Below are 57,671 nucleotides of genomic sequence, written 5' to 3'. Positions count from 1 at the left end.
CAGTTCAGGCAATATGGCACTCATAACCGTACGGTTTTCGAGTGCATATCCAGATCCCGAAGGCGCTTGTGTTCGGTTATCGACTACCCACATGCGACCATCTGGTCCACGGGCTATATCTACGGCATGAACAAGTAATTGTTTTTCGGATGCTAATTTTACATCCATACAAGGGCGAAAGAAGCCACTATTTTCGTAAATCAACTCAGGAGGTAATATACCTTCTTTTACTAAAAGTTGAGGTCCATAAATATCTTTCAGCATCAAATCCAACACCACGGCTCTTTGCTTCAACCCTTCCGATATCAAATCCCATTCTGACTTTTCCAATAAAAAAGGAATAGGGTCTAATTGCCAAGGTCTAGCGCTTACCTCAGAACTACCATATACGTTGTAAGTAACACCATTTTCACGTAGTTTATTAGCTAATTCCTGACTACGCACCACCAGTTGTTCCATACCCAACTTTTCGAGGGTATCAAACATTTTTTTCCAATAAGGTTTTACTTGTTGATTGGCGTCCAAAATTTCGTCGTAAGACTCTATTTCGCCAAGGTATGCTTTGAGTAAACTATCTTTCACTTCAGTAATCATATTATCATAAGCAAGCACTCAAAATATTGACTGCAAAATGGTAAATCATTTACGATTTATTTATCTCATATAATTCTATGAGCGTAAAAAGTATAAATGTAAGTATTTACGAAAAAAATACAAGGATAGGTTATCCCGACGAATCAAAAAACATCAGATAACCTATCCCTTTCAAAAGTCTTACTCAATTGTTTTCTACACAATGATAAGTTAGGAGTCTGTAAACATTTTTAAACTCATATCTTACCACTCCTAGCACTACAGATAAACTTATCTCGCCTTCCAGAATCTTCTCAAGTCGAGTGTAGTAGGATATTCAGCATTGATAAGTTCAACAGGCGTATCGATTTTCATTTCCTTTTTGTTTTCAGCCACAAATCGTGAAGGCGCTGTATTAAATCTAACAGGAGCAGGCACCATATCTGTTGTCGATGGAGTATGTCCAAAGCCCCAGAAGCGACTAATTCTTCTCGACTCGGCTTCGTAGCTATTAATCGGATACGTATCAAAACTTCTTCCGCCTGGGTGTGATACAAAATAGGTACATCCACCAATCACACGGTTATTCCAAGTATCTACAATATCAAATACCAATGGTGCATCGACACCAACTGTAGGATGGAGAGCAGACGGTGGATTCCAAGCTTTGTATCTGATTCCAGCTACATATTCGCCTTTAGTTCCTGTTGGACGTAATGGCACTCGACATCCATTACAAACTAAAATATGTCGATCTTGAACAAATCCAGAAACTTTAACTTGTAGTTTTTCTAATGATGAGTCCACAAAACGAGCGGTGCCAGAATTTGAGAGTTCTTCGCCAAGTACATGCCAAGGCTCGATTCCTAAACGAAGCTCCAGTTGTAGATTATCGACAGTTACCCCACCATGGTGTGGGAATCTGAATTCGAAAAAGGCATCAAACCATGAAATATCAAAATCATAGCCTGCATCTTTCAAATCGTTTACTACATCAATCATATCCAAATAGGCGAAGTGAGGCAGTAAAAATCTATCATGCAATTCTGTTCCCCAACGAACTAACTTTTTCTTATATGGCTGTTTCCAAAACTTAGCAATCAAGGCACGAACTAGTAAATTTTGTACTAAATTCATGTGCTTGTGTGGTGGCATATCAAAAGCTCTAAACTCAAGAATTCCCAAACGACCTGTAGAAGAATCGGGTGAATACAGCTTATCTATACAAAATTCGGTACGGTGTGTGTTTCCTGTAATATCAACCAAGAGATTCCTGAAAATTCGATCTACCATCCAAAATGGCACATTGCCATCGTCTGGGATTTGGTCAAAAGCAATTTCGAGTTCATATAAACGCTCGTCACGACCTTCGTCAACTCGTGGTGCTTGACTTGTTGGACCAATAAATGACCCAGCAAATAAATAACTCAATACAGGGTGATGCTGCCAATAAGTAACTAAACTACGCAATAAATCAGGGCGACGTAAAATCGGACTATCAGCAGGTTTTGCTCCACCAATCGTTACGTGGTTACCACCACCTGTTCCTGTGTGTCGTCCATCTACCATAAACTTTTCTGTACCTAATCTCGACAGAAATGCTTCTTCATACAAAGCCGTGGTATTGTCGACTAACTCCTGCCAATTTTTTGATGGGTGAATATTTACCTCAATTACCCCAGGGTCTGGCGACACCACAAGTTTCTCCATTCTATAATCAGATGGAGGGGTATATCCTTCTATTCTGATAGGCATTTGCAGTTTCTCTGCGGTAGCCTCAATAGAAGCGATAAGATCTAAATAATGCTCTAGGTATTCTGTTGGAGGCAAGAAGGCATATAGGATTCCTTCTCTTTCCTCAATTACCAAGGTTGTTTGAATCGTATTTACTTCAAACAACAAAGGCTTTTCTTCCAAGTCATCTGCCTTCTTTATTTTTTCTTCATCCTTGATTTTGGAGGCTTTTTTGACAGGAGCCACATAGTCGGGTGCTTCAGATCCATATCGTGCCTCGGCAACCGCACTATAATCTCCCAGTTCGGGTAAATCTTCAAATGGACTACGTTCTAGCGGTTCTTCTCTTTGAAATTTAGAAATTGCGGGTAAAGAATTTAACGGCAATCTTAAACCTACAGGAGAATTACCCGGAATTAAAAAGCAATTCTCTCTTCTAAATTCCCAAACACAACTAGTCCATGAGCTGGTATTCCAGTTCCATCGTATGGGTAAGGCAAAACCTACAGGGTTATTTAAGCCCTTTTCCAATACCTTGGCTAAGGTTCGACGTTCAATCGAATCCTTTAGGTTGACTGCCAATGGGTCTACATTCACAGGTAATTTACCTTCTTCTAACGTCCAATAAATAGGGTCTTCAAAAGCAGGGCATAAATTACTCGGACGAATACCCAAGTATTTGGTGAGCTCTGTTGCAAATAATTCAGCATCGTGGAAAGTATAATTTGTTTGTCCTTCTTTTGCGATAAGGTCATCATTTTTCCAAATAGTATGTCCGTCTTTTCTCCAGTAAAGGGCATACTGCCAACGTGGGAACAATTCACCAGGATACCATTTTCCTTGCCCAAAATGCAATAAGCCTCCATGAGCAAAGCGATTTTTAAGGCGCAAAGCAAGATTATAGGCAAGTTGTCGCTTGAGTGGTCCATCGGCGGTAGAGTTCCATTCAGGAGACTCAAAATCGTCGATTGATACAAAGGTTGGCTCTCCTCCCATCGTCATACGCACATCCCCTTCTTGTAAATCTTTCTCTACGATATTCCCAACTTTCATGATTTTCTCCCACTGTTCGTCAGTGTAAGGTTTGGTTACCCTTGGGTCTTCATGAATACGGAAAACTTTATTATCAAACTCAAAAGTTACTTCACAAATATCTGTAGCTCCAGTAACAGGTGCCGCACTCGCATAATCAGGTGTACAACACAGCGGAATGTGTCCTTCTCCTGCAAATAATCCTGATGTTGGATCTAATCCAATCCATCCTGCACCTGGAATATATGCTTCTACCCAAGCATGTAAATCTGTAAAATCTTCTTCTGGACCAGAAGGACCGTCCAATGACTTTACATCTGGCGTTAGTTGAACCAAATAGCCAGATACAAATCGAGCAGCAATACCTTTATGACGTAGAATCTGAACCAGTAACCAGGCTGAATCACGACAACTCCCACTTTTAATTGTTAGTGTGTCTTCGCAAGTTTGTACCCCTGGCTCCATCCGAATATTGTAATCAAGATGACCATAGACTTTTTGATTGGCATACACCAAAAAATCAACAGTATTAATATCTTCCTGAGCTTCTACTTCTTTCAAAAACTCCGTCAACAATGGTCCTGATTCACGTGCTTCTAGATATGGTACTAATTCTTTTGCTAAAATCTCATCGTATCTGAACGGAAATTTTTCAGCATATTCTTCCACGAAAAAGTCAAAAGGATTAATCACTTCCATGCGAGCTATTACCTCAACTTCTACACTTAGCTCTTTTGTTTTTTCAGGAAAGACAACTCTTGCTTGATAATTTCCAAATGGATCTTGCTGCCAGTTAATAAAATGCTCTTCAGGAGTAATCTTTAAAGAATATCCTTCAATCGCAGTTCGTGAATGCGGTGCAGGTCTTAATCTAAAAATATGGGGAGACAAGCTGACGCTACGATCAAACTTATACTTAGTTTTATGAGAAATCGCAACTTTTAAAGACATACGAGATTATTTTGAAGGTTCAATCATGGATTTATGTAAAAAAAGTGAAAAAATCCATGAAATATCAACCTCCAAATGAAAATTTATAAATTCTCTTAAAGAAATTATATTCTACTTAATATTCATTTTACTTTTTGATTATTTTAGAATACGCTCTTTATTCAAAATTATATTTTAGCATTGTTAAGAAATAGCTACTTGCCCTTGATATCTATTTGTCATTGATCATGCTCTCTGAAACGCTCAAACCATAGTGCTCAAAATGAGCAATATGATAATGATCAAAACGCTCAAACCATAATGCTCAAAATGAGCATTATGATAGTGATGAGAATGCTCAAACCATAGTGCTCAAAATGAGCAATATGGTTGATAACAAAAAAGAGGTCGATTGACCTCTTTTTTGTTAAAGTAATTCTTCTAGTTTACCAACTAACTTTTTTAATTCTTCTAGTCTTTCTTTATCCTTTGCATTAACAATTTTCTTTACAAGGGCTATAATTTCATTGGAACAATTGACAAGTGTATGGTCTGTTGGAACGGTTTCAACTCTTTCTACTAATCCACTTGTTTGTAACACCGTTACCAATTCATCAGCGCTTTCAATAGGTTTAGGTAACTCCCTTACTTTAGCGACTTTTTGTAAAAGCCCTTTTTCAATATTTTGATTTCCAGCCAAGACTTCATTTCGTAAGGTGGTAGACAATTTTCCCAGCCCTTCAGCAAACTCAGCATCACGGCGAATTGTAGCAGGACTTACTTTATATTCCTCAGATAGTTTCGATGCTGTGGAAACTTTCACCTTCTTACTTTCAAAATAATCATCGACGTTAATGAGTCCTTCGTCAGTAACACGGTCATATTTACCTCTTTCAGATTTTTCGTTGTTATAGCGCAAACCTCTGAAATAAGATGCCTGTTGAGGTGTAAGATTACGACGCCCCAATTGCAAATCAATCATATAGTCTTTTACTTCCTTCAAGGTGTTAAAAGACAGTAATTGAATATTGAAATTCAATTGATTGGTTTGACAAATTCGATAGCGGTTGTGTCCATCTATTAGGATATAGGCTGGTGTGGAGTCTTCTGTGAGACTTAATCCAGCTACACTTCGAGTGGTTTCCCATACCAATAGTGCATCTTTACATCCGTATTTTAAAATGTTTTGTTCAAGTTGTTGAGATTCTTCAACACTCAAAGGAGGTATAAAATCGCGAAGTTCTTCAAGGATTTGTATGTTTTGCTTGATGGCCTCGAGGGATATGAGATTACTACCCAAGGCTTGCTTGGTTTTGGAGGCTATAACGTCTTTAAAATTTGCTTTCATCTAATCTCTATTTTACCACTTGTAAATACTGTATAAACTCTTCCGAAAACTCACGATACAATTTGGCTGCTTCCGAATTTTCAGCAAATTTGGATATTGTGCTTTGTTCTATTTGTGCTTTTTGAAAATCTACAAGATGTTTTATTTCAGTACGAAATACTCTGAACTGTGACATACTTTCTCTAACGTGTTCTTTCACGCCATCGTGTACAGAGTTTTTCTTTACCATGGTAAATACGATTCCATCTATTTCAATAGCAGGGTTCCAGCTTGTACGAACTTCCGAGATTCTATCTAAAAGGGTGTTTAATCCTTTTACAGCAGATATCTCCGGTTGAAGTGTGATTAAACAGCTTTTGGATGCAATCAATGCCGAAGAGGTAAGTGCGTTGAGCGAGGGAGGGCAATCGATCAGAATGTAATCGTATTGCTCCATCAATGGGACTAATTTGTTCTTGAGCCTCGACACTCCCCCCAAAGAAATAATTAATTCTATTTCGGCCTTGGCCAAATCTATATCTGATGGACTTAGATCTAAATTTGGAGCAATATTCATGACTGGCAACTCATCTGCTTTCAGCAGGGCATCTACAACTTGCTTTTCTGGGGTATCTACTCCTAGTATTTGAGACAAATTTCCCTGAGGATCCATGTCTATCAATAATACATTAAATCCCTTTCTGGCTAAAGCTTCCCCCAAAGAACCTGTCGTAGTAGTTTTACCAACACCTCCTTTGTGATTAATTATCGAAATCACACGAGCGTTTTGATAAAGATTCGGCGAATATCCATATTTAGTCAATACTGGTAATAGCGCAGCTAAATGCCTTTCATTCAGATTTCGCTCGCCTGTGATGGCTTTGGTAAGTGTTCCTTTCGCTAGGGTTGATTCCTTTTCTACAGTCGAAACAGAAAGTGCTGGATTATGTCTTAAGAATTTTAGGACTAATTCTTGGCTTATCATAGGTAAAATCGTTTGTATTACATTTCATACAAATATACCAAAAAGGTATCAGTTTTGATACAACTACCTTATAATAATTCTTTCTTTAAGCAACATATTTTATTGAAAGTAAAAACGACTTTTATGGTGTCAATTTGTAAAAGATAAGCCAACAATAAAAACGACTTTTATGGTGTCATTTATAATTTTGATGGAATTTCAAAAAACTACTTTTATGGTGCATTACAAGGTCTAATCATAAATTCAAAAAAGACTTTTATGGTGTCTATATTCTTCTATCGAGTTACTCAAAAACTACTTTTATGGTGCCATGAGGATTTTTTACAGCTTTAAAAAAACTACTTTTATGGTGTTTGGTCAATTTTTATCGTTTTATAAAAACTACTTTTATGGTGCAGGTGCTGTTTTAACTACTTTCACTAAAAACTACTTTTATGGTGTCTCCACTTTCAATTCTTTCTCGTACGAATTTTATCCATGACTAATTTTAGAAGATTTTTAAACTTGAATTTTTAAGAAAAAAATTAATAAAAAATCAACAATTTCCTTTGTTGTCTTTTAAATCTTTTATTCTTTTAAATCTTTTAGGGGTTTGTAACTATTTGATTTTCAGTTTTTTAAGCACCATTAAAACTACTTTTATGGTGCTTAAAACTACTTTTATGGTGCATTAAAACTACTTTTATGGTGCTTAAAACTACTTTTATGGTGCATTAAAACTACTTTTATGGTGCTTAAAACTACCTGTATAAATTTAAAGTAGTTTTTGTGATGCTTTTTTTTTAATTACTCTTATTTTTGTACAATAAAGGAAAGAAACCGAAGTCTGTGACAATTTTTTGATTAAGGGTCTTAATAAAAAATTAAGTATTTCATTCTAAGCCAATTAGTATAAATACTCGGTTTCCCTAATGTCATGGAAGATATGAAGACAGAGAAAAGAGAGCAAGCTTTGGATAGCGTGACCAAAGACCCTTATCGGATTGTCAAGGGCAATCCTCTGATAGAAGCTCGTTTTGAGTTAACTCCGACTCAAATGAAGCTTTTTATTTACATGCTGTCGTTATTGGACATCAGCAAAGAAAGTTTTGTACCACTAACTATCACAGTGAAAGACTTTCAAAAATTTACTGGTGTAGAAGGAGGAAGTTTGTATTCGCACCTGCAACAAGAGGTGAAGAAGATGATTGACAAGAAAGTTTATTACAAAGACGATCGCATAGAATTAGATTCACACTTGATAAGTGGCTATGTATATTTCAAAAAAGAAGGGTATTTTGTATTAGAATTTCCCAATCTCCTAAAACCGTTTTTATTACAACTCAAAGAAAACTTTACGGTATTAGATATTCGAAATATTTTACGGCTAGATAGCTCGTATGCAATGCGTTTTTATGAAATATGTAAAGAGAAAGAACGCATCGGGACATTTGAATTTGAAGTAGATAAGCTCAAAAGAATGTTTAACATTGAGCACAAGTACAAAAACTATTTTGATTTTAAAATGAAAGTAGTTGTACAAGCACAAAACGAGTTAATGAAAAATTCGGAATTGTATTTTGAGTTTAACGAAATCAAACAAGGGAAAAAAGTCGTTAAATTAAGGTTTGTGGTAAAGAAAAATAAACTAGAGGAAGTTGAAGATCCATTGGTAGAGCAAATATCGGCTAGTTTTAAAGAGGCTAATAAAGACCCATTGCCGTTGATAACGCAATCAATAGAAATTCAAGCAAACGAGACTCTAAACTTAATTTACGAGCAGGTAAAAGATTTTGGAATTACGCAGCACACCATTAAAGAGTGGCTTGATGAAATATCTGTCGAGCAAATACAACTAGCAATTAACTATCTGAAAAAAGAACTTGCTACTGGACGAAATATCAAAAATATTGGAGGTTATTTGACCATCATGGTAAAAAGTCCAGACCTAATGCACGCACAGCAACGGGAGGTAAAAAAGAAAGAGGAAGCCAAAAGAATACAAGCCACCCAAAAGGCGGAAGTTCAACGTAAAAAAGAACAACAATATCGGAAAGATCAACTATTAGAGGAGTATACTAATGCCAAGCGGCATGAAGCCAATAACATACTAAATCAAAATCCTCAGCTATACTTAAGTATTCTCGACAGAATGAGCGCTAATTTACTTGGATCGATGCAGTATGATAGTTATCTCCAGTTTTGTGGTGGACAAATATCTATTGATACGTTTCTGACTTATTTTAACCTAGGAACTGGTTTTTATGGAATCGTAATGAATATTTTAGAGGCCGAATTTCCCGTATTTGGATATATCAAAGATGAATATCTACCTAAAGCAAAAGAAATAGGCTTGAGATTGACCTACTAGTAAAGAATAACAGAAAAGGCATTGAACTAATTAGTCCAATGCCTTTTCTGTTATTTGAGTAAATAGGGTTTGACAGTTTTGGTCTTAATAACCTGCTCCAATGAACTTTTGGTGATAATACCCACGTGTTTCCAAATAAGCTCGCCTTGTTGAAATAAAAACAGGGTAGGCATACTTTTTACACCAAAATAGTCGCTTATATTTTTCTCTCTATCCACATCTATTTTTTGTATCAATATCCCATCACCCATTTGTTTGCTCAAATCAGTTAAGATTGGAGTAAGTCCTTTGCAAGGCTGACACCATTGTGCATGAAACACCAACAAAAGCGGTGTTTTAGCATTAATATAAGCTTCGATTGAAGCAGGAAGCTCCATTGACTTTTTTTTCATTGTGAATCGTCTCTTTTCAAGTCAAAATTACTCCTTTTATCATAAAGGAAAGTTGTTTTTCTACCAAAGGTGTGGTTTTTAGGTAGAAAAATTAAACAATTTTATAAAAAAACAAAATATTTTTATGATATAATGTTCAGTAAATCAATTACTTATGATTATTTATTTGTTTGATACAGGACGGTAAAGGAAAGTTGACTGAATTACAACTGTTAAGTTTGTGCTATCTAAGAAAAAAACAATTCGATATAGAATAAATGATAGAGAAATTTTTGGGATTAATCACATAACGAAATTTTAAATCTATCTTTAATTACCCTTTAAACAGAAATAAAACAATCTATTCAAAAGCGATGCAAATTCGCTTGAATATCAAATACCAAAAAACAATGACAACGATTTCAACAGTGGATGCAACTAAATTTAAGCATGTAAGCTATTTATGGGACGATGCCAAAGCAGCAGCGTTGGCAGGCGATGAAGTAGCTCTTTTCATTTACCGTTCAAACATGTTGGGTGCCGACCTTCGTTTGACTAACTATGGTGGTGGTAACACTTCTGTAAAGCTCAAAGATGTGGATCCGCTTACAGGTCAGGAAACGGACATAATGTGGATTAAAGGTTCGGGTGGTGACATCGGTACTTTGAAAAAAAGCGGTTGCGCTGCGTTGTACGTAGATAGACTTCGTTCATTGGAAAATGTATATCGTGGAATCGAATTTGAAGATGAAATGGTAGCATTGTTCAACCATTGTATATTTGATTTGGATTCAAAAGCGCCATCAATTGATACGCCTCTTCATGGATTCCTTCCATTTGCTCATATCGATCACCTTCACCCAGATGCTGCGATTGCTATTGCCGCTGCGAAAGATGGTCAAAAAATCACAGAAGAATTATTTAATGGCGAAATTGGCTGGGTAGGCTGGCAACGTCCAGGTTTCGACTTAGGATTGCAATTGCGTGCTTGTTTGGAAGAAGCTGCTGCTAAAGGAATCAAGCTTCGTGGTATCATGTTGGGTTCTCACGGTTTGTTTACTTGGGGCGACACTGCTTACGAAAGTTATATCAACACGCTGGAAGTAATTGAGAAATGTGCTGAATATTTGGAATCTAACTACGGTAAATCTCGTCCAGTGTTTGGAGGTGCTAAAATCGATAGTTTGCCAGAAGCTGATCGTAAATTACAAGCGGCTAAAGTTGCACCAATTTTACGTGGTTTCTGCTCATCAGAGCGCCAAATGATTGGCCATTTCACAGATGATATACGTGTTTTGGAATTCATCAACTCTAACGATTTAGAGAAATTAGCTCCACTTGGCACATCATGTCCTGACCACTTCTTGCGTACTAAAATTTCTCCTTTAGTATTGGAATTGGCTCCAAGCGAAGATTTATCTAATGTAGCAGGCATTAAAGCTAAATTGACTCCTGCGTTTGAGGCATACCGTGCGATGTACACAGAGTACTATAACACTTGTAAGCATGATAACTCGCCAGCGATGCGCGACCCGAACCCAGTAGTAATTCTTTACCCTGGTGTAGGTATGTTTACTTTTGCAAAAGATAAAACTACAGCTCGTTTGGCATCAGAATATTACATCAACGCTGTGAATGTAATGAAAGGTGCTGAAGCTGTTTCTGAATATACTTCATTGCCACGTCAGGAGGCTTTTGATATTGAATACTGGTTGTTGGAAGAAGCAAAATTGCAAAGAATGCCAAAACCAAAAGCATTGTCAGGTCGTGTGGCATTAGTGACTGGTTCTGCTGGTGGTATTGGTAAAGCAATTGCTAAGAAATTTGCTGAAGAAGGTGCTTGTGTTATTATCAACGACATCAACGAAGAGCGTTTGGATGGTGCAAGGGCTGAGTTTGTTCAAATCTTCGGAAAAGATGCGGTAGCTTCTACTTTGTTGAACGTAACAGATGCAGCTAGTACTGAGCAAGCGCTTGATAATGCTTGTTTGGCATTTGGTGGTGTTGACATTGTTATCAATAACGCAGGTATCAGTATTTCAAAATCTATTGCTGATCATAGCTTAGAAGAATGGGATAGATTATATGATATTTTGGTAAAAGGTCAATTTATCGTTTCTAAAGCTGGTATCGAAGTAATGCGTAAGCAAGGTTTTGGTGGTGACATCGTAAATATTGTTTCTAAAAATGCGGTAGTTGCAGGACCAAACAACCCTGGTTATGGTTCGGCTAAAGCGGCTCAAGCGCATTTGACAAGATTGATGGCAGCAGAATTAGGTGCTGACAAAATCCGCGTGAATACTGTTAACCCTGATGCGGTTATCTCTGACTCAAATATTTGGGCAGGTGGCTGGGCTGAAGGTCGTGCAAAAGCGTATGGTATTACAGTAGCAGAGTTGCCAGCTTATTATGCCAAACGTACGTTGTTGAACGAAATCATTTTGCCAGTTGATATTGCTAATGCTTGTTTTGCGTTTGTTGGTGGTTTGTTGGGTAAATCAACAGGAAATGCCTTGAACGTAGATGGTGGTGTTGCAATGGGCTTCTATAGATAGATTTATTTAGCGAATGAGTAAATGAGCGATTTACAAACAAAATCATTCATTTGCTCATTTGCTCAATCACTCCATAAATTATGAAACGAGTTGCCTTCAAAATGCAATTGCATCAAGGACAGGTAGAAGAATACAAGCGTCGTCATGACGAAATTTGGCCTGAACTAGTAGAATTGCTCAAAAGCATAGGAATTGAGGATTATTCGATTTTCCTTGATCCAGACACTTATGCCCTGTTTGGCGTTTTAAAAATAGAAAACCCTGCATTGATGGATGAACTTCCTAAACATCCAGTTATGCAAAAGTGGTGGAAATATATGGGCGATATCATGGATGCCAATCCCGATAACTCTCCAGTAAGTGTACCACTCGTTGATGTATTTCATTTACCTTAGGACAAACTATCCGAATTTTAACAGAAACATCTCATGTTACTCGAATCATACAAAATTGCCTCACACAACGACTCTTTGTTGAAAGGCCACGAAAATAAATTGGCGTTTACTCGCTCTGAAATCGCTGGAACCGAAGAAATCATTCAAAAACTTGTTGACTTCCAAATTGCTATTCCTTCTTGGGCTTTAGGTACTGGTGGTACTCGTTTCGGACGATTTGCAGGTGGTGGTGAGCCACGTACTTTGGAAGAAAAAATCGAAGACGTTGGTCTTTTACACACTTTGAACAAAGCTTCTGGGGCTATTTCGTTGCATATTCCATGGGATATTCCAACTGATCCTAAAGCGATTCGTGCTTTGGCAGCTCAGCATGGTTTGAAGTTTGACGCAGTAAATTCAAATACATTTCAAGATCAAGCTGATCAAGAACATACTTATAAGTTTGGTTCTTTACAAAATGTAAACAAAGCCATTCGTAAGCAGGCTATCGACCATAATATCGAGGTGATTAAGCATGGTATCGAGTTGGGTTCTGATTCATTGACTGTTTGGTTGTCGGATGGTTCTTGCTTCCCGGGTCAATTAAACTTTAGAAAGGCTTATCAAAATACCTTGGAAAGTTTGCAAGAAATTTACGCAGCTTTACCAGATGATTGGAAAATCTTTGTTGAGTACAAAGCATTTGAACCAAACTTCTACTCAATGACAGTAGGAGATTGGGGACAATCATTATCGTACGCTCGCAAATTGGGAGATAAGGCTTACACATTGGTTGACTTGGGACACCATTTACCAAACGCTAACATCGAACAAATTGTTTCGTTGTTGTTGATGGAAGAGAAATTGGGTGGTTTCCACTTTAACGACTCTAAATATGGCGATGACGATTTAACAGCTGGTTCAGTAAAACCTTATCAATTATTCTTGATTTTCAATGAATTAGTTGAAGGTATGGACGCTCGTGGTATGAATCATGCCAAAGATTTGGGTTGGATGATTGATGCTTCTCACAATGTAAAAGATCCTTTGGAGGATTTATTACAATCTGTTGAGGCTATCATGATTGCTTATGCTCAAGCCCTTTCAGTAGACAGAAAAGCCTTAGAAGATGCACAAGAGAACAACGACGTAGTTCGTGCTCAAGAAATTCTTCAAAATGCTTTCCGTACAGATGTTCGTGCTATCGTAGCTGAGGCTCGTTTGCGTGCAGGTGCTGCTTTGAACCCAGTAGCATTGTACCGTGAGTTGAAAGTAAGAGAAAATCTTATTGCTGAGCGTGGTCTGAAAACTGTATCTACTGGTTTGTAAGATTTTAAAAGAGAAACCTCTTCTCTTTTTCTATATACTTTAGAATTTGTATTCCCGAGTGACTAATAGCTCGGGAATATTCTTCCCTTCATTTACTGACATATCTGTTGAGGCCTTAGGCTGTTTTAAAATTCATTACCGAAATATGAATCCGATACCAGTTTGCGCAATTTTTGATATTGGCAAAACCAATAAAAAACTGTTTTTATTTGACGAACAATACCAAATTGTTTGGGAAAAAAGTATGCAATTCCCCGAAACTATCGACGAGGATGGGGATGCTTGCGAGGATGTAAACTTGCTGCAATCATGGGTATTAGAATCATGGAATGAAGTGCTAGGTTTGGATAATTTCGTCGTAAATGCACTTAATTTTTCAACTTATGGCGCAAGTTTTGTCTATGTAAATGAAGAGGGAAATATCTTGACACCTCTCTATAATTATCTCAAAGTGTATTCGGCTGAGTTGCAGAAGCAGTTTTATGATACTTATGGTGGCGAAGAAGAATTCGCAGTCAGAACAGCGTCTCCAGTATTAGGTTCTCTTAATTCTGGTATGCAGATTTATCGTTTGAAATACGAAAAACCTGAAATATTTGAACAAGTAAAATATTGTCTTCACTTGCCTCAATTTTTACATAGCCTCTTTACAAAAAAATATTATTCTGATATTACCAGTATTGGTTGCCATACCAATCTCTGGGATTTCAGAGTGCAGAAGTATCACGAATGGACTTCTCGCGAAAAAATTGAAACAAAACTACCAACACTTTTCTATTCAGACGAAGTGGTAAAATTAGCGAATGAGGATAAGGCTGTTTCTGTAGGTGTGGGCTTACACGATAGTTCATCAGCTTTGATTCCTTATTTGATAAATTTTCAAGAACCTTTTATTTTACTTTCAACGGGAACATGGAGTATTACCCTGAACCCATTCAATGATATTCCGCTTACTTTTGAAGAGTTGCAGTATGACTGTTTGTGTTATATGCACTATCAGGGTAAGCCTGTAAAAGCGTCTCGTTTGTTTTCGGGTTACGAACATGAAATTCAAACGAAGCGTATTGCACAGCATTTTGACGTAGAAAATGATTTCTTCAAAACCGTAGCTTATGATGCACAAATCATCGATCGATTGAAAAATGCACAAAGCCCATCGGTTTCGGAAGAGGATAATAAATATGAACTATTAAAAAGTTCTTTATTTGAACATCGTGACTTAGCAGATTATTCATCCGTTGAGGAAGCTTACCATCAATTGATGTTGGATATTATGACCCAACAATTAATTTCTACGGAATTGGTTTTGCACAATTACCCTGTGAAGCGAGTTTTTGTAGATGGTGGTTTTAGTAAAAATCCTATATTCATGAACCTGTTAGCTGCTGCTTTTCCTGAATTAGAAGTGTTTGCGGCATCGATGGCACAGGCTAGTTCTTTAGGGGCTGCATTAGCGATTCATAAGCATTGGAATTCAAAAGCTTTGCCAGGAGATTTGATAGATTTGAAGTTTTATGCGTGTCAGCCTACGCTTTTACCTAAAGGTTAAGTTGAACCTCTATATCTCAAGTTATAGAAAACCAGTCTGAAATAAGAGTAGTTTTTTAGTAAAATACCTTATTTGAGTGGTGATTGAAAATATTTGACATATTTGGGTAAACATAAAAAAGTACAATTTGTTGATTATAATAGCTTTAGGCTTTTTTGAAGATCACTTTTATTGAATTTGAAATACATTTAAAGTGGTACGCTCAAGTGCCACCAATATGAAATATCCAAGATTATGCGTGTTGGCTTATTCATTCCTTGTTATGTTGACCAATTTTATCCTCAGATAGGAGTGGCAACTTTGGAGTTGCTCGAAAAATTGGGATGTGAGGTTCATTTTCCTTTAAATCAAACTTGCTGTGGTCAGCCGATGGCCAATTCCGGTTTTGAACATTTGACAGGAGGATGTAACTCTTTGTTTATCGATAATTTTGAAGGCTTTGATTATATCGTTTGCCCTTCTGGAAGTTGTACTTTGCATATTAAAGAACACTTACATGAGGAGAAAAGAGAAGAAAAAGCTTCCACGATTCGTAAACGAGTTTATGAATTGACAGAGTTTTTGACAGATGTACTAAAAGTGGAGAATCTGGAGGCTAATTTCCCACACAGAGTAGGTTTGCATCAAAGTTGTCATGGTCAGCGAGGTTTGAAACTGGCACAAATGTCTGAGTTGAATGCTCCTTTTTTCTCAAAACCTGAACAATTATTGAAACAAGTCAAACAATTGGATTTGGTTTCTTTGTCTCGAAAAGACGAATGCTGTGGTTTTGGTGGAACGTTCTGTGTGACCGAAGAAGCCATTTCGGTACGCATGGGACAAGACCGTGTGAAAGACCATGAAGACAAGAACGTGGAGTTTATTACTGGAGGAGATATGTCTTGTTTGATGCACTTGGAAGGAATACTTCGTCGTCAACAAAGCCCTGTAAAAGTGATACATATTGCGGAAATATTAAATAGTACAGTCAAATAGATTTTGCTACCAACTTAAGTTATAATGCTGAGTGGTAACTGTTAAATTGTGAATGTAAGGTTCTAATTGTCAGTTTTTACACAAAGTTCACAACTCATCATTCAGCACTAGTACTTACTTATTCAGTAATCAAATATGGAATCTAAAGTTCTTGAACATAGCAAAGCCTCGGAGGTATTTAATAAAGACAAAGAGCGTGTAGGTTGGCATGACGAAACACTTTGGTTTGTAAGAAGTAAGCGAGATAAAGCTGCCCATAATATTCCTGATTGGGAATTATTGCGCTCTACGGCTTCGAACATCAAGCATAATGTGCTGTCAAATATGCACGACTATTTAGTCGAGTTTGAGAAGAATGCCTTGGCCAATGGCGTACATGTGCATTGGGCTGCCGATGCCGAGGAGCATAACAAGATTGTACATGGTATTATTGCTAAGCATGGCGTTACTCGTATGGTAAAGAGTAAGTCAATGCTGACCGAGGAATGCCATTTGAACGATTATTTAGCCAAAAATGGTGTTGAGGTAATTGACACTGACTTAGGTGAACGCATTGTTCAATTGCGCGATGAGCCACCAAGTCATATTGTTTTACCTGCGATTCACTTGAAAAAAGAGGATGTTGGTGAAACTTTCCACATACATTTAGGAACTGAAAAAGGAAATAAGGATCCGCAATATCTTACTGAAGCCGCACGTCACCACTTGCGTGAAACTTTCTTGACTCGTAAAATAGCACTGACAGGTGTGAATTTTGCAGTAGCTCAAACTGGAGAGTTTGTGGTTTGTACCAACGAAGGAAATGCAGATATGGGCGCTCACTTGGCTGATGTTCATATTGCATGTATGGGTTTTGAAAAATTAATACCTCGTCGTGAACACCTCGGTGTATTTTTGAGATTGTTGGCGAGAAGTGCTACAGGGCAACCCATTACAACATACTCGAGTCATTTCAAAAAGCCCCGTGAAGGTCAAGAAATGCACATTGTGATTGTCGATAATGGTCGCTCGACGCAGTTGGGTCGTGAAGATTTTCGTAACTCGTTGAAGTGTATTCGTTGTGGAGCTTGTATGAACACGTGTCCTGTGTATCGTCGTAGTGGTGGTCACAGTTATCATAATGCGGTTGCTGGTCCAATTGGTTCTATTTTAGCGCCTAATTTGGATATGCGTAAGAATGCAGATTTACCATTTGCTTCGACGCTATGTGGTTCATGCTCGAATGTATGCCCCGTCAAAATTGATATTCACGACCAACTTTATAAATGGCGTCAGGTGATTGTAAAAGAGGGTTATGCGACCACTTCCAAAAAACTAGGAATGGGCGCAATGACCTTTACATTATCAAATCCTGCTATTTATCAAACAGGAGGGAAAGTTGGGCGATGGTTTATGCGTAATATACCTTTTGTGGTTAATAATGGGTTAAATCCTTGGTTCAAAAATAGAGAAATGCCAGAGCCTCCAAAGGAATCTTTTAGAGAATGGTATCTGAATAATAAAAAATCTTAGTTTGTCCGAGAGGATTTACAAACGACAATGCAAAATTTGGAGTTTATCCATGACATAGTGAGGTGTAAAAGTCGGATTGGGTGAGAGATTTTCCACCCGCCTTCTTTTCTTTCTATTTTGCATCAAACTAAAGTTGAATCACATTGATAAAACCTTCATTGGTTGCCCAAATATCATGAGTAGCAGAGATAAAATTTTAGCAAAAATAGCTCAAAATCAACCAGAATTTAGTGCATTACCTGATTTGAAAGGATTGGGGAACGTCTATGAAAGCCCTGCCCAACAGTTTAAAACAATTTTGGAAGGTATTGGTGGTAAAGTAATCGAGTTTTCGGATTGGTCAGAAATAAAGGCTTTCGTCCACGAACATTTCGATTCGAATGCCAGAATCACCTCAACTCTTCCCGAATTGGCGGATATTGCCGAGCTTGATTGGGTCGATAATGACCCGCATACTTTGGAGAATGTTGATTTCACTATCATACGAGGTCATTTGGGCGTTGCTGAAAACAGCGCTATATGGATTACCGAATCCCTTTTGAAGCAACGTGTTTCGGCATTTATTCCACAATATTTGGCGATTGTTTTAGAAGCAAATTCTTTAGTATCATCAATGCATGAAGCTTATACTCAAATCGGAATGGAGGAATATGGTTTTGCGACTTTCTTAGCTGGACCTTCTAAAACGGCCGATATTGAACAATCATTGGTATTGGGTGCGCATGGGGCTCGTGGTTTAACCGTGTTTTTAAAAGTGTAATTGGTATATCCTGATTTCAGGAATTGTTTTTAAATGTTTACGTGAATAATATTTATAAAATGTTCATTTAAGCACTGCGTTTTAGCGATTGAAGCTATCCTGAATAGGATAGCTTCTTTTTTATTTTTTGATAAGTATCTGCAAAAATCCCTTTATTAAATTTAGACTTTACGAAGTATTTGTTTGACTATATTTATTGTATCTTTATGATTCAATAAATATCTTATTTTACTATGAAAAAAATTTGGTGCGCTATCTGCTTGGCTGTTGCTTCTCATCATGGTTTACAAGCTCAGAATTTCTCTCCCAAAACTCCTTATTATGGTGTAGCTTATTATGATGAGTATATGCCCTATGATAGGCTTCAGCAAGATGTTGAAATGATGAAAAAGGCTGGCATTAACGTGGTCCGTATTGCTGAGTCTACTTGGAGCACTTTAGAGCCTCAAGAAAATACCTTTGACTTTTCGCATATTGATCGAGTTTTAGATGCCATGCACAAAGCTGGAATCGCTGTAATTATAGGAACGCCTACTTACGCTGTACCAACTTGGCTGGTTCGTAAGCATCCTGATGTTTTAGCTGTGACCTCTCGTGGACAGAATCAATATGGGGCGCGACAAAATATGGATATTTCGAATGTGCACTATCGTGAAGCCAGCGAGAGGGTTATCCGCAAATTAATGGAGCATGTTAGTAAACATCCTGCTATAATTGGGTATCAAGTAGATAATGAAACTAAGGCTTATGGTACAGCAGGGCCCAATGTACAAAAGGCTTTTGTAGAATATTGTAAACAAAAATTCGGCACACTTGATAAACTAAATAAAGCTTTTGGTTTTGATTATTGGAGTAACAGAATTAATACATGGGAAGATTTTCCTTCAACAGTTGGGACTATCAATGCAAGTTTCGCTGCTGAATTTGCTAAGTTCCAACGTAAATTGGTGGTTGATTTCTTGAAATGGCAAGCAGATATAGTTCGTGAATATAAGCGTCCTGAGCAATTTATTACGCAAAATTTTGACCTAGATTGGCGAGGGTATTCTTATGGGATTCAGCCTGATGTAGATCATTTTGCAACGGCTAAAACCTTGGATGTGGCAGGGATAGATATTTATCACCCTAGTCAAGACCAATTAACTGGGACTGAAATTGCTTTGGGGGGAGACATTACTCGTTCGATGAAGAATGGAAAGAATTATTTTGTATTAGAAACTGAAGCTCAAGGCTTTCCTCAATGGACACCATATCCTAATCAATTACGTTTGCAGGCTTTTAGTCATTTAGCTTCTGGAGCAAATATGGTTGAATATTGGCATTGGCACTCAATTCATAATTCGGCCGAAACATATTGGAAAGGTTTGCTAAGTCATGATTTTCAGCCTAATCCTACGTATAATGAAGCTATTACGATAGGTCAAGATTTTCAAAGAGTTGGACAAAAATTAATCAATCTTAAAAAGAATAATCAAGTAGCAATTCTATTCAGTAACGAGGCTTTGACAGCATTTAATGCGTTTAGTTTTGGTTGGGGAGCTCGTGAGACTTATAATGATATTTTGAGACCTTACTATGATGCTTTGTATAAAATGAATGTCGAGCTTGATTTTATCGACCCTTCAACAGAGGATATTTCGCAATACAAAGTAATTGTTGTTCCTGCCCTTTATGCCGCCCCAACCAATCTTTTGAAAAAACTGAATGATTTTGTCAAAAATGGCGGACATGTGGTTTATACTTTGAAAAGTGGTTTTTCTGATGAAAATGTCAAAGTCAGAACAGAAATACAACCTGCCATCATATCCGAAGCTTGTGGAGTACAATATTCTCAGTTTTCTATTCCTAATGGTGTAAGTTTGAAAGATACAGAAGGAAAATGGACATCAGACAAAACTAAAGTAACCCAATGGATGGAATTGCTGACTCCAACAACAGCCAAAGTTTTGGCTAATTATGAGCATCCTCAATGGGGAAAATATGCAGCTATTACTCAAAATCAATTTGGTAAAGGAACAGCAACTTATGTTGGATGTTTGACCAGTGAGTTTGTTTACAAGCAGGTTTTACAAAATGTTTTGGATAAAGCCCAATTACCAAAAGAAAAATCAGGGTTGGAGTTTCCACTAGTTCATCGTTCGGGTACCAATCAACTGGGGAAGAAATTACATTACTTTTTTAACTATTCAGGAGCTTCTCAAAATTTTACATACAAAGAAAATGCTGGTACTGAATTGTTGGCCAATAAAGCTATAACTTCTAATCAAGGAGTATCGCTTGAGCCGTGGGGATTTGTGATAATAGAGGAGAAATAACAGATTCTTTTTCAGCTAATGGATTGTCTTTCAAAAGGGTTTTGGACCTATTTTGAAAGACAATTTCATTTTAAAGAGATTTATTTTTAAAAAACCATGACAAATCATGATTTAGTTACTTTTCTGTTATTTATATTTGTGTCAATAATACACAATTTATTTTTTGACGATAATGACAAAAGTAACCTCTATCCTCATTGGGCTTGGCTTTACGATAAGTTCTTCAGTAAGCTATGCCCAAAACTCTCCAAAGCCGATTGAGGCTTTTTCTTTGAATGAAGTCAGATTGACAGGCGGTGCATTTCAGCATGCCCAACAAAAGGATTTAGACTATATTCTTTCACTTAATGCCGACAGATTGCTTGCGCCGTATCGCAAGGAAGCTGGTTTACCCGTAAAAGCACCAGCGTATGGTAACTGGGAAAGTTCGGGCTTAGACGGTCATATTGGAGGGCATTATTTGTCTGCATTGGCGTTGATGTATGCATCTACAGATGATAAGCGTTTGAAAGAAAAGCTAGATTATTGTATCGCTGAACTAGCACTTTGTCAACAACAAAACAAAAATGGTTATGTGGGAGGAATACCCAATGGCAAAATTTTTTGGGAAAGAATCGGTAAAGGTGATATTGATGGTAGTGGCTTTGGTTTGAATAACACTTGGGTGCCTTTGTATAACATTCACAAGTTATTTGCTGGTTTAAGAGATGCCTATTTGATTGGTGGAAACCAAGAAGCTAAGGAAGTGCTGATTCATCTTACGGACTGGTTTTGTAATCTAATTGCGCCACTCAATGATACGCAAATTCAACAGATGCTTAAAACAGAGCATGGAGGTATGAATGAGGTTTTGGCAGATGTGTATGTAATAACTCAACAAAACAAATATCTGGATGCAGCCGAAAGAATGTCGCATCAGGCTATTCTTGCACCATTGGTGTCGCATGAAGACAAACTAACAGGTTTGCATGCCAATACACAAATTCCGAAAGTCATAGGTTTTGAACGAATCGCTGAGTTGAAAAACCGTCAAGATTGGCATTCTGCGAGTGAATATTTTTGGCAAAATGTAACTCAAAAACGTAGTGTGGCTTTTGGAGGAAATAGTTATCGTGAACATTTCAATGCGACGAACGATTTTAAGCCTATGTTGGAGTCTAACCAAGGACCAGAGACTTGTAACTCGTATAATATGCTAAAACTCACCAAAGCCTTATTTTTGCATGAGCCAAAGTCTTCATATATAGATTTTTACGAAAGAACACTTTACAATCATATTCTTTCTTCCCAGCATCCTGAACATGGAGGATTGGTTTATTTTACACCGATTCGTCCTCAACATTATCGTGTATATTCTGATGCTCAGAAAGGTTTTTGGTGTTGCGTAGGGTCTGGGATAGAAAACCACGGGAAGTATGCCGAGCTGATATATGCTCATGATGATAAAAATATTTGGGTAAACTTATTTGTGCCATCGCAACTTGATTGGAAAGAAAGAGGTATTCGTTTTATCCAAAAAACAGATTTTCCAAATCAAGAAAGCACTGTTATTCAACTTTCGTTGAAGCAAACACAAAAATTTAAGTTATTTCTGAGAAAACCTTTTTGGCTAAATAGTGAAAAACTATTGGTGAAAGTTAATAATCAACCTCAATACTTAACGGTTGATGCCCAGGGATATGTCTCACTTGAGAAGACGTGGAAAAATGGCGACAAAATTCAATTAGCATTACCAATGCAAACTCGCTTGGAACAATTGCCTGATGGCTCTAATTGGTATGCTTTTGCTCACGGGCCAATCATTTTGGCTGCTGCTACAGATTCTTTAGATTTGAAGGGATTAGTAGCAGATGATTCAAGAATGGGTCATGAAGCTATGGGCAAATTGTATCCTATCAATCAAGCTCCTGTATTGGTGGGTTCACAAAATGCCGTAATTGCGAGTTTGAAGCCTCTTAAAAACCAGCCTCTTGCTTATAAAATAGAAAATCCTAATTTGTTTTTTACTCAAAAAACAAGTTTGATTTTAAAGCCATTTTATCAGTTGCATGATGCTCGTTATATGATGTACTGGCCTTTGATGAATGCTAATGAGGTAAGTCAGCATCAGGAAAAATTGAAGGCAGAAGAGCAGGCTGATATTATTTTGCGTCAAAAAACTGTAGATTGGATTAGTTTGGGCGAACAACAACCAGAAGCAGACCACGCATTTGACGGAAAACAGACTAGAGTAGGAGGGAGTATTGGTAATTTTTGGCGTTCGACAACCGCATGGATGTCTTATAAACTAAATAACCCAGACTTAAAGTCTAAAGCGATTGAAATAACCATATTGAAAGATTCAAAAGCTCATGCCTTCGAAGTTTGGTTGAATGATACCTTAACTCAAAAAGTGGAGACTAGTACAGAAAACGGAAAATCACAAGTCTTTACCATAGACTTAGGGGAAAATATTTTGATGCAGAAAAGCATTCAAATTAAAATAGTCGCGACAGGAGAAAATGGTTCTGGTGCTATACAATCTATCCGATTGGTGAAATAGAGGCTCAATTCATGCAAACACTTGCAGTAACCTAACTAATTTTGTCAATAAAACGCTTTCTGAGGTACAGACCTTAGGAAGCGTTTTTTGTTTAAGATAAATAATCAGCAGATTTTAGGATAGTAAGGAGAATAAAACTAAAGGATACAAAACTCTTGAGTTTTTACTAAATTTGAACATTATCCGTAGAGATTTAAAATCCTATTTTCTATAAAATTTTGTACCATGATAAGAATAACAATGCTAGCAAGTCTGGTGGGATCGATTTTAAACCCGATTTCTCCTGAAGCTATCACCACACAGCAAAAGCCTTCTGTAGTTGTTTGTAAAACAGAACCTAAGAAAAAAAGCTTAGCTAGAATAGCCACGAAAAATAGTATCAAGGCTAATGCAGACAAGAAAGATAACGGAATGGTGTTTGTGCAAGGAGGTAGTTTTATGATGGGAAATAAAGACTTCTCAGATGCAGTACCTGTTCATAAAGTCACAGTCAACTCATATTGGATAGATGCTCATGAGGTAACGAATGCGGAGTTTTCAGCATTTGTAAAAGCTACCAAATATATCACTGTGGCAGAAAGACCACTCGATCCTAAAGCATTTCCTGGTGTTCCATTAGAAAAATTAAAGGCAGGGTCATTGGTTTTTAAAGCACCAAAGCAAGTTAGCTCGCTTGATAACTACTTCGAATGGTGGGAGTTTGTAGCTGGCGCAGACTGGCAACATCCATTAGGTCCTAAGAGTAATATTGCAGGAAAGGAGAACTATCCCGTTGTTCATATTGCCCATGAAGATGCTATGGCTTATGCCAAATGGGCAGGAAAACGTCTACCTACGGAGGCCGAATGGGAATTTGCCTCGAAGGGTAAAAATACTAGTTCCAAATACGAATGGGGAAATCAATTACTACCTAATGGAAAATGGATGGCAAATATTTTTCAAGGTACCTTTCCGACAAGTAACCTTAAAAAGGATGGTTATGCTGCTACAGCTCCAGTAGGGTCATTCCCAGCTAATACCACAGGTGTGTATGATATGACAGGAAATGTTTGGGAATGGTGTAGTGATTTGTATCATGTGAATTATTACAAGTCGAGTCCAGCGCAAAACCCTAAAGGACCTAAAAATAGTTTTGACCCAGAAGAACCTGGCGTCGTAAAGTATGTTCAAAGAGGCGGCTCTTATCTGTGCAGTGATCAGTATTGTGTAAGATATGAGGCGGGGAGTAGAGGAAAAGGAGAGGCCATGAGTTCGACAAACCATATTGGCTTTCGATGTGCTAAAGATATGTAAGTACTAACTAGGAATATTTACAAAGGCTGTTTCGTTTGATTTGTGGGAGGCATTTTGTAATTCGAACTGTTGATCAAACTCATCTTTTGTCATGAAGAATAGTTCTTCAGTTGTATCGTCGAATCGAGTAAACATTACACAGAAGGCTTCAATATCGCGATTATAGATGGAACTACTAATTACCTTTATACAAGAAAGGCTTTTTTTGTGTCTGTATAGCATGAGGTTTAATAAAGTATGGATTGGACAAATAAATATTAAACAAATATTGTATAAAATTTAAATTATACACGCTATTTATTTCATTTTTTTCTCAAAAAAGAGGGCTGTTATTAACCTAAGTTGATAACAGCCCTACTATTTTTAAGCCCTAAATTAGCTTATTGTGGGTTTTGAACAACCACACCATTAGTGTTATTGATTTCGTCTTGAGGAATCAAGAATACCCATCTCTTATCACCAGCAGGTACATCCATTACACCGTTTGTATAAGCAGCATTGTGGTTACCACCATTGCGGTTCAAAGCAGCATTTGTACGTTTCAAATCGTAGAAACGGAAACCTTCACCCCAAAGTTCAACACGACGCTGAGTCATGATTTCTTCGATTAATGCATCTCCAGTCTTTGTAGATTTTACATAAGAAGGGTCACGGTTAATTGCTAAAGGATAAAGTGCATCGGCAGCACCTGAGTTATTTCCTGAACGAGCCAAAGCTTCAGCTTCGATCAAATACATTTCGGCAGCACGCATGTAAGGAACATCACCGATACTTAAGTTAACGTCAGCCACTCTAAATTTCTTAGGATGGTATGCATATCTGTTGAACGTAGAAGCTGGAAGAGGGAAATCAACGGTGTTTTTACCTGTTGGATCCCACAATTTCTTACGAATATCTGTATCAGTAATTTTATTGTACAATGCTGAGAACATCACTTTTGGAGTTGAACGAATAGCCGTTGAACTATAGTTGTTCGACATATAAGCGAAGAACGAGTAGAAGTAGTTAGTCTGATCTGCTACAATTCTAGAAGCCCACATCCATTCTCCATTTGAATAGTTGTTGAAACCACCCAAATAGTCTGTATTTGACATCAACGTAAAGCCAGCTCTTGCTTCTTTTGCTAAGGTAGCAGCAGTAGTCCAATCTTGTTGAGTAAGTGCAACACGAGCCTTGATACCTTTAGCTACATTGATATTGAAGTGAGACTTGTCTAAACGAGTATAGCCTGAAAACAAAGCAATAGCATCTGTTAAGTCTTTGTTGATTTGAGTATAAACCTCAGCAACGGTAGCACGTGGCGTTGGAGTAGTTTTTGGTTCAAGAACTAATGGAACACCTAAACCACTGTTAGCAGCACCAGCCACAAAGCGTTCTCCAAATAACTGTACCATTTGGAAATAAGCCCAACCACGGTAAGTTAAAGCCTCTGCTTTAATCGCTTTTTTGTCAGCATCAGAACCTTCTGCTTTATCAATATTCGCAATAATCATGTTTGCGTTACTGATAAGCATGTAATAGAAAGTATAGTTATAATAACAAATTGAGCTGGTTGCAGTACGGTGACTAATCCATTGGTATTCATTTCTCAAACCTGAATTAGAAACGTTAGGAAACACCAAGTCGTCACCCATGATATCCATGTATAACATGTTTCCTGATTGACCACCTTGTGGTTGAACACTAAAAATTTGAGAGTACATCAAACGGTGGATACCATTCAATGCAGCCCATGCATTTTTAGTTGTTTTAAAAGCATCTACTGTAGCAACTTGGTCTGTAGGTGCTGTTTCGAGATAATCCGATTCGCACGCAGATAATGACAGCGCAGTCATTAATCCTAGAACGCCTTTTTTTAGTATATTTTTCATTTGCTTTTTCTCTTTTATCGATGATTTCCTAATTAAAAACCTAAACGAGCACCAATTGACATAACTCTGTTGAAGTTATAGGTGTTGTCTACAGTACCGTTAAATGAACCTGTTACGTTCATACCTTTTCTTGCTGACAATAGACCAAGGTTTTCACCTGAAAAATAGATGCTTGCATTTTTAGCACCAATCTTAGCTAACCAGTTTGAAGGGATTTTATAAGTTAGGGTAACGTTATTCAACATTAGGTATGAAGCATCTGTTAAGTATCTTGTACTACCACCAGTCTGGTTAGTGATATTTCCGTTATCGAAACGTGGAACGTCTGTTACGTCACCCGGTTTTTGCCAACGTCTTAATGCATCAACATGTAATGCGTTACCATATGTACCACCGTGCATCAATGAACCATATGCAGAGTCATATACTTTACCACCTAATTGGTAAGTTAATTGTACGCTCAATGTAAAGTTTTTGTAAGAAAAGTTGTTATTCATCGAGCCATAAACATCTGGAATAGAAGATGTTCCATTGTAACGTTGGTTAGCTTCAGCTAATACAGTTGTAACTGTATCAGCACCAATTACTTTACCGTTAGTCGTCAAGATGTTCGTTTTGTACAAGGCGTTACCTGTTTCGGAATCAACACCATAAAATTGACGCAAGTAGAAATCGTAAATAGAGTGACCAACGCTATATGCTTTAGAGCCATTGATAATTAACGGTTGGTTTTCTGGCATTTTAGTGATCTGGTTTTTCAAAGTAGTAGCATTAATAGTTGCTGAATATTTGAAGTCACCTGTATTAATGATATCACCTGTCAATTGCAATTCAAGACCTCTATTGTAAAGGTTACCAATGTTTTTAGGAATAGTAAAACCACCACCTGTTGTACCACCAGAAGCTAAAGGAAGAGGCACGTTGAAAATCAATCCTGCTGTTTCACGATTGAAATATTCAAGGCTACCAGACAATTTACCTTTAAATAAACTGAAGTCAACACCTAAATCAAAGTTGTTTGCTGTTTCCCAAGTCAAATCAGGGTTTGGAATGGATGCTTGTGAAAATCCAGGTTCAGCATTGTTATTTCTACCTAAGGTATATAATGCTTGGTAAGGATAAAAACCTAAACCACCATCATTACCTACTACACCATAAGAGGCTCTTACTTTCAACAAGTCAACCCATTTTACATCAAAGAAATCTTCTCTTTCGATATTATAAGCGCCGCCTACTGACCAGAAGTTAGCCCAACGTACAGCAGGAGCGAAACGAGAGTTACCATCACGACGGATAGAAGCGTTCAAAATATATTTCTTGTCAAAATCATAGTTTGCTCTTGCAAAGTAACTTTCAATTGTGTAATTGTCTTCATAAGAAGAAACGCCTAATACTGTTGCAAAGTTTGGTAATTCAGTAATACCATCAACGATAATTCCAGAACGAGAACCTGTCAAATAGTTATATTTATAAGTAAAGTTTTCGTGTCCACCTAAAACTGTTACATGGTGTTTTCCAATCTGTTTGTCATATTCTAACAATTGGTTCCATGTGTAGTTAGTCGTACGGTACAAGTAGTGATATGAGCGACCCGCTGGAGCACCATCACCAATCGTTGGGTTATCGTAAGTACGGTAGTGTGTATCTTGTAAATCAAAGCTCAGGTTAGTTGTAGCTTTCAAACTTGGTAAGATTGAGATAGTAGCAAAAGTACGGGCACCAATTAAACCACGGATTTGGTTACGTTGGTTCAACTCATTTTCCCAAATTGTATGACGACCACTAGAGTTTGGTCTTGAGTCTCCCATGTCATATACCTTATTTCCATTAGCATCCAATACGTAAGCGCCTGTTGTTGGATCATGCTTATAAACAGGATAGATTGGAGCCATGAAACGTGAAATGAAGAATGGGTTGATAAATGAAGTACCACCATCTGAACCAGCATCAACATTTGCCATGCTGTAAGTACCATTCAAGTTCAAACCAGTTTTCAACCATTTTGTAGCTTGCGTATTTACACTAACACGACCAGTGAAACGTTCGAAATCAGATTTTAACAAATAACCTTGTTCTTTTGTATAACCTAATGATACAAAGTAGTCAGACTTGCTAGTACCACCATCATAATTGATCGTATAGTTTTTTCTGCTTTTTCCCCCTTGTTGCATAGCATTTGCCCAGTTCAAGTCTTCTGGATATAATAGCTGAGCATTAGGGTTCAATTGTCCATTTACATCTACAATTTGATTTGATGCTACGTTGAATGGGTTGTAGTTACCAAGCAAATTGTAAATACCAGTGTAAGTTCTACCTCCATAAGAAGTTGTCAAACCTGAGGCAATGCTACTAGCTACATCTTGAGGTACTTTTAATGAACCGTATGCCAACGTATTACGATATACTTCCCACATCAAAGGGTAATACTGTTGAGCACTTACAGTTTCATATTCAGGCAAACCTCTAGCAATTACACCTACTGATGCACTTACATTGAAGTTATTACGACCTTCTTTTCCTTTTTTGGTAGTAATCATGATTACACCGTTTGCACCACGTGAACCGTAAATAGCTGTAGTAGCAGCATCTTTCAATACTGAGATTGACTCAATATCGTCTGGGTTCAAAGTAGAGGTACTACCATTGAATGGTACACCATCAACTACATAAAGTGCGTTGTTTGAAGCAGAAAGTGAACCAAAACCTCTTACACGAATGGTAGGTTCAGAACCTGGAGCACCACCAGACAAGGTAGCCTGAACCCCTGGAGCAGCACCAACTAGGGCGTTCATTACGTTTGCTACTGGTTTAGTTGCAATTACGTCTTTTCCTATTTGAGCAGACGAACCAACGTGAGTAGCTTTATTTACTGTACCATATCCAACAATTAATACTTCGTTCAACATTTGAGCATCACCTTCAAGTGATACATTGATAGTCGTACGGTTTTGGATAGCAATTTCTTGTTTTGTGTAACCTACCGATGAAATAACTAAAGTGCCATTTCCAGTAGCAGCGATACTAAATTTACCATCCTTATCGGTGGTTGTACCTTTGGTAGTACCTTTTAGAACAACTGTAACACCAGGTAAGGCTGTACCGTCTTCTTTCGAAGAAATAACCCCCTTCACGGTAGTTTGAGCTTGGGCATAGCCACAAGTCAACACAAACAGAAATAATACGAGAAAGTTTCGTAAACGATTATTCATTTTTTGTGCGTTTTTAGTTAGTAGATAAAGAAAATACAATAATTAGCAAAAAGAAGATATCTATGAAAAGTACCAATAATAATGCAGTCCAATAGGGTGCTGTGGTTTATCGAAAAAATTATGTATGGTGGTTTTTATAAATATCAAAATAAAATAACTGTTTGTATGTGAGAAACAGGAATTTTATTGCTATGAGGTAAAATTAGCGTATTTTTTACTAAAATTTTACAAAAGATTAATATAATTTCTTAAAGATGAGTATTTATTCTTAATTTTTACTTTCAAAAATTCTTCTAATGGCTTTGGTTATCATGATATTTCTTCGCTTAGGTACATAAAAAATGCCTTAGTTCAACGGTCTACAGTTGTTGAACCAAAGCATTTGCAAACTTTGTTTTGTCTTATTTTAATTATACAAAATAGTATTGTGTACCTTGTTAAATTTTTATATTTTTATTCGTCAATTTGACTGTTTGATAGTATAAATCGTGCTTCAATAACCAACAATGCTTCGGTTATGAAATCACATAGTTCAAGGATTTCGGCTTCTGAAAACAATAAAAAGAAGTGCTGTAGCGGAGTTTTGAATAACAACTCTTTCCCATGAGAACTTGGATACTCATAAAAGCCTATTTTTTCCTCCATAACAGCTTTAAATTGTCTAAGCTCAGCCAAAGAAAGTGCAAAAAGCAAATTTTTATAGGAAAGATTATATTGATTGCAACAAGTGCAGTGACTAACAAAAGCATTTTCTTTTTCCAAAATGCTTTGAGTTTGATGTTCTTGATGACGCATAGTATATACGTTTTTAGTTTATAAGGTCAAAATCTACTTTGAAAGGTATTCGCTGTAATACCCAATCCCTTTCAATGCAGTACTGATTGATTGAGGAGTTATCAGTTCTTCTGACACCACAGAAAGCGCATGATTAAAATCAGAAAAATCAATACTGAATGATTTAATTCCGAGTGGCTGTAAAGCTTCCCATACCGATTGGATACCTATCGGTGATTGTATATCGGTTCTAAACATTAAAATATTCATAGGTTTGCTAATTTAAGTTTAACTATTTGATTAATAGATAATTAATATATTTTCTTGTGTTAAATTCTAAGCAAATATATTTACTTGTTTAGAATTATTCCAAATAAAAACGTGCATTTATTTGTATTTAGTCTAAATAAGCTATAATTTTGTTTCATCAAAATCAAAATAATTAGGGATTTCAATCTATAAATATGGCCTTGGGGATACCCTAAATAGTGGACACTAACCACTTGATCAACTCTCAAATATTTCTATAATGAAAAACATTTATTTTACATTGACGCTATTAATGTGTTCATGGTTATCAATTGCTCAAACTGCAGTATTGAAAGGACAAGTCAAAACTAAAGAGGGCAAACCTGCGGAATTTGTGAATGTAATTTTACGCGGTACTAATAAAGGTGTAGTAACCAACGATGCTGGTAATTTTGAAATTCAAGGACTTAAAGCTGGTAACTATATAGTTCAGGCTAGTTTTGTAGGCTTAGAAGCTGTTCAACAAAAAGTAAGTTTAACCTCTGGACAAACACTGGAAATTACCTTGACTTTACCTGAAAGTGCCAAAGAATTACAGGAAGTTATCGTAAACTCGAACCCTAGTAAATATGTAACAGATTATCCTTCAATCTCTTTAAGATTAAAAACCCCTTTACTCGAATTACCTCAAAATATCCAAGTTGTTACAAAACAACTACTTCAAGACCAACAAATTTTTGACATGCTCGAAGGCGTAACCCGCAATGTAAGTGGCGTTACACGCCTTGAACACTGGGATAATTATGCACTTTTGAATATGCGTGGTTCTCAAATTGCAGCTTTTCGTAATGGTATGAATGTGCAAATGGCTTGGGGACCTCTTGCTGAAGACATGAGTATGGTCGAGCGTATTGAGTTTGTTAAAGGTCCTGCCGGATTTATGCTTGCCAATGGTGAACCTGCGGGTTTTTACAATGTAGTAACCAAAAAGCCAACGGGGATTACACGTGGCGAGGTAACTGGTACTGTAGGAAGTTTTAATACCTATCGTACTACATTGGATTTGGATGGAAAGTTAACGAATGATGGAAAATTACTGTACCGTCTAAACATTATGGGGCAGTCGAAAGGCTCGCACCGCTTGTTTGAGCACAATAATCGTGTGTCGGTAGCACCAGTTATCAAATACCAAATTTCAGCTAAAACTTCATTGACCGCTGAGTACACCTATCAGTATAACCAAATGTCAATGATTGGGTCTAATTATTCTTATTCCAAAAAAGGTTTTGCTGATTTACCAGCAAGTTTTACGACTGCTGAGAAAAATATGGATCCGACCAATATCAACGACAATACGATTTTTTTGACGTTTGCTCATGCGTTTAATCCTAATTGGAAGTTTACAGGACAGGTGGCTTATATGAATTATAGCCAAGTGGGACAATCGATGTGGCCTACTGGTATATCAGCCAATGGCGATACACTTTATCGCAAAATGTCTATCTGGGATGTATTAGGTGAAAATAAGCTAGGACAGTTTTTTGTAAATGGAGATTTTAAAACGGGCTCTTTTAAACACCTTTTGTTGGGAGGTACCGACATTGGTTACAAGGATTATTATCATGATTTTGTAGATGGAAAGGAAATTACTCCTTTGGCAATTTACAATCCACAATACGGTATTACTCCCGAATCGGTATATCCTGTGTATGATAGAAGTAAAAGCTTGAAAGAACGTGGAGCGCATTACTACCAAAAATATTATGCGTTTTATGTGCAAGATGAAATTCATCTAATTGAAAACAAATTAAGATTAACCTTAGCTGGTCGCTTTACGTCCTCAACCGATGGAAATCCTTATGCTGGCGAAGCTGTTGGAAATAAATTTACTCCACGAGTTGGCCTAAGTTATTCGCTTGACAAACATACTTCTGCTTATGCGGTGTTTGATGAAGCATTCATTCCTCAAGCTGGTGCTGGTCAGAATGGTGTAAGTTTTAAGCCTATTACAGGAAATAATAAAGAAGTTGGTTTGAAAAGAGAATGGCTTGGAGGCTTGTGGACTACTTCTGTGGCTGCTTATAATATTACCAAGAATAATGTATTGACTGCTGACCCTAGCAACCCTAATTTTTCTGTTCAGTTGGGACAAACTCAAACTAAAGGTATTGAATTTGACCTTCGTGGACAAATCCTTCATGGCCTAGACCTAACCTTAAACTATGCTTATACTAACGCAAAAGTAACTAAAGATACCAATCCTATAAATGAGGGTGTCGATGTACCAGGTTCAACCAGAAATATTGCCAATGCTTGGTTATCATATAAAGCTACCAATGGAAAACTGAAAGGCTGGGGCGTTTCGTTGGGAGCTCAATATCAAAATGGTCGTTCGTCTTGGTACGTATTTGATGGAACGAAACAACCTCTGAAAGATTATTTCAAAATGGATGGCGCAGTTTCATATCAAGTCAATAAATTATCTTTTGCTCTGAATATCAATAATTTACTTAATGCCTATTTGTATTCAGGTGCTTATTACAACTGGGGTGGTTTTTATTATTATCAAACGGAAGCACTACGCAATGCTCGCTTGACAGTAGGATACAAATTTTAATTGTAGAGGCATCCTTCCAATAGGAGGGATGCTCATTTATTGATTATACATCTAAAATTATTCTTCAATGAATTTTAAAAAACTTGTCGGAAAAATTCATTTATTCTTGGGTTTGGCTTCAGGGATTATCGTTTTTATCATAAGTGTTACGGGTTGTTTGTATGCTTTTCAGGAAGAAATACAAAATACAACTGAGGAATTTCGTTTTGTTACACCCCAAAAAACAGCAATGTTACCTCCTTCCCAATTACAGGAGATAGCTACTAAAACTCTGCCTACCAGAAATTTACATGCAATTATGTATGGCACGTCCGACCAATCAGTTCAAGCTATATTTTATCATTTCGAACCTTACCATTATTTCCTCGTATACCTCGACCCATACACAGGCAAGGTGTTGCATGTGAAAGATATGTCAAAGGATTTTTTTAGATGGGTATTAGATGGGCATTATTATTTGTGGTTACCTCCTACAGTTGGACAACCTATCGTGGCATCGGCAACTTTGGTCTTTTTTATCTTACTTATTTCTGGCATTATTCTTTGGTGGCCTAAAAATAAGAGTGCTGCCAAGCAACGATTTTCAATTAAATGGAATGCTCAATGGCGTCGCAAAAACTATGATTTACACAATGTCTTAGGTTTTTATGCCTCATGGGTGGTGGTTGTATTGGTTATAACGGGATTGATTTGGGGATTTCAATGGTTTTCTAAAGGAGTTTATGCTGGTATTGGCGGAAAAAAATCTTTAGAATTTGTTGAACCACTTTCAAGAAAAGTCCCTACCTCAAGTTCAGAAGCAGCCATAGACCAAGCTTGGCAAAAAGTATTGAAAGAAACACCTCACGCAGCATCCATCGAAGTCCACGTTCCCGAATCCGATTCTGCTTCAATTGCTGTGAATGTAAATCATCAAAAAGGTACTTACTGGACAACAGATTATCGATACTTTGATCAATATACTCTCAAAGAAATTAATGTTTCACACATTTATGGTCGTCTCAAAGATGCTACTGCGTCTGACAAACTTTTCAGAATGAATTATGATATTCATGTTGGTGCTATTTGGGGTATTGCAGGAAAAATTTTAGCTTTTTCAGTAAGTCTCATTTCGGCAAGTTTGCCTATTACTGGATTTATGATTTGGTGGGGCCGCCGCAATAAAAAGAAAGATACTTTACCGAAACAAAAAAATAAAACCGCATTAATTACTGAGTAACTAAAATGTCTGATGAAAGGATTGGCGCAGTGCGACTGGCGTAGTGCAACTGGCGCAGTGCAACTGGCGCAATTCGAATCAAAAAGCCATTTCAATTTGTATTTAGAAAGTCGACCTCTATACCTTTATTTCGCTATCAGAAACCTATCCGTTTATTTTGGATAGGTTTTTTTTTATCTTGTACTAAAAATCTTCAAAAGTTATGTCTCATGTAACATTTCCCGAAAAAACCATTCTGATTTGCGATGGTAGCAAATGCGGAAAACATAAAGAACTTCGGAAGTTCTTTAAGGAGTCTATAAAAGACCATGGACTCAAAGACAAGATTGAAATTGTGAAAATTGAATGTACTGATCGCTGTAAACATGCTCCCATATTATGTTTTCAACCGCAAAATCAATGGCTGTCTGAAGTTACCGTATGGCAAGCCGATGCACTTTTCAAAAAATTTATTTTAGAAAAAGAATAAAGCACCAGTAAGGTGCTTTTTTTTGTTACTCCGATTTATCTATTGTTTTGCCTGTATGGTCGAATAAATGAAAGTAATCTTTTATTACCTTCAGAAAATGATAAAATTACTGAATTATTATCCAAAAATGATGTCTACACGCATCACATAAATGATTTTCAGTAATGAATAGAGCATCTATTTTTAGCTTATTAATTGCTAATACCCTTCTGTACGTTTCTTGTGACTCAACAAAAGCGAACAAACAAAAGTTAGTTCCCTCAGGTTTGACGGGTGAACAACTATCTCAACAACATTGTGTGGCTTGTCACGCTTATCCTTCTCCTAATCTTGTCGAAAAAGAATGGTGGGCTAAAGGTATTTTACCTAAAATGGCCTTACGACTTGGCATGGGAAACAAAATGGGATACCTCACCAATTTCAGTTATGAAGACATGATGGAGGTATCGGTAGCTAATATTTATCCAGATGAACCAGCTATGGCGCCCGAGGATTGGAAGAAAATCGTCGACTTTTATGTTAAGAATGCTCCTGAAAAACCTATTCCTCAAGTTTCAAAAGTTCAAGCTACTCCTCTTTCTGGTTTGTTTGATGTACAGAAACTAGAAAATGCCAACAACGAGCCTGCTTTAGTAACAATGGTGAAAATTTTACCCGATGAACAAGCCTTATATGTAGCGCATCGCGGTAGAAATCGTGTGGAAAAATGGGATAAAATACTTCAAAAAATCTCAGAAGTTCCAACCGAAAGTCCTGTTTCGGATGTTGTAAAAACACCTGTTAGTATGATGGCGCTTGGTATGGGAATCATGGATCCCAATGATCAAGCATTAGGGAAATTATGGAATATTTCAAAAAGCACACCTCAGACCTTAGTAGAAAAACTCCGTCGCCCTGTCGAAATATCAGTGGGAGATTTGGATGCTAATGGTACGCCTGATTATCTGATTTGTGAATTTGGTAACGATATAGGAAAGTTAACGTGGTATGATCAAAACTTTAAATTGAAGAAAGAAATATTGAGTTTTTCAGGTATTCGAAATGCCAGTATAACTGACATAACTGGAGATAAATTACCTGATATTGTGGTTTTGCAAACCCAAGGTGATGAGGGTATTTGGATACTCAAAAATCAAGGGAATGGAAATTTTGAGCCACAGCGTGTCTTGCGTTTTCCTCCTATTTACGGCTCAAGTTTTATTCAAGTAGTTGACATCAACAAAGATGGTTATCAAGATATAGTTTACACCAACGGCGATAATGCCGACGCTTCTATCTCCCTAAAACGTTATCATGGTGTACATGTATATTTGAACGATGGAAAAATGAATTTTAAGCACCAATATTTCTATCCTATGCACGGAGCAGCTAAGGCTCTAAGTCAAGATTTTGACGGTGATGGAGATATGGATATTGCAGCTATCTCATTTTTTCCTGATAAAAAGCAAAATCCTGGAGAGGGTTTTTTATATTTTGAGAATACAGGAAAAGGCTTTACTCCGCATTTTATAGAAGGAATTTCTGATAAAAAATGGATGGTAATGGATTGTGGCGATTTGGATAAAGACGGAAATATAGAGCTTGTATTAGGGGCATTTAATATTCAAGATAGGGACGGACAAGCTAAATCATCCTCTGGAAAAAGGGCTAGCGTTTATGTATTAAAATCAAAAAACAAATCTCATTTGTAGAGGCCACTTGGGGATTCTGCGGTTTTATTGCATTAAAATCATAAAGTAAGGATATATATTCAGAAAGCTAAATAGAATCCCACAAATGACCTCTTCAAAGGCTACTGAATATAGTTTGTACGTTGGCACAAACGCAATACAGCATTAATTCTAGCTTGAATTTCAAAAGGATTAAAAGGTTTTTCTATGTAATTGTCAGCACCCAAGTTCATACATTCAATGCGGTCTTTGCTTTCTGAACTTGCCGTTAACAATAGAATAGGTAGATTGGAAAAAAGATGACTCTGACGGAGCTTTCGTATTAACTCTTTTCCATTCAATAGAGGGAGGTTTAATTCAGTAATAAGAAAATCAATGTCAACACCAGAGTTCAAAAAATCAATGGCTTCGTAGCCGTTACTTTTCTGGATTATGTCAAATTCTTTTCCTATAAAATGGTCGAGGATAATTTTGGTAGAATCAGACTGATCTACAACAAGAAGTTTCTTTTTAAAATTCATCACAACAATGGTAGGTAAAGTTAAGGGCAAAGTAGTTAGTTATTCTTGTGATGCTTCTGTTGTTGCATTACAAGAATAACTATTTTATCGCAATAATCATACCTTAAGTGAAGAAAATTTTGTTTGTTTTTATTTTACGGTATAAAATCTACGAGATAATCATTTTAGAAGGCTAATTCTATTAGTTTTTTAAGGTCAAATACAAGCTTTCTGGTCTTAAAGCATCATCATTCCAACGCTTAAGCGAGTCTTTCGTAAATAGTTCTTTTTCTAAAAAGTTGAGCTCTAGATAATTATAAGTTTTATCTTCTTTAAGGTTTCCTACGGTATGTTCGACAATTGGAATCCACGTACCTGAATTAAAAAATGCTTTATTATCCTGAAATATTTGCATAGGATTGTGTGTATGTCCCATCGTGATGACTTCTAGATTTGGGTATTTCTTGAAAATATTAGGTGCTTCCTGCGAGAGATCATCAGGTTCTTTGAGATTGAAAACACCCACGAACTGTCCAATTATATAAGAGATAACTAAAGTACCTAGGTTTTTCAAAAAGCTTAAGTTGCTCCAGTCTCCTTTTAGATTGATGTTAGTAATATCTTTATACATCAAAAAAATGGTAAGCACCACAGGTATCATGATGATGCCAATAAAGGTCAGTGCCTGACCAAAAACATAAGAAAAGGCCTTTTTATCAACAAATTTTAATAATGCCAGTACCCTTTTAGTCAAAATTTCGATAGCTAATGGAAATCTCTCTTTTAATAGAATAGCGAGAATATTACTAGTTGGACGAATATTATCAAGAAAAGGATAGGCTATTTCAATGCGATTAAGCAAGTATCTGTTGACAAATGAGCCCAAAGGCAATCTTAATTGTCCGCTTAGTTTGCCATCCAATGTTGGCGTTCCGACTACATGAGAAAATTTATCATAACGATGCCCGTGTTCGATATAGAGTTTTTCGTTGATGATTATGGAGTCTTGTATAAAAGATATTTTGCCAATTATTCGCTTATTATGTTGGAGGGCAATCTCATTTAATTTTACAGAAAAATAGGCTTGAACCTTTTCCCAGTGCCATTCCAAATCATGATTTCCCTTAAGGATTAGGAGTTCTTTGTTGGGGCAGCTTAACCATTCTACAAGGGCAAGAAATACTTTTTCGTGACCTGCAAAAACTTTTTCTAACTTCCAAATAGATTTAAAATCATCGGTTTTAAATCCGTATACTTTCTCGTCCTCTGTGAAGCTGTTTTTGAGCTCTTCAATAGTTTTGTGAATTTGAACTTTTTGCAATATTTTTTGCCATTCAACATAATCAAAGTGAAGGACTTCTGTTTCGGTAAAAATGACTCTCAAAAAGTCGATAAAGTCGCCATTAATCACTAAAAGAGCGGATTCTTCTTGGTATTTGTGCAGATGAAATTGAATCCATCGCTGAAGCGCATCATCTGCAAAAAAGTTTTCAGTTCCTGTAATCATTCCAGAGGGTTCTTTTCCTCTGGCTATATGTAAATCGCTGATAATTAAGAGATGAGCAGCAGTTGTGTTGAGTGTCTCTACTTGATGTAGGTCGGTTAGAGAATTATTTTGGAGTGTCATGGCGTATAAATTTTCCTAAATTTCTTGAAAAAATAGGGTAAAAAAAAATTGGTTTCAGAAAACTCTGAAACCAATTACTCATTTATCAACTATAAAGAAAATTTGCACTTATAATACACTTCTAATGGTGAGTATCTTCAAATAACGGATATACAATTAACCAATAACAGCCTGTTACTTACTAGAACTTATCTCTAGCAATTCTTTATCATGATGATTTCGCACTTCGACTTTATTATCAAAAAACATTGTTGCTCCATTTTGTGAGGAATAAGCTGGCCAAGATGGTAAGCCTTTGTGAGCTGGGTTGCCAGTTCGAGCAAAATTAATCCATGCTTGACTCATTTTGTCTTCTAGGATTTTTGCTTCTTTTCCACCACCAGTCATTTCTTGGCAACGGTCGATGTTATTGAAAACAAAACCCAATTCTATACAATGAACCGCTTTGTACATACCATCATTTACAGGAGATTGCCATGTAAATAGGTAGGCATAAACAGGCGCTCCTCCAAAGTCTGCTTTTAAGTTAGCATGCTTGACCATCCCTGGTCTAAATGCTGCCAAATCAATATCGATATAGTCGGATGGTTTTGTGGTATTAGGATAGGCTTTTTCAACAGCCTTCAGATAAGCATCCGTTTTATCAGCGTAACGTTTTTTAAGAAAATCTACAGCTTGTTCTTTGCTAAAATCACGAATAGCAGGGTTCAGCAACGAAGCCATAAATTCATTTTTGGTGCACCCCAACATAAATGGAATATCTTTGGAAATAGCTAAACCAGCGGGGTCAACTTGTTGATAAGGCAAAAAGTCTCCATCATGCACAGGTCCCCAGCCTAAGCCACCTCCTACAAAAGCTTTTCCGTCTTTTTTCATTTGGTCTTGAACTTTAGCTATCGCTTTTTTGCTTGCCTCATTCAATTTTTCGTAAGGGATTTTTTGTAAAGAATCTACCTGATTTGGTTTCAAACCCAATACTTCTAACAAAGCTTCGCCTATTTTTTTACTATCTTCTTGTTCCAAAAAGCTCTGGCGATAACTACCACTCTGATTGATAGCTTTATGAAATAAACCTTTTGCAGACGGTGCATACATCAACGTGGTAACTTTGGCACCACCTCCCGATTGACCGAAAATGGTAACGTTGTTTGGGTCACCACCAAAGTTGGCAATATTATTTTTGACCCACTCCAAAGCCATAACAGCATCCATCATTCCGACATTGGCTGATTTTTTGTATTTGTCACCAAAACTTGACAAGTCCAGAAAGCCAAGGACATTCAAACGGTGATTGATAGATACGACTACTACGTCTCCTTTTTTACTAAGATTTTCGCCTTCATAAGATGGTAGCTCAATAGCAGAACCTGCACTAAAGCCGCCTCCGTGTAACCAAACCATAACAGGGCGCTTTTTGCCATCATTTATACCTTGTGACCAAACATTAAGGGTTTGACAGTTTTCGTTGGTATAGCCCCAATTATGATTAAAGGCAAATTCGAGAGGATCAAATACTGTGGTTGTTGGGTCGGTCGGACAAACTGGCCCATAGGCTGTGGAACTACGTACATCTGTCCAAGCTTTTGGGCGAGTAGGAGGCATAAAGCGCTCAGATTGAGCATAAGGAATACCCTTGTACGTAAAAGTTCCATTGTGAATATAACCTCGAACTTTTCCTAGGTCTGTGCTTACAACGGCTATATTCTTACCTGCCACTAGCGGGTCTGTTTGGGAATATGAAAATGATGAGGTTGCTAGTGTGCTTACAGCCAGTAAGCCACCCAATAAAATGATTTTTTTCATTAGTTAATAAGTATAAGTGTAAGAAAATAGATAAAGCGAAGGCGCTCTTTACAAAAGATAACAAGTCGTACAGCAATAATGCTTATATCTTGTTGCTAGCAACCTTTATGATTATCCATTTACTTACTTTTTTAGATAATTGGATAATAAGAAAATATCATTTGAGCAATTGTCTCAATGTGAGACTATAGATGCAAATGTGGTGAAAAATTTGGATTTAATACAAAAAAGTGTGAAAAAAATTATACATATCTAAGAAAGTTTGGGTAAATAATCATGATTGGCGTCTTTACTCATTAACTCTAATCATCAAAATGTTCGTTTGCGTACCGTTGTGGTTGAGCAATGAACCCTAAACTGTTTTTTATGAATTCTAAAATTCCTCAATATCGTTGGAGAATAGTCCTCTTACTTTTTTTTGCTACCACTATCAATTACCTTGACCGTCAAGTAATTGGATTATTGAAGCCAACCCTAGAAAAAGAATTTAACTGGACCGAGTCTGATTATAGTCAAGTAATTATGGCGTTTACGGCCGCTTATGCCACAGGTTTTTTGTTTTTTGGTAGAATCATCGATAAAATTGGGACAAAATTAGGTTACACAATTTCGGTTATTTGGTGGAGTATTGCGGCAGTTCTGCATGCTGCGGTAAGTTCAACTTTTGGACTAGCAAGTATGCGTATGCTTTTGGGCTTAGGTGAGTCTGGTAACTTTCCTGCTGCTATTAAAACGGTTGCTGAATGGTTTCCCAAAAAAGAGCGAGCTTTTGCTACAGGTATATTCAATTCAGGTGCGAACATTGGCGCGGTAGTAGCTCCAATTATGGTACCTTGGATTTTGGGAGCTTATGGTTGGCGTGAGGCGTTTATCATTACGGGTGGAGTAGGTTTTATTTGGTTGATTTTCTGGAAATTATATTACGAAACTCCCACCAAACACCCTAAATTAAGCCAAGAAGAATTAGAATTTATCAATAGCGATGCAGATGAGCAAGAAGTAGAAACGACAGAATCGGTGAAATGGATTAAACTTTTTGGGATTCGTCAAACTTGGGCTTTTGTATTTGGTAAAATGTTTACTGACCCCATTTGGTGGTTTTTCCTTTACTGGTTACCTTCTTATTTTGCAGAGCGTTTTCAACTAGATTTGAAAAAGCCAAGTATCGAGTTAATTGTAGTTTATACAGCTACGACAATAGGCAGCATTGGCGGGGGATACCTATCGGGTTACCTCATCAAGAAAGGTTGGACTGTATTTAAGGCAAGAAAAGCATCCATGTTGAGTTTTGCATTGGCGGTATTGCCTGTGTTTTTTGCACAATATTGCACTAATATCTGGCAGGCAGTTGGACTGATTGCTCTAGCAATGGCAGCACACCAAGCTTGGAGTGCGAATATTTTTACAACAGCTTCAGATATGTTTCCTCGCAAGGCGATTAGTTCAGTAGTAGGAATTGGTAGTATGGCAGGCTCTGTTGGTGGAATCCTGTTTCCTATCTTAGTAGGTTATTTGTTAGATACTTACAAAAAAGCAGGAGATATAAACATCGGTTACAATGTTATCTTCATCATTTGCTCTATGGCATATATTATTGCTTGGTTAGCCATGCACTTTTTTGCACCAAAAATGGAGAAAGTAAAATTATAGCTGAATGTGGGATTATTAGGTTTAATGCCGTAAATTGGCATCATATAACCCAGATTATCACCACATCTTAATTGTTATTGGACGGCTACTTTTCGGAGTAGCCGTTTTTTGTGATGTAGGTATGAAAATTTATTTAGACTTATTTTAAATAACTATTGCTTGTTATTCTTTCTCCTATTAACTTTGTAGTGTATTCAAAATAGAGGTTAGGTTATGGAATATCCAGCATTTCACGAATTATATCAGAATTCAAAAGGGAGTACTTGGCAATGCGATTTGACAAACAAAATTCATGTCCATTTTAATGGAATGGTCGCGAGTTTTAAAATTCATGATTTTCTAGCATTTCGCCGTAAAGTATCTTCAATAGATATTCATCAAATGATATTTAATTTGTCAGATGATTTTGATTATGAGTTAGTTGAGGCTCCTCAAGCTCAACTTTCATGGGAGCTAACGCTTTGTGAAATTGTTCAGTTGAGAGATTTGTTGGATGGAACAAAATTTGTTCTTTCCTTAAATAGTATGTTATACGAAGTGTTAGGAGAAGGGGCTTTAGCATAAATGCTAGTGAAAATTTAGGTGTATTTAATAAAAATTGCCTCTTGAAGAATTTATTCTTCAAGAGGCAATTTGCTTTTGGAAGCTATTTATCCTTAAACGATAAAACATGGTAGAATGACTATTTTTATTTTCTATTTTTGTTAGATGTATAAGTAAAAAACAATGATTTCTTGTTTTATCTATATATTCAAACATTATTCACTAATTATTTTAATAGAAAATGAAACATGTATTTCGTACCAAATTAGTGGCTGTATTGGCACTATTGGTTACAATTCTTACTTCTTTGGCTTCATGGGCAGCCGCTCCTAAAAGGGATTTTTATCAGTTAGTTATTTATCGTTTGAAAACAGCCGAGCAAGAATCAAGGCTCGACAATTATTTACAAAATGCTTATATGCCTGCATTGCACCGTGCTGGAATTGAGAAAGTTGGAGTATTTAAGCCTATTATTGCACCAGATGCTGCTGAGCCAGCCGAAAAATTAGTGTATGTATTTATTCCTTTTAAGTCACAGGATGAATGGGCGAAACTGGAAGGTAAACTTTCTGCTGATAAAACCTACTTAGAGGCTGGTAAAGACTATATTGACACTCCTTGGGACAAGCCAGTGTACACACGTATGGAGTCGATTTTGATGAGAGCATTTGTAGACCAGCCGCATTTCCAAATGCCAGCGCTTTCTTCTCCGAAATCAGAAAGAGTGTATGAATTTAGAAGTTATGAAGGTCCAAGCGAGAAACTATACGTCAACAAAGTAGATATGTTTAATGCTGGTGGAGAGGTTAAATTGTTTAAAAGATTGAACTTCAATGCAGTTTTTTACTCGGAAGTAATTTCAGGTGCAGCAATGCCGAACTTGATTTATATGACAACCTTTGAAAATAAAGCCGATAGAGATGCTCACTGGAAGGCATTTAGTGCTGATCCAGAATGGAAAACTTTATCAGCCATGCCAAAGTATCAGCACAATGTTTCAAAAAATGATACACGTTTCTTGAGACCAACGGATTATTCTGATATCTAGACAATTAAAATGATTAGAGAAAGGTGAGCAATCGATGCTCACCTTTTTTTATTATGGCTAATAAATCTATAATTTAACCTATACATTTGCTTTGAAATAAGCATGCTAATCTCTAAATTTACTTATCTACCTTTCTACAACAAGTCCGCACGCAATAAAATGCCTACAATTTTACACCGAATTAACGAATATTATCAAATAATGTGCGGAAAGATGACTAAATATGGTATTTTTGTATATTGTTTTTGCACAAATTATTCGCATTCACTTTAGGAATTAGATATATACACACAATGGATACTTTTTTTAGCCAAAACCTGCAATACCTACGCAAACAGTTAGACGGAAAAATTTCGCAGGAAAAACTTGCTGAGGAAGTTGATTTAAAAAAATCTACACTCGGTTCTTATGAAAGTGGTCGCGCTGAACCACGTTATGCTGATTTGATTAAATTGGCTAGTTATTTTAATGTAAGCGTAGACGACATGCTTACAAAAGATTTAGCAACAAATCAACCAGCTAAACGCCAGGAAGATAAGCTGAGAATATTGGCAACTACCGTCAATAATGATAATGAAGAGAATATCGAGTTTGTTCCAATCAAGGCTGTAGCGGGTTATTCAAACGGCTATGGTGACATTGATTATATTAGTCGTTTGCCAATTTTTAATGTACCTTTTTTACCAAAAGATCGTAAGTATCGTGTATTTCCGATTCAAGGAGATTCGATGTTACCGTTGAGAGAAGGCTCATTAGTTTTTGCTGAGTATGTCGACAATTGGAGAACCATCAAGAATGGCACTATTTGTATTGTTGTTACAAAAGATGAAGGTGTTGTTTTGAAAAAGGTGTTCAATTATCTCAACGAAAAAAATGTGTTGATTCTTAAATCGACAAACGAAAGATATGCGCCTTATCCCGTAATGGAGGACGATATTCAAGAACTTTGGAAATTTGTAGGTTTCTTTACTGGAGAGTTTCCTCTGTAAATGAGGGTAATTTCATGTTAATAATATAGCATCAAAAAAGCGGTCGAAAATTGTTTTCGACCGCTTTTTTGATGATTACTTGTGGAATAGAATATTAATAATGAAATATTTATCTTTCAATCTCAGTGAACTTCTATTTCGGACTTTAATCTCAAAAGTGTTGTTGTATGGATGGGCTTGCTGATAAATTCCTTGACACAAGGTGCCGCTTGAGATTTTCGAATATCTTCGGGGTCGATGCTCGAGGAAAGAATGATAACTTTTGTTGCTGGAAAATATTTTTGAAACCTTGCTATAAAAACATCTAAGAATGCCCATCCACTCATTTGAGGCATGTTCAAATCAAGAAAAATTAACTCGGGAGCATCTATTGAAGGATTTTGTAGTAAGCCCTCATAGTATCGCACTGCCTCTGTCCCATCTGCCACGGTTTCAACGATAGATGTAAATTCACATTTCTTCATTGTCATCTTGAGAATCATCAAGGTGATGGGGTCGTCATCTACGCACAAAATCTTCTTAAACATATTTACTTCTTGAATAAAATTGAAAACTGAGTCCCTTTGTCTACCTCACTCTTTACTGAAATATTTCCACCAAGAGATTTTACTTGGGCTTGCACCATGTACAAACCTATACCTTTGCTATCTGGGTGATTATGGAATCGCTGATAAAGACCAAAAACTTTATTTTTGTGGCGTTTGAGGTCAATCCCCAAACCATTATCTATAAATATTAACTCAATACCTTTCGAAGTATTTCTTGTTTTTACCCAAATTTCTAAGGGTCTTTTGTTCGAACGATATTTCAGCGCATTTGACAGTAGATTTAAAAGAATACTTTCTAAGTACGAAATATTAAAATTCACTAATGGAGCTTTGTCGAAATTGGTAGTGATAGATGTACCTGCATCTTGAATGAGCTGCTGGGTCATCTGTGTTATTTTGTTCCAAACTGTCTCAAAAGCTATAACTTCCTGCTGAACATTTACATTTTCTTTGATTACTAAAATCTTTAATAAATCATTGATGGTGTCGTTGAGTTGATTGGTCGAAGTTTTGAAACCTTCCAATACCTTCAACGTCATCGGGTCTGTTATTGTAGAGGTATTCAACATCTTGAGCAAACCCAATAGATTGGATAATGGGGAACGAATATTGTGTGAAGTGATATACGAAAATTGACGTAAATCTTGGTTGATTTGGGTCAATTCTCGAATCAATAACTCCCTTTCTTCTTCGTTCTTTTTGCGCTCGGTAATATCTTTTTGAATGGAAATCCAATGAGTAAACCAGCCTGTTTCGTCTGCTAACGGAACAATAGAGATATTTACCCAAAAAGGTTCTTTATTCTTTTTATAATTGATCACTTCAATTTCGCATGGTTCCCATTTTTTTAGAGCAGTTCTAATCTTATTTAATTCATATCGATTACTAGCTGGCCCCTGAAGTATTCTGGGTGACTTTCCAATAATTTCATTAAGCTCATATCCTGTCATTTTGGTGAATGCCTCGTTGGCATAGATAATTCTAGGGCCTGGCTGTTCGATAGGTTCTGCTTCGGTAATTAAAATGGCATCATTGCTATTGGTAATGACTGATTTCCAAAGATTTAACTGTTGTTCTTCTTCTTTTTCTTTGGTAATGTCGCGCATAGCCCCCACCATTCTGATAGGTTTACCATGGTTATCAAAAACCATATATCCTTTGTCACTTACGTAAGCAATTTCGCCATTGGCTCGTATATAGCGATATTCACTTTCCCATGTAGTTTGTTCAGGATTGGCTAGTGCTAATTGGATTTCATCTAAAACTCTTTCTTTATCTTCAGCATGAATATTTTTGCTCCAGTCCTGAAAATCTTTCATAGGACCGTATGGATATTTTCCAAAAATAAATTCGTAATTGTCTGACCAATAGGAATCTCCAGTAACGATGTCCCAATCCCAGATAATGTCCCTTGTCGCTTTTTTTGCTAGCTCAAAACGTTCATTACTTTTTCTGAGTGCTTGTTTGGCTTGTTTTTGTAAAGTTATATCCAAAAACGTACTATCAATACGCAAGGCATTACCAAGTGTGTCGAATACAATCTGTGTTTTGCTAAATAAATACTTGGTTTTGCCAGAGGCTAATATGATTCTAAATTCTTTTTCGATAGGCTTACTGCCATACAAAACGGATACTTCTAAGAGTTTGATTGACATTCTATCCTCAGGATGAACCATTCCGATAAAATCCTCATAATCAAACCTTTCTTTGTTTTCAGTTATTTCAAAAATCTTAAAAACTTCTTCTGACCAGAATACTTTTCCTGTTCTCAAATCGTGCTCCCAATAGGCAAGATGCGCAATTTCTTGTGCAGCCTTCAAGCGATTATTTGTCTGGATAAGTTCTTTTTCTGCAAGTTTTCTGAGGGTGATATCATGGACAAGTACCAGTGATACCGTACGATTTTTGTATTCTATTTGATGTGCCGTAATATCGACGTTTATAGGATTGCCTGACTTAGTTTTGTGTACAGAAATACCTCTATAATTGGGAGGGTTTGTAGTGAAATCCCAACGGGTATTTTTATAACTCTCTAATTGTTCAGGAGCAATTATGTCGTATACGGTCATGCCTATAAGTTCTTCTCGGCTATAACCATATTGTCGTAAAGTAGCGTCGTTAACTTCTATAAATTCCTTGGTATAGAAATCGTTAATCCACATGGGTAATGGATTGTTATTGAAGAGATAAGAATAATTTTGTTCCGAAATTTTGAGTGCTTTTTCTTGAACCAAACTTTCAGAAATATCTTTTGCAATAGCGATGACGCTTTGTTGCTGATGGTTCCAAACGGCATTCCAAATCATAGGAAATACACTTCCATCTTTTTTACGAATATCTAAAACAACGTTCTGAATGGGTTGTCCTTGCGACAAAGATTCGAATGACTCTTTGATTGAACTTGCCGAAGATTCCGTTAAAAAAGATAGAATGTTTTTATGCTGAAACTCCTGAACGGCATAGCCCCAAGATGTGCTTGCGGCTCGGTTAATCTTAAGAATATTGCCCGAAGCAGTGGTCAAACATAAAATATCATTTGATTGATTAAGAATCGGGTTAAAATCTGGAGAGATAATGGTGTTAATAACCTCTTGTTGTTGTGCCAACAAGGGATTCAACGAAATATAGACGAAGGTTTGTTCGGAGCTTTGTACCACACGAGCCTTTAGTCCATATAAGCTCGAAATATATTCATTTGAAAGAGTAGAAAGATTTTCGGATTCTTGTTGAAATACAAAATTGCTTAATAACTGTGGCAAAAGCTTCACGGATTCTAAGCAGCGATAATTTTCTACAAAAACCTGAGCTTGGTGATTTTGGTAAATATTTTCTTGGTTCTTATTATAAATAAGAATTGCTTCATTGGCAAAATTCAACGCCTGATAAATAGCAAGATTTTCCTGCTCTATCAATACGTTGTTTTTTGTAGTTGTATTTTCTGAAAGTTGAGATTCGGTATTAGTAAACGTTTCCATAGAAATTTGCTCTTTGTATGGGATTTTTAATTGGGATTAGCCAATCAAAATTGCCAATCATCGAGAAAAATGGTCAAAGATAATGGTGGATTCTCTTTTTAAAATTGTTGGTTCGAGGTGCCTGATGCTAGGCATTTATGCATAAATGGATATTTTACTCTTCTTGACCTTCTTCGTAGTTCAAGCCCATAAATTGAAGAGGTGATTGCCCGAAGGTCTTTTTAAAAATTCTTGAAAAGCTAGATGGATAATTAAAACCAACCATATACGCCACTTCATTGATGGTGTATTTGCCAGACTGCAAATACTTTCTTGCCTGAACTAACCGTTCGTTGAGGTGATAATTATAAACGCTATTGTTGAAAATAGCTTTATACAACGTTTTGAATTTAGCAGTGCTCATGCCTACCGATTTGGATAATTCTTCTATTGAAGGGCATGGCTTGGACAAATCTGCTAAAATAGCTTCATTGATTTCATGGATTTTTTGTATATCTCTTTTTTTAAAATTCTGATTAGCTGGTATAAATATGCTTTTGTTAATTAACTTTTTGAAGAAAATTAAAGTCAAATCTAAGGCTGTTCGATAAAAAAGCAATTTGGTGTTTTGTTGATAAAGATCTTCATTGAGTAGTGTATCCACAATTCGGTGCAGATCTACGTCTATGTTATCGATCATAAAAACGGACTCATTACTGTGAATAATTTCACTGAGCCTTCCTGCTGGTTCTTCCTTTAGATCCTGAATAATGTTTGTTTCTATCCAATGTTTTGAGAAAGTCAAAGAAAAACTAAAAATTGGGCGATTCGCTGGGAACACTCTTGTATTAGTTGCCGAAGACGAACTTAGTACCACACAATAAGGGTAATTATTGGGGGTAAGCTCAGCCGACTCTTTAGTATATAGGTAGTCATTACAAATACTTACATTCCACCGAGTATTTTCCTCGGAGGCTATTGGTTTGATATGTAAGTCTTCGTTCAAATGTAATTGTAAAAGCTCAACTTCAAAGCCTTGTTCTATCTCGATAGAAAGTATTTGACCTTTTCCATGCGAATTTTCAAATTGATAAACATAGCGGTTTTGTTGGTCAATTTGAAGATATTCTGATAGTTCGTTTAAAAAGGCTGATGGGTGATGGTTTTCAAAAACAATTGATGTGTTAAGTAATGATTTCATAATTTTAAGTTGCTCTCATTCTATCGTGACAATCAAAGTAAAAAATTGCAAATAGAATATTCTTCACTAATATAAGAAAAATATCGTCCTTCATAATTGAAATAGTGAATAATTCGTATAAACGCAGAATATATTCAGCTACCATGGTCTCATAAAATCTTGTTTGGCTATTCAATTCTTCTTAAAAATTACTAACAGGTATTTTCAAGATAATCTCAAAAAGATTGTTTTGTGCCGATACTTCCATTTTGCCATGAACGGTTCGAACCCATTCTTGGATGATGTATAGTCCCAACCCTGTGCCATTCATATCTTTGGAATTATGTGCTTGGAAGAAAGGCTTTATATCTTCTGTGCAAACGGTGTAATTTCCGTTATAATGATTACGAATAATCATGAGTAAATGATTGTTTTCCAGTCGTGTATCGGTGTAAACTTTATGCGCTGGATTGGCGTATTGAATGATATTTTGGTACAGCTCGGTCAAGACAAACTCTAATAAAACTTCATCATAACCGTACAGAATATTGATATTAGACTTAAAGCTAAATTCAAATGGCATAGCTGAGCCCTTTTTGAGGACTGCATATATTTGTTGTTGTAAGGATAGTATGTTTACTGTGCCACTGGTCGCATTTCTCCACGGATTGTTATTGTTAGATAATTGATTGTACCATAGTAATTTACGAGTGGTTCTTAGAATTCTGTTGCCTGAAATACTAATTCCTTCCATTAAAGGTAAGGCTTCGTTTACTTGATTGTTTTGTAGCATTTCGATGGCCATTTTACTCAAATTTACGATGCCATTCAAAGGTGTTAAATATTCATGACTTGAAATATGGTAAAAGACATCAACAGCATTTTTACGAATTTCTAAACCAACTGTTTCTTTTTTCTGACTGCTTAGTGCCAATCTTGCATGAATAGTGTCGACTAAATCTTTAGACATAAATGGTTTCGTCAAGAAGTCATCGGCACCAAGGTTCATGCCTTTTCGTTTATCCCAAAAATCGGCTCTAGCTGTTAGAAAAATAAATGGAAGATAGATAAACTCAGGAATAGCACGAATCCTTTTGAGTACCTCAAAACCGTCCACTTCATCGAGCATAATATCACAAACCACTAAATCGGGCTTGAATGATTGAACCAACTCAACCCCTAATTGTCCTTTATGAGCAACTTCACACTCAAATTGATTGAGTTCTAAAATTGTTTTGGTGTTTTCGGCCAATAATAAATCATCTTCTATTAATACGATTTTAGGTATCATGATTTTTGAGTTCTAAAAGTACTGAGGTCCCTTGGTTTTGTTTGCTTCTAAAATGAATCGAGGCTTTATGGAAATCAACAAAATACTTGACCACCAGTAGTCCCAAACCAGTTCCTTTGATACCTTCAACGTTAGATGCACGAGCAAATGCTTTAAATAAATTGGGAAAATCTTTGTCGGGAATACCAATTCCAAAATCCTTTATTAGAATACTTACTTTAGATTTATGATAACTTATTCGAATGATAGGGGAGGCTTTGTTACTTGAGTATTTGAAGGCATTCTCAATGAGATTTTTGAGAATGTGTGTCATCATCAGCTTATCAAAAGATACGGGGTATTCTTGTCCTTTAAACTGCACATCGATTTTCCGTCCATCTTTATACGGTGAAAAATTAGTACTGTTGATCTGTTCAATAAATTCATTCATATTTTGTGGAGATGGCTTAAACTCCATTTTTCCTCCTTCTATTTTGCTGACCAACAAAAGCTCTTTCATCAACGATTCCATTCCTCTTACTTCATTAATAATTCGGGAAAGGTATAGTTGAAGTTGTGGTTTGGTAACTTTATCGGCGTCATTGAGCATTTCAAGAATTTCGGCACTCGATTGAATCACCGACATTGGTGTACGCATTTCGTGTGATACAATGTTGACAAATCCCGATTTTAGTTCATTAAGTCGACGCTCTTTATCAATGATTTTTTGTAGTTCTGCAACAGCATAATATTGGTCCGACACATCGCTCAAGAATACAGCATAGTTGATATTTCCAGCTTTTCCCTGCACATAAGGTGTAAAGGAATAGGAAAAATATTTAATCATTCCATATTTATCCTTCACCTGATACACTTTGGCAGTATGATGTGCATACTGAGTTTGCTGATATTGTGCTATATCTTTTCTAATAATCGAGGTATCCTCGATAGCAATAGCGTCTATTTCTTTGCCAATAATTTGGGAAGTAGGAATACCAAAAAAGGATTCATAGGCAGCATTGGCAAAAACTACTTGAAAATTGTTATCAATAACAATAACTACAACATCTAGCAAATCAGCTACTTTGGCGAATATAATATCCTTTTGACGAGCATATTCTTCCGTTTTTTTCAATGAAGTCACATCTATCCCATAGCCTACCACAAATTCAAGCTCCCCATTTTCTTGAAAAATAGGCTGAAAACGACGCAGATTAAATTTGTGGTGTCCATCACGGTTAATACCTTCCTCCAAAAACTCATATACTTTTTGTGTGGAAACTGCTTGGTTAAAAGCTTCTCGACGTATATCGGCGAAGGAAATATTTTTACCTCGTTCTTTCGCAAATTCGTAATCATCTTTATTGATAAGCCACTCTCGTAAGTTATTATCATGAACGGCAGTTTGATTCACAAATACGTATTGGTGTTTTTTGTTAAACACGGCAATATCTGCGGGTATATGATTCAAGATTTGTTCATAAAACTTTTTCAGATGAAGTATATGATACTCCATCGTGCGGGCCTCGGTGTAATCATAATATATCCAAACGTGCCCGTTGTGTACGCCCTCGTTGATGATGGGCAAGTAATCTCGAAGAAAAGAGCGACCGTCTGCCAGTTCTACTATTTCGTGAGAAACAAATTCTTCAGCGGTTAAAATCTCTTCTATTCGCACTAAAAATTGAGTCGGATTACTAAACATGGCAGCGCTTTGTGCTGCCGCAATTTTGCAATCAAATCCAATTAACTGCTCAGGTGCAAGAGGGATTTTGAATAGCTGGCAAAAATTCTGGTTGACAAACTCTAATCTACGCTCATAATTTTCCATCAATACCGCAAATGGTATCTTGTTGAGTACAAAGTTAAGTTGTGAATAGAGTTTGTCGTTGTTGAGTATCATTGGTGGAACGATTCTATAGATTCTTCGATAGCATTTTTGATTTGATCTTTATCAATAGGCTTTGATAAAAATTGTACTATTTCAGCGTGGGGCAATCTTTCTAAAAATTGCGAATACGGAGATGCTGATATTACTACTACTTTTATATTGGTATGCTCAAATTCGCTTGGATATTCTTTTAAATACTCCAAAAAATCATAACCATCCATAATAGGCATATTGAGATCTAACAATACGACAATATGGTTATGAGTGGTTGCTTTGAGCCAGTTTATAGCATCTTCACCATTTTCACATTCGTGGTAAGTTTGTTCTAGTATTTCAAGCGTTTTACCTAATACAAAACGGTTGATAAAATCGTCATCAACAATCAAAATGATTGGCGGATCCAAAGTGGTTGTCATAATATTAGTGGATAAATAGGGCTAGCAATTCTCCTTTTGAATTGATTCCTAGCTTGTGGTAAATTTTCTTTACATGGTCATTGACGGTAGTATAACTTATATAAAGTTTTTCGGCAATTTCTTTGTAGGATAAGCCCTTCAAAAGGTAATCCATCACATCGAGTTCGCGCCTTGTTAATATCTCTTCAGCATTTATTTTCTTTTCTTGTGGTTGTTGGGATATTTTAGAAAAAAGCATTGATGCAATCTCAGGGGAGATAAGTGCACCATTATTTTTGATAATGTCAATCTGTTCTACGAGTTTTTTTAGTGATAGGGGCTTCAACAAATACCCGTTTGCACCTGCCTTGATAGCTTCCCAAATGGATTCTTCATTGCATGAGCCACTAATCATAACAATGTGGGTGTTGTTAAATTGCTTCCTAACTTTACTGATTCCTTCGATGCCAGAAATCCCTGGCAAACCAACATCTATAAATACGATATATGGCTCTGTCGAAACCACCTGACTTTGTTCAAGAAAACGCTCGATACTACATGCCGAAATACTCACCTCAATATCAGGATACATGGAGAAAAATATTTCGATGTTTTCTCTTAAGATTAAATCATCCTCAATGATTCCGATTTGCATACGTTATACTATTGTTACATTTTTATCAAATAAATTGTATTCAAATGTAAGAGAGAGATAACGACAGATACAGGACTTTACCACTAGAAAAAAATGATAAAAATCAGTATTACGATAAATTTTTTAGAAGGGCTTTTTTATGTGGGTTCGAACTACAGAAAGAGTCTACACCTTTTCTGATAGCATGTTTTGCAAAGTTGTGCTAATTAATAATGAAATGCAATCCCTATTTCTAGGGATATTGCAGTAAGCTTGCAAGAGTTTTGCAAAAAATTGAAGAGTTTTACCTTCAAATAATTTTATTCGCAGGTAAAATCAAGATAAAAGGTCGTTCCCTGATTTTCGGTACTAACAAAATGAATGTTGCCATTATTAAGCTGAACGAGGTTTTTGACAATCACTAAACCAAGCCCTGTTCCCTCAATTGTACCAACATTTTTCGCTCTGAAAAATGATGAATAAATCTTCCCTTGCTCAGATGGAGGAATCCCAATGCCAAAATCTTTGATTTGGAGCCTCAAATGATATTTTTCGAAGCTGACAGATACCACAGGATTGGGCCTATTTAATGAATATTTAAAGGCATTTGAAATAAGATTGTCAAGAATATGAATAAAATGCTGAGGGTCAATCCATATTTTTTGAACTTCTCCTATTGCTTCTAATTCTGTGATGCGATGGTCTTTTTGCTGCTGATTTTGTCGATTGATGATAAACTCTATGAGCTCTATCACATCTACTTGTTCGCGGTGAACTGTGAGTTGCTGTGATTCAATTTTTCCTATTAAAAGGGTTTCATGAATAAGACTTGAAATTCGACTTATTTCAGACTGGATATTTTCCAATTGTCTTGTAATCTTCTCATAATAGGTGGATTTATCGAGTTTGGTATATGCTTCAATAATTTCGGCGCTCGAACGAATGGTCGCAAGAGGCGTTCTGAATTCATGCGAGGTCATATTCACAAATCGAGACTTGAGCTGATTAAGTTCTTTTTCACGCTGAAGCGATTTCATCATACTCTCTTCTACCAATTTATGTTCTTGGATACTCCTCGAAGAGGTAATCATGCGGTCACATATATCATAGTCATCAAAAAAAACTTTGACACTTGTTTCGAGCCATACATATTCATCATTTTTCTTCTTAAATCTGTAAGAAATATAGCTTACATCATTATTAGCAGAGCTATTTGAAATAGAAATAATTTTTGCTTTATCTTCTGGGTGAAAAAAGTCATAATGACTCTGTCCGAGGAGTTCTTCGGGACAATATCCTGTAAGCTGGCTGATTGATGGTGAAACGTAGAGATATTTCCCTTCTAAGTCATGAATACATACAATGTCTTGAACGTTATGCGACAAAATTGTATTAATTCTAGCATTTTCTTTTTCATTAGTAATATCTCGCAAGGTTCCAGAGGTACCAAGTACTTCTCCATTTTTACCAATGACCAAGGTGGCAAATACCTCTATCCATTTGATTTTATGCGATTTAGATATATACCTGATAATATGTTTGCAATAACTCTTTTGTTGGTTGATTAATGGAGCAAAAAGTAATTCATTTTTTCGTACATCTTCAGGATGCAAAAACTCATAAAAAGGTCGCCCTAGGCTTTCCTCCAAGGTGTACTCAAATATATCGCTCCAAGCCTGATTGAGGAAAACCCAATTACCAACGGCATCAGTCTGAAACAAAACTTCATGAATATGGTCGACAATATATTTGTATTGTAGTGCTTGTTCGGAGTCAAATGTCTGAGCTGATTTTGGGAAAAATTGAATTAGTCCATAAGTATCGTCGCTATTCGTTAAAGGGCTTAATTTTAGCTCAAATATCTGATTTTCGAGTTCGGTAATATACTGAATCGTTTGACCTTCCCATACTTGGCTCAGTGATTCTTGTAGTAATTTATTAGAAAAAAATGAACTGCTTAAAATGCTGCTTGAAGGGAAGGTTTGATTAAAGGCAAGGTTACATTTTTCGATTTGGAAAAACGAATTTATTATACACACTGGGTGATCTATATGTTGAATCAGCTGAGAGAAAAAATCGCTCTTGATGGTTGTAATATTTGAAAACATATACGAATAGGATGGTTAGGTAAAAATAACAGAACAAAACTTCTGAAATTCTTGCATACTGACAATGTTTAGAAAGATAACTTAATAGCCAAAACGATTTTTCTGAAGAGATTTCTGTGCAGATAAAAAAAACCTATGTTACCAACCTGCATGAAATCAAATTTAATTATTGTAAGTAATTGATATATAAATATTTATAATATTTAAGAAAGTCTATTTCTTATGACGAATATTAGCGATAAATAGAGGTATTTTAGGGGCTTGCAAATAACATTCTTTCCTCGTATTATTGTTTAAAATTATTGCCATAACAAACCCTAATAGCATTTTTTAACGTAAATCTGTCGTTAGGTTCTGACTGGAAGTCAAACCATTGTAACACGTTCCCAACTACAGATTGTCACTAATTTAATGTCCACAAATCTTATGAAAATTCTAAGTCAGTTAGAATTAAAACAGTTTAAGTCTCATATAATTTCAAACCTAAACAGTCTTATGGAAGATGAAGAGCCGCAAATTTCTCTAAATTTATCCGATGAGATAGTTTTCGAAAAAGAACATTCAGAAAGTGAGCTTATGACTGTAGCATTCAATAGCAATGAAGAGTCATTCTAATGAAAATGTGCCATCAATGGCATTAATGGTATCTTGAAAGAGTGTCCGCCCAACACTCCAATTTTAGGATACAAATTCTTCAAAATAAAATCTCTGCAACTACGATTATTCTTAAAGAGTAAATTAATATTCAGCGCCTAAATTAGCCTTTCGTTTATTTATCTTGAAATTACTGCGTAGCTTAAATATTATTGAGTAAATTTAAAAGCTATTTAACACTAATTTTCGGATATAGTAGATACATATCTCTACCTAAGTCATTCGAACTATACGAATAAATGTGTTTGTCATAATGGCGTCACGGTGTTCATCACCCAATCGATGACTGTGAGGTTTTATGCTTGTTTGTATTCACACAGGTGAAAAATTGAAATGCCTTTGGCAATAAGCTATAGGCATTAAGCAAAATATTTTCATTCTTTCCTCAGAAGCATATTTAAGCATAAAGCCTACTGCGGGTAAAATGATTTTAATTTTGCTCACTAACTTTATTACTTACCTTTGAATTTCATAGCTGCCCAATTCGAATGATAAAAACGCTTTCTCAACTTGAATTTCTGGTTGAACAATTGCCCACTGCTTCTATCGAACAACTCCCTCATTTCACTGAGCAATTTCGTGAAATACTGGAAACCCTCAAGGTAAAAGGGAGTCAAACTCCTACGCGTATACCCGATGAAGAACTCACCGAACCACATGATTTCTTTATTGATTCGCTTGCGGAGCTATGTATTTGGGAGTATTTTCCAAGGACACAACAATTTGTTTTTTCGGATAACATTATCAATTATTGGTCTGATTATCAGATTGGTAATAGGTTAGAGGATATTTTTTCAGATTTAGGAAAAGAAGTGCTAAAAAGGCATCTATCTAAGGCAGTTAGTACCAAAAAGGGCTTTGAAGTGGTACTCCAAGCCAACGAACTTGGAGAGAATCTTTGGTTGGAAGTTTCGGCACATTGGAATCTGGCCAACTCAAATTTAGCAAATGGAAAAGAAGAGGTGTTGATGGGCATTATTCGTGCCATGAAAATTGGCACGCAGGATTTACAAACCATTAATACTGAGGAATCTGGAAATTTTGCCTATGACCTTTTGGCGGGAATATCCGACGGCTTTGTGGTTATTAACCAAGACTGGATTATTACCTATGCCAACGAACAACTAGCAAGTTCTATTCAGACAACTGTTGACCAGTTGATTGGTAAAAATGTATGGCAATCATTTCCCGAATTCTCGAGTGGACCATTTCAGGAGACATGTCAAGATGTGATGAATAATCGCCAAATGAAGGTGATTGTCAATTACTTTACGCCTTGGAATACTTGGTTTC

General features: G+C 36.5%; 41 protein-coding genes (2 of these 41 cut by a window edge). 20 read left to right on the top strand and 21 right to left on the bottom strand.

Going from position 1 to position 57,671, the window contains the following annotated elements; genetic code table 11:
• The 4 genes from GVN22_RS11640 to GVN22_RS11625 all read right to left on the bottom strand — a co-directional run.
• Nucleotides 1–594: the 5' end (the start) of a circularly permuted type 2 ATP-grasp protein gene (locus tag GVN22_RS11640; protein ID WP_166551198.1), read on the bottom strand. The gene continues 1,980 nt to the left of window position 1, outside the view; the window shows 594 of its 2,574 coding nt (coding positions 1–594); the start codon lies at nt 592–594; the stop codon falls past the left edge of the window.
• Between the two features lie 270 nt (nt 595–864).
• The gene (locus GVN22_RS11635; protein WP_166551197.1) at nt 865–4,290 is read right to left on the bottom strand and encodes a DUF2126 domain-containing protein; all 3,426 of its coding nucleotides are present in this window, start codon (nt 4,288–4,290) and stop codon (nt 865–867) included.
• 406 nt (nt 4,291–4,696) lie between these two features.
• The gene (locus tag GVN22_RS11630; RefSeq protein WP_166551196.1) at nt 4,697–5,617 is read right to left on the bottom strand and encodes a hypothetical protein; all 921 of its coding nucleotides are present in this window, start codon (nt 5,615–5,617) and stop codon (nt 4,697–4,699) included.
• 7 nt (nt 5,618–5,624) lie between these two features.
• Nucleotides 5,625–6,581 (bottom strand): ParA family protein, encoded by a 957-nt coding sequence (locus GVN22_RS11625; protein WP_166551195.1) that lies wholly within the window; start codon nt 6,579–6,581, stop codon nt 5,625–5,627.
• Nucleotides 6,582–7,506: 925 nt separating this feature from the next.
• Between GVN22_RS11625 and GVN22_RS11620 the strand changes: the two genes are divergently transcribed.
• The gene (locus GVN22_RS11620; RefSeq protein ID WP_166551194.1) at nt 7,507–8,931 is read left to right on the top strand and encodes a replication initiation protein; all 1,425 of its coding nucleotides are present in this window, start codon (nt 7,507–7,509) and stop codon (nt 8,929–8,931) included.
• 50 nt (nt 8,932–8,981) lie between these two features.
• On the opposite strand, the gene GVN22_RS11615 is transcribed toward GVN22_RS11620, so the two are convergent.
• Entirely contained in the window at nt 8,982–9,323 is a 342-nt protein-coding gene (locus tag GVN22_RS11615) for a co-chaperone YbbN (RefSeq protein ID WP_166551193.1), read from the bottom strand.
• Nucleotides 9,324–9,712: 389 nt separating this feature from the next.
• On the opposite strand from GVN22_RS11615, the gene GVN22_RS11610 reads away from it, so the two are divergent.
• The 10 genes from GVN22_RS11610 to GVN22_RS11565 all read left to right on the top strand — a co-directional run bounded on the left by GVN22_RS11610 (nt 9,713) and on the right by GVN22_RS11565 (nt 24,506).
• Nucleotides 9,713–11,857 carry a bifunctional aldolase/short-chain dehydrogenase gene (locus GVN22_RS11610; protein ID WP_166551192.1) on the top strand — a complete coding sequence of 715 codons (2,145 nt, stop codon included), beginning with the start codon at nt 9,713–9,715 and terminating at the stop codon, nt 11,855–11,857.
• Nucleotides 11,858–11,937: 80 nt separating this feature from the next.
• Nucleotides 11,938–12,252: an L-rhamnose mutarotase gene (gene rhaM, locus GVN22_RS11605; protein WP_166551191.1), complete on the top strand. Its 315-nt coding sequence runs from the start codon at nt 11,938–11,940 to the stop codon at nt 12,250–12,252.
• A gap of 33 nt (nt 12,253–12,285) precedes the next feature.
• Nucleotides 12,286–13,560: a TIM barrel protein gene (locus tag GVN22_RS11600; protein WP_166551190.1), complete on the top strand. Its 1,275-nt coding sequence runs from the start codon at nt 12,286–12,288 to the stop codon at nt 13,558–13,560.
• A gap of 145 nt (nt 13,561–13,705) precedes the next feature.
• On the top strand, nt 13,706–15,109 hold the full coding sequence (locus GVN22_RS11595) for an FGGY-family carbohydrate kinase (RefSeq protein ID WP_205690868.1): 1,404 nt from the start codon (nt 13,706–13,708) through the stop codon (nt 15,107–15,109).
• Nucleotides 15,110–15,343: 234 nt separating this feature from the next.
• Nucleotides 15,344–16,084 (top strand): (Fe-S)-binding protein, encoded by a 741-nt coding sequence (locus tag GVN22_RS11590; protein WP_166551189.1) that lies wholly within the window; start codon nt 15,344–15,346, stop codon nt 16,082–16,084.
• 135 nt (nt 16,085–16,219) lie between these two features.
• Entirely contained in the window at nt 16,220–17,596 is a 1,377-nt protein-coding gene (locus GVN22_RS11585) for a lactate utilization protein B (protein ID WP_166551188.1), read from the top strand.
• 175 nt (nt 17,597–17,771) lie between these two features.
• Nucleotides 17,772–18,356 carry an LUD domain-containing protein gene (locus GVN22_RS11580; RefSeq protein WP_166551187.1) on the top strand — a complete coding sequence of 195 codons (585 nt, stop codon included), beginning with the start codon at nt 17,772–17,774 and terminating at the stop codon, nt 18,354–18,356.
• A gap of 233 nt (nt 18,357–18,589) precedes the next feature.
• On the top strand, nt 18,590–20,671 hold the full coding sequence (locus GVN22_RS11575; RefSeq protein ID WP_205690867.1) for a beta-galactosidase: 2,082 nt from the start codon (nt 18,590–18,592) through the stop codon (nt 20,669–20,671).
• Between the two features lie 172 nt (nt 20,672–20,843).
• Nucleotides 20,844–23,213 (top strand): glycoside hydrolase family 127 protein, encoded by a 2,370-nt coding sequence (locus GVN22_RS11570; protein ID WP_166551186.1) that lies wholly within the window; start codon nt 20,844–20,846, stop codon nt 23,211–23,213.
• A 225-nt stretch (nt 23,214–23,438) separates the two neighbouring features.
• Complete coding sequence (locus tag GVN22_RS11565) at nt 23,439–24,506, top strand: formylglycine-generating enzyme family protein (protein ID WP_166551185.1); 1,068 nt, start codon at nt 23,439–23,441, stop codon at nt 24,504–24,506.
• A 3-nt stretch (nt 24,507–24,509) separates the two neighbouring features.
• On the opposite strand, the gene GVN22_RS28085 is transcribed toward GVN22_RS11565, so the two are convergent.
• The 5 genes from GVN22_RS28085 to GVN22_RS11545 form a co-directional block, all read right to left on the bottom strand.
• The gene (locus GVN22_RS28085; RefSeq protein WP_255494266.1) at nt 24,510–24,641 is read right to left on the bottom strand and encodes a hypothetical protein; all 132 of its coding nucleotides are present in this window, start codon (nt 24,639–24,641) and stop codon (nt 24,510–24,512) included.
• A 245-nt stretch (nt 24,642–24,886) separates the two neighbouring features.
• Nucleotides 24,887–26,377, bottom strand: a complete 1,491-nt coding sequence (locus tag GVN22_RS11560) for a RagB/SusD family nutrient uptake outer membrane protein (RefSeq protein WP_166551184.1) — start codon at nt 26,375–26,377, stop codon at nt 24,887–24,889.
• Nucleotides 26,378–26,409: 32 nt separating this feature from the next.
• Nucleotides 26,410–29,586 (bottom strand): SusC/RagA family TonB-linked outer membrane protein, encoded by a 3,177-nt coding sequence (locus GVN22_RS11555; RefSeq protein ID WP_166551183.1) that lies wholly within the window; start codon nt 29,584–29,586, stop codon nt 26,410–26,412.
• A gap of 453 nt (nt 29,587–30,039) precedes the next feature.
• Nucleotides 30,040–30,381: a DUF6686 family protein gene (locus GVN22_RS11550; RefSeq protein WP_283383351.1), complete on the bottom strand. Its 342-nt coding sequence runs from the start codon at nt 30,379–30,381 to the stop codon at nt 30,040–30,042.
• 33 nt (nt 30,382–30,414) lie between these two features.
• Nucleotides 30,415–30,630 (bottom strand): hypothetical protein, encoded by a 216-nt coding sequence (locus GVN22_RS11545; RefSeq protein ID WP_166551181.1) that lies wholly within the window; start codon nt 30,628–30,630, stop codon nt 30,415–30,417.
• A 259-nt stretch (nt 30,631–30,889) separates the two neighbouring features.
• Here GVN22_RS11545 and GVN22_RS11540 point away from each other — a divergent pair, with 259 nt between their 5' ends.
• From GVN22_RS11540 to GVN22_RS11525, 4 genes are all read left to right on the top strand, one after another.
• Nucleotides 30,890–33,226 (top strand): TonB-dependent receptor, encoded by a 2,337-nt coding sequence (locus GVN22_RS11540; RefSeq protein ID WP_166551180.1) that lies wholly within the window; start codon nt 30,890–30,892, stop codon nt 33,224–33,226.
• 67 nt (nt 33,227–33,293) lie between these two features.
• Entirely contained in the window at nt 33,294–34,445 is a 1,152-nt protein-coding gene (locus GVN22_RS11535; protein ID WP_166551179.1) for a PepSY domain-containing protein, read from the top strand.
• A gap of 202 nt (nt 34,446–34,647) precedes the next feature.
• The gene (locus tag GVN22_RS11530; RefSeq protein ID WP_166551178.1) at nt 34,648–34,914 is read left to right on the top strand and encodes a (2Fe-2S) ferredoxin domain-containing protein; all 267 of its coding nucleotides are present in this window, start codon (nt 34,648–34,650) and stop codon (nt 34,912–34,914) included.
• 164 nt (nt 34,915–35,078) lie between these two features.
• The gene (locus tag GVN22_RS11525) at nt 35,079–36,605 is read left to right on the top strand and encodes a VCBS repeat-containing protein (RefSeq protein WP_166551177.1); all 1,527 of its coding nucleotides are present in this window, start codon (nt 35,079–35,081) and stop codon (nt 36,603–36,605) included.
• Between the two features lie 101 nt (nt 36,606–36,706).
• Here GVN22_RS11525 and GVN22_RS11520 read toward each other — a convergent pair whose 3' ends face one another.
• From GVN22_RS11520 to GVN22_RS11510, 3 genes are all read right to left on the bottom strand, one after another.
• Nucleotides 36,707–37,105 carry a response regulator transcription factor gene (locus tag GVN22_RS11520; protein WP_166551176.1) on the bottom strand — a complete coding sequence of 133 codons (399 nt, stop codon included), beginning with the start codon at nt 37,103–37,105 and terminating at the stop codon, nt 36,707–36,709.
• 181 nt (nt 37,106–37,286) lie between these two features.
• Nucleotides 37,287–38,711, bottom strand: a complete 1,425-nt coding sequence (locus tag GVN22_RS11515) for a metallophosphoesterase (protein WP_166551175.1) — start codon at nt 38,709–38,711, stop codon at nt 37,287–37,289.
• A 174-nt stretch (nt 38,712–38,885) separates the two neighbouring features.
• Nucleotides 38,886–40,514, bottom strand: coding sequence for a carboxylesterase/lipase family protein (locus GVN22_RS11510; protein ID WP_166551174.1), 1,629 nt, complete (start codon nt 40,512–40,514; stop codon nt 38,886–38,888).
• A 366-nt stretch (nt 40,515–40,880) separates the two neighbouring features.
• On the opposite strand from GVN22_RS11510, the gene GVN22_RS11505 reads away from it, so the two are divergent.
• The 4 genes from GVN22_RS11505 (at nt 40,881) to GVN22_RS11490 (ending at nt 44,744) form a co-directional block, all read left to right on the top strand.
• Entirely contained in the window at nt 40,881–42,164 is a 1,284-nt protein-coding gene (locus GVN22_RS11505; protein ID WP_166551173.1) for an MFS transporter, read from the top strand.
• Nucleotides 42,165–42,377: 213 nt separating this feature from the next.
• A complete protein-coding gene (locus tag GVN22_RS11500; protein WP_095168168.1) occupies nt 42,378–42,728 on the top strand; it encodes a hypothetical protein in 351 nt (116 codons plus the stop codon).
• A 220-nt stretch (nt 42,729–42,948) separates the two neighbouring features.
• Entirely contained in the window at nt 42,949–43,755 is an 807-nt protein-coding gene (locus GVN22_RS11495) for an NIPSNAP family protein (RefSeq protein WP_166551172.1), read from the top strand.
• A gap of 293 nt (nt 43,756–44,048) precedes the next feature.
• Complete coding sequence (locus GVN22_RS11490; protein ID WP_166551171.1) at nt 44,049–44,744, top strand: LexA family transcriptional regulator; 696 nt, start codon at nt 44,049–44,051, stop codon at nt 44,742–44,744.
• Between the two features lie 122 nt (nt 44,745–44,866).
• Here GVN22_RS11490 and GVN22_RS11485 read toward each other — a convergent pair whose 3' ends face one another.
• From GVN22_RS11485 to GVN22_RS11450, 8 genes are all read right to left on the bottom strand, one after another.
• Complete coding sequence (locus GVN22_RS11485; RefSeq protein WP_166551170.1) at nt 44,867–45,271, bottom strand: response regulator; 405 nt, start codon at nt 45,269–45,271, stop codon at nt 44,867–44,869.
• 2 nt (nt 45,272–45,273) lie between these two features.
• Nucleotides 45,274–48,267, bottom strand: coding sequence for a PAS domain-containing sensor histidine kinase (locus tag GVN22_RS11480; protein ID WP_166551169.1), 2,994 nt, complete (start codon nt 48,265–48,267; stop codon nt 45,274–45,276).
• Between the two features lie 154 nt (nt 48,268–48,421).
• The gene (locus GVN22_RS11475; RefSeq protein ID WP_166551168.1) at nt 48,422–49,447 is read right to left on the bottom strand and encodes a helix-turn-helix transcriptional regulator; all 1,026 of its coding nucleotides are present in this window, start codon (nt 49,445–49,447) and stop codon (nt 48,422–48,424) included.
• A 181-nt stretch (nt 49,448–49,628) separates the two neighbouring features.
• Nucleotides 49,629–50,717 carry a response regulator gene (locus GVN22_RS11470; protein ID WP_166551167.1) on the bottom strand — a complete coding sequence of 363 codons (1,089 nt, stop codon included), beginning with the start codon at nt 50,715–50,717 and terminating at the stop codon, nt 49,629–49,631.
• On the bottom strand, nt 50,707–52,599 hold the full coding sequence (locus tag GVN22_RS11465; protein ID WP_166551166.1) for a PAS domain-containing sensor histidine kinase: 1,893 nt from the start codon (nt 52,597–52,599) through the stop codon (nt 50,707–50,709). The genes GVN22_RS11470 and GVN22_RS11465 overlap by 11 nt, the downstream gene beginning before the upstream one ends.
• Nucleotides 52,596–53,003: a response regulator gene (locus GVN22_RS11460; RefSeq protein WP_166551165.1), complete on the bottom strand. Its 408-nt coding sequence runs from the start codon at nt 53,001–53,003 to the stop codon at nt 52,596–52,598. The genes GVN22_RS11465 and GVN22_RS11460 overlap by 4 nt, the downstream gene beginning before the upstream one ends.
• A gap of 4 nt (nt 53,004–53,007) precedes the next feature.
• Entirely contained in the window at nt 53,008–53,637 is a 630-nt protein-coding gene (locus tag GVN22_RS11455; RefSeq protein WP_166551164.1) for a response regulator transcription factor, read from the bottom strand.
• 299 nt (nt 53,638–53,936) lie between these two features.
• On the bottom strand, nt 53,937–55,724 hold the full coding sequence (locus GVN22_RS11450) for a PAS domain-containing protein (RefSeq protein ID WP_166551163.1): 1,788 nt from the start codon (nt 55,722–55,724) through the stop codon (nt 53,937–53,939).
• Nucleotides 55,725–56,866: 1,142 nt separating this feature from the next.
• On the opposite strand from GVN22_RS11450, the gene GVN22_RS11445 reads away from it, so the two are divergent.
• A protein-coding gene (locus tag GVN22_RS11445; RefSeq protein WP_166551162.1) for a PAS domain S-box protein crosses the window boundary here: on the top strand, nt 56,867–57,671 show its beginning. Its footprint extends 5,168 nt past the window's final position; the window shows 805 of its 5,973 coding nt (coding positions 1–805); the start codon lies at nt 56,867–56,869; the stop codon falls past the right edge of the window.

The sequence above is a fragment of the Cellulophaga sp. BC115SP genome, from assembly GCF_009905545.1.
Lineage (GTDB): Bacteria > Bacteroidota > Bacteroidia > Cytophagales > Spirosomataceae > Flectobacillus > Flectobacillus rivi.
Note: the sequence above shows the minus strand (reverse complement) of the source record. Positions and strands in the feature narration are given on the sequence as shown.

Bases quoted from the DNA above. Each gene is read 5' to 3' on its own strand.
- GVN22_RS11635 (WP_166551197.1), bottom strand. From the start codon at position 4,290: ATGTCTTTAAAAGTTGCGATTTCTCATAAAACTAAGTATAAGTTTGAT.
- GVN22_RS11630 (WP_166551196.1), bottom strand. From the start codon at position 5,617: ATGAAAGCAAATTTTAAAGACGTTATAGCCTCCAAAACCAAGCAAGCC.
- GVN22_RS11625 (WP_166551195.1), bottom strand. From the start codon at position 6,581: ATGATAAGCCAAGAATTAGTCCTAAAATTCTTAAGACATAATCCAGCA.
- GVN22_RS11620 (WP_166551194.1), top strand. From the start codon at position 7,507: ATGAAGACAGAGAAAAGAGAGCAAGCTTTGGATAGCGTGACCAAAGAC.
- GVN22_RS11615 (WP_166551193.1), bottom strand. From the start codon at position 9,323: ATGAAAAAAAAGTCAATGGAGCTTCCTGCTTCAATCGAAGCTTATATT.
- GVN22_RS11610 (WP_166551192.1), top strand. From the start codon at position 9,713: ATGACAACGATTTCAACAGTGGATGCAACTAAATTTAAGCATGTAAGC.
- rhaM (WP_166551191.1), top strand. From the start codon at position 11,938: ATGAAACGAGTTGCCTTCAAAATGCAATTGCATCAAGGACAGGTAGAA.
- GVN22_RS11600 (WP_166551190.1), top strand. From the start codon at position 12,286: ATGTTACTCGAATCATACAAAATTGCCTCACACAACGACTCTTTGTTG.
- GVN22_RS11595 (WP_205690868.1), top strand. From the start codon at position 13,706: ATGAATCCGATACCAGTTTGCGCAATTTTTGATATTGGCAAAACCAAT.
- GVN22_RS11590 (WP_166551189.1), top strand. From the start codon at position 15,344: ATGCGTGTTGGCTTATTCATTCCTTGTTATGTTGACCAATTTTATCCT.
- GVN22_RS11585 (WP_166551188.1), top strand. From the start codon at position 16,220: ATGGAATCTAAAGTTCTTGAACATAGCAAAGCCTCGGAGGTATTTAAT.
- GVN22_RS11580 (WP_166551187.1), top strand. From the start codon at position 17,772: ATGAGTAGCAGAGATAAAATTTTAGCAAAAATAGCTCAAAATCAACCA.
- GVN22_RS11575 (WP_205690867.1), top strand. From the start codon at position 18,590: ATGAAAAAAATTTGGTGCGCTATCTGCTTGGCTGTTGCTTCTCATCAT.
- GVN22_RS11570 (WP_166551186.1), top strand. From the start codon at position 20,844: ATGACAAAAGTAACCTCTATCCTCATTGGGCTTGGCTTTACGATAAGT.
- GVN22_RS11565 (WP_166551185.1), top strand. From the start codon at position 23,439: ATGATAAGAATAACAATGCTAGCAAGTCTGGTGGGATCGATTTTAAAC.
- GVN22_RS28085 (WP_255494266.1), bottom strand. From the start codon at position 24,641: ATGTTTACTCGATTCGACGATACAACTGAAGAACTATTCTTCATGACA.
- GVN22_RS11560 (WP_166551184.1), bottom strand. From the start codon at position 26,377: ATGAAAAATATACTAAAAAAAGGCGTTCTAGGATTAATGACTGCGCTG.
- GVN22_RS11555 (WP_166551183.1), bottom strand. From the start codon at position 29,586: ATGAATAATCGTTTACGAAACTTTCTCGTATTATTTCTGTTTGTGTTG.
- GVN22_RS11550 (WP_283383351.1), bottom strand. From the start codon at position 30,381: ATGCGTCATCAAGAACATCAAACTCAAAGCATTTTGGAAAAAGAAAAT.
- GVN22_RS11545 (WP_166551181.1), bottom strand. From the start codon at position 30,630: ATGAATATTTTAATGTTTAGAACCGATATACAATCACCGATAGGTATC.
- GVN22_RS11540 (WP_166551180.1), top strand. From the start codon at position 30,890: ATGAAAAACATTTATTTTACATTGACGCTATTAATGTGTTCATGGTTA.
- GVN22_RS11535 (WP_166551179.1), top strand. From the start codon at position 33,294: ATGAATTTTAAAAAACTTGTCGGAAAAATTCATTTATTCTTGGGTTTG.
- GVN22_RS11530 (WP_166551178.1), top strand. From the start codon at position 34,648: ATGTCTCATGTAACATTTCCCGAAAAAACCATTCTGATTTGCGATGGT.
- GVN22_RS11525 (WP_166551177.1), top strand. From the start codon at position 35,079: ATGAATAGAGCATCTATTTTTAGCTTATTAATTGCTAATACCCTTCTG.
- GVN22_RS11520 (WP_166551176.1), bottom strand. From the start codon at position 37,105: ATGAATTTTAAAAAGAAACTTCTTGTTGTAGATCAGTCTGATTCTACC.
- GVN22_RS11515 (WP_166551175.1), bottom strand. From the start codon at position 38,711: ATGACACTCCAAAATAATTCTCTAACCGACCTACATCAAGTAGAGACA.
- GVN22_RS11510 (WP_166551174.1), bottom strand. From the start codon at position 40,514: ATGAAAAAAATCATTTTATTGGGTGGCTTACTGGCTGTAAGCACACTA.
- GVN22_RS11505 (WP_166551173.1), top strand. From the start codon at position 40,881: ATGAATTCTAAAATTCCTCAATATCGTTGGAGAATAGTCCTCTTACTT.
- GVN22_RS11500 (WP_095168168.1), top strand. From the start codon at position 42,378: ATGGAATATCCAGCATTTCACGAATTATATCAGAATTCAAAAGGGAGT.
- GVN22_RS11495 (WP_166551172.1), top strand. From the start codon at position 42,949: ATGAAACATGTATTTCGTACCAAATTAGTGGCTGTATTGGCACTATTG.
- GVN22_RS11490 (WP_166551171.1), top strand. From the start codon at position 44,049: ATGGATACTTTTTTTAGCCAAAACCTGCAATACCTACGCAAACAGTTA.
- GVN22_RS11485 (WP_166551170.1), bottom strand. From the start codon at position 45,271: ATGTTTAAGAAGATTTTGTGCGTAGATGACGACCCCATCACCTTGATG.
- GVN22_RS11480 (WP_166551169.1), bottom strand. From the start codon at position 48,267: ATGGAAACGTTTACTAATACCGAATCTCAACTTTCAGAAAATACAACT.
- GVN22_RS11475 (WP_166551168.1), bottom strand. From the start codon at position 49,447: ATGAAATCATTACTTAACACATCAATTGTTTTTGAAAACCATCACCCA.
- GVN22_RS11470 (WP_166551167.1), bottom strand. From the start codon at position 50,717: ATGATACCTAAAATCGTATTAATAGAAGATGATTTATTATTGGCCGAA.
- GVN22_RS11465 (WP_166551166.1), bottom strand. From the start codon at position 52,599: ATGATACTCAACAACGACAAACTCTATTCACAACTTAACTTTGTACTC.
- GVN22_RS11460 (WP_166551165.1), bottom strand. From the start codon at position 53,003: ATGACAACCACTTTGGATCCGCCAATCATTTTGATTGTTGATGACGAT.
- GVN22_RS11455 (WP_166551164.1), bottom strand. From the start codon at position 53,637: ATGCAAATCGGAATCATTGAGGATGATTTAATCTTAAGAGAAAACATC.
- GVN22_RS11450 (WP_166551163.1), bottom strand. From the start codon at position 55,724: ATGTTTTCAAATATTACAACCATCAAGAGCGATTTTTTCTCTCAGCTG.